Consider the following 53847-nt stretch of genomic DNA (forward strand, 5'->3'; position numbering starts at 1 on the left):
CGGTCGGCGGCCTGAACATGAACGCCGGCATCCACGACGCCGTCGAGGTCGGCCAGGTGATCGCGGCCGTGCTCGGCGGTTTCGCGCCGCCCACCGCGTTGGAGGCGTGGGCGTGGCGGCGGCGGGCCGTGCTGCTGCAACGGGTGATCCCGCGCGGCGAGACGCGGCCGGCCGGCGTGCGCGAGCGCGACAGCGCCCGGCTGGCCGCGGCGATGGCCGGGCTGCGGGCCATCGCCGGCGATCCGGAGGCCACTCGGGCCTATCTCGCGCAGGCCTCGCTGCTCGACACCGTTCCCGGCTCCGCCGGTGGGGCCCGGCCCGTCTGAGACACCGCTGAGGAGGTGCGACACCGCATGTGGCGAACGCTCTCGGACGAAGCGCGCCAGGCCATCCGCGAGCTGTGCGACACGCACGGCTCCCGCCTCTACGACTACTGCCGCACCGAGCTGGCCGCGGGCGACGCCGAGCAGGCGACCGCCGGCGCGCTGGTGTCCGCCCACCTCTACGCGGACCGGCTGCCCGACCCCGCCCTGCACCGGCCCTGGCTCTACGCCCTGGCCCGCGCCCACCGCGCGATCGTGGCCAAGCCGGCCAGCATCGGCTCCTGGTCGCGTCCTGGGCGGATGTCGGAGCTGCTGCCCGAGGCGCTGCTCTCCCTCGACCGCCCGCTGCGCGAGCTGCTCGACCTGTCGCTGCGCCACGGCCTGTCCGACGCCGAGCTGGCCACCGTCTTCAGCCTGGGCCAGGACGAGGTCAGCGCCGTGGTGGCGCGGGCGGCCGACGCGCTGGAGGGCTGGTTCGCCGCGATCATCGCCGCGCGCGGCCGTACGGGATGTCCTGATCTGACCACGCGGGTGGCGGCCTGGGTCACCTCGCCGGGACGCCGGGCCCGCGCCCGGATCAGCCGGCACATCCAGGGCTGCGCCGCCTGCCGGGCCGCGCCCCGCACCATGTCGGCCGCCACGCTGCTGCGCCGGCTGCCGATCGCGGAGCTGCCCGGCACACTGACCAACCGGCTCGCCTCGGCGCAGCCGCTGCCCGGAGAGGGACCCCTCTGGCGGGCGGACGGCTTCCCCGTGCTGGCACGCACCCTGGTGGAGCCCTTCGCGGCTGCGCCGGGCGTGGAGGCGAGGCCGATGCCCCCGGTCGCCGACCCCACGACGGCGACACCGGGAAACCCCTGGTCGGCGGCGGGCGCGGCCGCCGCCGACCAGGAGCCCCCGGGGCGGGCGGCCCGCGGGCGGCACCCGTTCACGCCGACGAGCCGGGCCCGGCCCTTCCGCAGCGGCTCCCCGGGCGACAAGCTCGTCTACGACAGCCGCGCCGAGGGCGGCCTCAGCGGCACCGTGCTCAACGGCCCGGTGAACGGGCCGGCCGGCGGCCCGGTGAACAGCCCGGTGACCGGTCCGCTGAGCGCGCCGATCGGCGGCGAGGCCGGTGGCGGTGACGGCGCCGCCGCCCCGCCCGGCGCGATGATCATCCGGTACGGCGGCATCGGCTGGAACGGCGAGCCGGGCGGCCTGGACCGGCTCGACGGCGAGGCCCCCTGGCAGGAGTTCTGGCGGGAGGAGCCGGCGGAGCCCGAGGAGGAGACCGAGGCCCCGATCCGCACGGTGGCCAGGCTGGGCCTGCTGCTGGGCGTCGGGCTGCTGGTGGTGGGCCTGGTGTGGGCCGTGCTCAACGCCCGCGCGCATCCCGCGGTGGTCACCAGGGCGGCGGCGCAGCCGGTCGTCCCGGCCGAGACGCCCATACGCTGGACGGCCGCGATCGGCCCGGCCGCCGGATCCGGCCTGTCGTCCCAGGACCGCAAGGCCGAGCTGCCGAGACCGGCGGCGCCCACGGCCCGGGTGTCGCCCCGGTCGGCGTGGCTGGGGTCCGGGCGCGCCGGGGCGTTCTCGCTGGCGTGCACCGGGACGTGCCGGGTCGTCTCGGCCACCGGCACGCGCGGCATCGTCGTCGACGGCACGACGTTCCGCGTCCTGGACCCGCGTTCGCGGCCCGGCTGCCCGGGCGAGCCCGACGTGCGGCGCGGCCGGATCACCATCGTCTGGACGGGCCGCGCCACCGGCGACGGCCTGCGCACCGGCGGCACGGCCACCGCCGGCGGCACGCTCACCCTGAAGGTGGGCTGGACGGTCGCCAGGGACAAGGGCGTGCGGCGGCTCGACGCCGGCGGCGTCCGCTGGAGCAACTGCCGATGAGGCCCCGGACCGGCCGGGGCCTCACGAGCGGCTAGAAGAACCGGAACCCGGGCTCGGGCTCGGGCAGGTCGAGCTGTCGCGGCCCCCTGAACGTGGCGCTGTCCTTGGGCACGTCGGCCAGCGGCGTCCCGAGCACGAAGGGCACGGACACGCTGCTCCTGGTCAGGTCGACGGTGACGGTCGCGCCGGTGCCCTCCTCACTGGTGTAGGTGGTGTCGGTCCCGGCCAGCACCAGGCCGATCCGGTGCCCCTTCCTGAACGTGTAGTCCTGCGGCAGCGTCTGCCACCTGACCGTCCCGTACGTGCCGACGGGCAGCGGCTGGGGCTGGCTGAGCGAGTCGCGGTTCTGGACGTCGATCCAGCCGCGGGCGACGATCTCCAGCGGCCGGGTGGCCACGTTCGTGGTCACCTTCTTGTAGCAGGCGTCGTCGGCCGCGGTGCTCTCGCCGTGGCAGTCCTCCTCGGTGAGCGTGGTGACGCCCTGGCCGCGCCGCCAGTCGACGCGGGTGTCCTCGCCGAAGTCGACGAGCAGGGCGGTCAGGTTGGCGGTGGGCTTGTCGAGCTTGACCCGCAGGTCGGCGGTGGGGGTGCCGGACAGGCGCAGGTCGAGCGGGAGCGCGCCGGTGGTGAAGGCGGCCCGGCCCGGGTTGGCCGTGCCGACGTCGGCCACCATCTCGGTCTCGCTCAGCGCGAGGTCGGTGAAGGCGGCGGTGCTGCCGCCGCGGGCCTTGAGCAGGCCGAGCGAGCCGTCGGCGGCGGGCCGCAGCACGGCCTTGAGCGCGTACGGGGCCGGCCAGTCGCGCTGGGTGGTCCACTGCGCCGGGCCGAGCTGCACGTCGGCGCGGGGCTCGGTGGTGATCCCGTTGCGGACGCCGTGCAGCCAGTGGTCGAACCAGCGGTGCAGGGTGTCCACCCACAGGTCCCTGCGGCCCTCGAAGTCGAACGGGTCCACGTGCTGGTACTGGCCGACCCAGATCTTGCGCGGCACGTTGCGCTGGGCCAGGGCCTGCCACCAGGCGGAGAAGTTGTCCGGCCGGACGTTGAGGTCGTTGACCGTGTGCACGACGAAGACGCTGGCCTTGACCTTGGAGGCGTCGCCGAGCAGGCCCTTGATGTAGTCGCGTTCGTTCCAGAAGGCGTTGTAGTCGCCGGTGTCGTCGCCGTCCTCGGCGTCCATGCGGTCGCGGACGGCCTGGCACTTGGCCTCGGGGTCGGTGTCGACGTAGTTGGTCAGCCAGGAGGCGTAGTCGTAGTTGTAGACCACGCCGTTCGAGCGCTGGTACTTGTACCAGGAGCTGATGGCCGAGATGGGGACGATCGTCTTCAGCCCCTCGACGCCGGTGGCGGCCACGGCGTTGGCCAGCGTCCCGTCGTAGGACTTGCCGATCATGGCGGCGTTGCCGGTGGTCCAGTCGGCCACGGCGGGGGTGCCGTCGGCCCTGACCGCCTTGGCGCGGCCGTTCAGCCAGTCGATGACCGCCTTGCCGCCCAGCACGTCGGCCTTGCCGCCCATGTCGGGGCAGCCGTCGGACCTGGTGGTGCCGAGCATGTCCACGTTGAGCACGGCGTAGCCGCGCGGGACGAAGTAGTTGTCGTAGAACAGGGGGAATTTGGTGACATTTCCGGAGGCGTCGTACGCCTTGCGCTCCCCCTCGTTCCCGCGCCCGGAGTTGTCGTAGTACGGACTCTCGTCGATGATCACGGGCACCTTCAGGCCCGGACCGGACTCCTTGGGCCGGATGATGTCCACCCTGACCCGGTCGAGCGCGCCGTCGAGGTCGCTGTCCACGGTGGACTCGACGTACACGTGCTCGCGGACGGCGTCGGCGTAGGAGAAGACCGGCTGCGTCCGGCCGTCCTTGACGGTGATCGTGGGTCCGGCAGCGGCTTGTGCCGGGGTCGCGACCGCCAGGGTGAGGGCGACCGCGAAGAGGGCCGGGCGTAATTGTGGCACGCGTGACCTCCGTGACAAGTGTCGTAATTTCTCCCGCAATCTCTCATCCGTCCAGAAAGCTGACAAGATCCCACCTATGGAGGTACAGGACCGGATCCGGGGCTGCCTGCTCGGCGGCGCGATCGGCGACGCCCTCGGGGCGCCCATCGAGTTCGAGTCGTTGCGGGAGATCCGCCGGCAGCACGGCCAGGACGGCGTCACCGGCTATGTCACCACCTGGCGGGGCAGGAGCGCGCTGGTCACCGACGACACCCAGATGACCCTGTTCACCGTCGAGGCGCTGACCCGCGACCGCACGCCCGGCGAGGTGCGGCAGGCGTACCTGCGCTGGCTCGACACCCAGGAGCACCAGGCTCCGCCGCCCGCCGACCGTCCGCACCGGACCGGCGCGCTGCGCGAGGAGGGCTGGCTGTACTCCCGGCGGGCCCCGGGCAACGCCTGCCTGTCCGGGCTGCGGCAGCCCTTCCCGGGCCCGTCGCCGTCCGGCGTGCCCGGCCCGGTGAACCCCGGTTCCAAGGGCTGCGGCACCGTCATGCGCTCGGCGCCGTTCGGGCTCCTCGCGCCGTACGACGCGGGCGCCGCGTTCGAGCTGGCGGCGGCCTGCGCGCAGATCACCCACGGCCACCCGACCGGCTACCTGGCCGCGGGCGCGTTCGCCGCGATCGTCGCCCGCGTGATGGCCGGCGAGCCGCTGGCGGCCGCCGTCGGCCACGCCCTCGGCCTGCTCGCCGGCCGTCCGGGGCACGAGGAGACGTCCGGCGCCCTGCGCGCGGCGCTCGACCTGGCCGCGTCCGGCCCGCACTCCCCCGAGCGGGTCGAGACGCTGGGCGGCGCGTGGGTGGCCGAGGAGGCGCTGGCCATCGGCGTCTACTGCGCCCTGGCCGAGCCCTCGCCCGAGCGGGCGCTGCTGCTGTCGGTCAACCACTCGGGCGACAGCGACTCGACCGGATCGGTCTGCGGCAACCTGGTGGGCGCGCTGCGCGGCGCGGACGCCCTGCCGGCCGCCTGGGTGACACCGCTGGAGGGCCGCGAGACGATCGAGCGCCTGGCCGCCGCGCTCCTCTAGGCTGGAGGCTCACCGGGACGGAAGAGATCGCATGCGAAACGTCGCGCGGACCTCGCTGGTCGATGCCGCCATCGAGGAGCTCCGCAGGGAGATCACCAGTGGGGTGTGGCCGGTCGGGACGAAGATCCCGTCCGAGAGCCGGCTGGCCGAGAGCCTCGGCATGAGCCGGTTGTCGGTGCGCGAGGCGGTGCGGGTGCTTGCGCACGCCGGGCTGCTGCAGACCAGGCAGGGCGACGGCACGTACGTCACCGCCACCGACGAGTCGCAGGTGGCGCTGCGCCGCCGGCTCGACCGGGCGGCCGCGATGGACATCATCGACGTGCGCCGCGGGCTCGACCTGGTGGCCGCCCGGCTGGCGGCGGTCAAGCGCACCGGCGACGACGTGGCCGCGATGCGCGAGGCGCTGGGCCGCCGCGGGTCGGCCGCGAGCGCGGGCGACCTCGACGGGTTCGCCGACGCCGACGCCGACTTCCACCTGCTGGTGGCCGACGCCGCGCACAACCCGCTGCTGGCCGACCTCTACCGCAGCATGCGCGACGCGCTGCGCGACAGCGTCCGGGACCAGGAGCAGGCGGCGCTGGCGCCCGACCCTTCGCACGACGACCTGCTGGCGGCGATCGAGGCGGGCGACGCGGCCAGGGCGGTCGCGGTCTCGGTCGCCATCCTCGACGTCCAGGAACGCGACCTGTGACCCGCGCGCCGGGTCAGCGGGCGACCAGCGCGGCGAGCCCGGCGGCCGGGCCGAGCAGGATCGAGGCGGCGGCGCACACCTGCGCGACCGGGCTTGACGCGGCGGGCCCCGCCGGGCCTTCGGCGGCGAAGACCGGGCGGATCCAGCGCAGGTAGTAGAACAGGCTCGCGACGGTGTTGGCGGCGGCGACCACCGCGAGCCAGGCGTACCCGCCGTCCCAGGCGGCGGCGAACATCAGCAGCTTCCCGGCGAAGACGGCGGTCGGCGGCGTCCCGACCAGGCCGAGCAGGCACACCACCAGCGCGAAGGCCGTCCGGGGCGACCGGCGGCCGAGCCCCGCGTAGTCGGCCAGCCGCTCGGCCCCGGTGGCGACCACGACGGCGAACGCGCCCAGGTTCGTGACCGCGTAGGCGGCCAGGTAGACCAGCAGGGCGGGCGCGGCCAGATCGGTGCGCCCGGCCACCGCGACCGGGACCAGCAGGTAACCGGCCTGGCTGACCGTCGAGTACGCCAGCAGCCGCCGTACGCTCTCCTGCTGGAAGGCGGCCAGGTTGCCCAGCGTCATCGTGCCGGCGGCCAGCACCGCGAGCAGCGCGGGCTCGTCCAGCACCGTCGTCGCCAGCCGGTACAGCGCCACCAGCGCCCCGATCTTGGGCACCGTGGTCACGAACGCGGCCACCGGCGCCGACGTGCCCTCGGTGACGTCGGGGACCCAGAAGTGCGCGGGCGCTCCCCCGGCCTTGAACAGCGGCCCGGCCAGCAGCAGCACCGCGCCCACTGCCGGGGCGCGCGCGGCGGGGTAGGCGGTGGCGCCGGACCAGCCGTACACGACGGTGGCCCCGGCCAGCATGAGCACGCCGAGGAAGGCGCCCATCAGGTAGTACTTGAGCGCCGCCTCGGTGCCGGACGCGTCCTTGGCGAACCCCGCCAGCGCGTACGCCGGGACGCTCGCCAGCAGGTACGCCGCCACCAGCACGAGCAGGTCGTCCGCCCCCGCCATGAGCACGGACCCCAGCGCGGCCAGCACCATCAGGGTGTACAGCTCGGTCTCCCTGCTGTTCCCCCTGACCTTGCCGGCCGCCAGCCACACGGCGAGCAGGGTGGCCAGGCAGACGGTCAGCCGGGCGGCTCCGGTCGGCGGATCGACGGCGTAGGCGTCGAAGGCCAGGACGGCGGGGCGCGGCAGGGCGGCGGCGCCCGCCGCGGCGGCCCCGGCGAGCGCCGCCGTGCACGCCCAGGCGGCGACGCGCTGCCGCCCGCGCCCCACGAACAGCCCCGCGAGCAGCGCCGTCACCGCGCCCAGCAGCATCAGCACCTCGGGCAGCATCGCGGTCACCGCCGCGCCGCCGTGGGGTGCGCTCATCGGCCCGCCAGGGCGACGACGGCGCGGGCGGCCGGCTCGATCAGGTCGAGCAGCGGGCGCGGCGCCAGGCCGATGAGCAGGGACAGCACGAGCAGCGGGGCGATCGCGCCCAGCTCGCGCGGCCGCACGTCGGTGACCCGGGGCGTCAGCTCGCCCGGCCCGCCGAGGAACGCGCGTTGCAGCGCCCGCAGGAACAGCGCCGCGGTGACCAGGATGCCGGTCACGGAGAGCGCGCCCGCGACCACGGCCCCCGAGCCGATCACGCCGGTGAAGATCTGGAACTCGGCGATGAACCCGGACAGTCCGGGCAGCCCGAGGGAGGCGAACGCCGCCACCGCCGTGAGCCAGGCCAGCACGGGCGCCCGTCCGGCGATGCCGCCGTAGCGGCCGAGGGCGTAGCCGCCCGCGCGGTCCCACAGCACGCCGGTGATCAGGAACAGCGCGCCGGTGACCAGGCCGTGGCTGACCATCTGGGTGACCGCGCCGCTGACCGCCAGCTCCTTGGCCCGCGCCGGCCCGCCGGCCAGCCCGGCGGCGCCCAGGGCGAGCACGACGTAGCCCATGTGGTTGACCGAGGTGTAGGCGACGAGCCGCTTGAGGTTCTCCTGGGCCAGCGCCACCAAGGCGCCGTACAGGACGCTGACCAGGCCGATCACGATGACCAGCCAGGCGTACGCGCGCCACGGGCCGGGCAGCAGCGGCACGGCGATGCGGGCCAGCCCGTACGCGCCCATCTTGAGCAGCACCCCGGCGAGGATGGCCGACCCGGCGGCCGGGGCGTCGGTGTGCGCGGGCGGCAGCCAGGTGTGCACGGGGAAGACCGGCGTCTTGACCCCCAGGCCGATCCCGATCGCGAGCAGCACGGCCGCGCCCGCGTCGGGCGGGCGGCGGGTGAGGTCGGCCAGGTCGAACGTGTGCGGGTCGGCGGCCAGGTAGAGGCCGACGAAGCCGAGCAGCAGGGCCAGCGAGCCCAGGAAGGTGTAGAGGAAGAAGATCAGCGCGGACCTGGCCCGGTCGCCGTGCCCCCAGCCGACGATCACGAAGTACATGCCGACGATGGACAGGTCGAAGAAGACGAAGAACAGCAGCAGGTCGAGCGCCGCGAACAGCCCGGTGGAAACGGTCTGCAGGAACAGGAACAGCGCCGCGTGCGCCTTCGGCCTGGTGGGCTCGCCCAGCGAGTGGACGGCGCAGAGCAGGAACAGCACCGCGGTCATGGCGATCAGCGGGAGCGACAGGCCGTCCACGCCGACGTGGTAGCCGGCCCCCGCCGTCGGGATCCAGCGCAGCCTGGTCTCGTACGCCAGGCCGCCCCCGTACCCGGCCCACAGGGCGACGACCAGGGCGAGGTCGGCGGCGGACGCGGCCAGCCGGATCAGCCCCGCCGCGCGCGCCGTGACGCCCGGCAGGACGACCAGGGCCGCGGCGGCCAGCGGCAGGAACACGACGACGTCGAGCACGCCTCACCTCACGATCGCGAACACGACGGCCAGCACGACCAGGGCGACGGCGGCCTGGGCGAAGTAGGTGTGGACCTGTCCGGTCTGAGGGCGTCTGGCCGGCCCGCCGAGGCGTCGGACCGCGCCGCCGGTCCGCCGTACGAGCCCGTCGAGCCCCGACTCCAGCGGGCTCGCGGCCAGCCGCGCGGCCCGCAGCCCCGCCCGCGCGACGGCCTCGACCGTGCCCTGCACGACCCGCTCGTCGAACCAGGCCGCCCACCGCGCCGCCCCCAGCAGCGGCCGCCACACCACGGCCCGCGCCGCCCGCTCCAGCCCCAGCCAGCGCCCGAACGCCCCGCCCACGCGCGGAAGCACGTCCGTCCCGGGCCGCACGGCGATCACGGCCGTCCCCGGCCGCGCCGCGATCACAGCGGTCACCAGGGCGAGCGCCGGGACGCCGGACAGGGCCAGCTCGCCCGCCGTGGGGCCGGGCGCGCCCGGGTCGCCCACCAGCCGGGACCACCAGCCGTGCACCGAGGGCAGCCCGACGATCCCGAACCCGGCCGCCACCAGGGCGAGCACCGGCAGCGGCAGCAGCTCGGGCACCGGCACCCGGCCCGTGGCCCGCCGCTCGCCTCCCGCGCCGGTCGCCGCGTCGGCGGGCCGCCAGACCGCGGCCAGCGCCTTCCCCGCGTACAGGGCGGCCACCAGCCCCGCGGCGAAGGCCACCACCCGCGGTCCGGGCTGCGCGACCCCGCCCAGGACGGCGTCCTTCGTCACCCACAACGACAGCGGCGGCGACCCGGCCAGGGCCGCGGCCCCCACCCCGAACGCCACCCCCACCAGCGGGAACCGCCGGGCCGCGCCGTGCAGCCCGGCCAGGTCCTTGGTGCCGAGCGCCGCCAGCCAGGCCCCCGCCGCCAGGAACAGCAGGCTCTTGACCGCGGCGTGCGCGACCAGGTGGGCGGCCCCGCCGGAGACCGCCGACGCCCCCGCCGCCAGCACCATGAAGCCGACCTGCGCGCAGGTCGAGGCGGCCAGGAGCTGCTTGAGGTCCCGCTGCGCCAGCGCGACCAGGCCGAGCAGCAGCGCGGTCACCGCGCCCGTCCAGGCCGTCACCGCCGCCGCCCAGCCGGTGGCCGCGAGCAGGGCGTGCAGCCGCAGCAGCAGGTACGCCCCCGCGACCACCATGGTCGCCGCGTGCAGGAACGCCGACACCGGGCTCGGGCCCGCCATCGCCCGCGACAGCCAGAACGCGAACGGCCCCTGCGCCGACTTGCCCAGCGCGGCCAGCACGATCCCGCCCGCGACCACGTCCCGCCACGGCGGCGGCAGCCCCGGCAGCCCGGCGAGCGCCAGGCCGCCGCCCGCGGCCAGGGCGGCGCCGCAGGCGACGTACAGGCCCAGGTCGCCGGCCCGGGTGGTGACGAAGGCGACGGCCGCGGACCGTACGCGCTCGCGGTCGCGCCACCGGTAGCCGATCAGCGCGTACGACATCGCGCCCATGACCTCCCAGCCCATCAGCAGCAGGACGAGGTCCGTCGCGGTCACCGTGGCCAGCATCGCGCCCAGGAAGATCAGCATCAGCCCGTGGAAGCGCCCCGACCGCTGCTCCGCCGCCGCGAACACCAGCACGGCCAGCCCGACCGCCGCCACGGTGACCACCATGACCGCCGAGAGCCCGTCCACGGCCAGCCCTTCGCCGAGGATCAGCCGGGCGGTGACCGAGGGCCTGGTCGCCGCCGCGTGCCCGGCCAGCCCGAGGGTGAGCGCGGCCGTGCCGACGGACAGGCCGACGGACAGGGCGGGGGCGGCGCGGCGCACCGGGATCAGCAGCGCGCCGGCGGCGGCGGGCAGCGCGGGCAGCAGCCACAGGGACGGGCTCATCCCCTGAGGTCTCCGGCGGCGTCGGTCGTGTCCACGTCGCGGGCACGGAAGACGGCCGTGGTGACGGCGAAGCCCATCGCCATCTCCAGCGCCATCACGGTGACCGCGACCAGGACGAGGACCTGGCCGTCCGCGGCGGCCGGGGCGACGTGGTACCAGAAGGCGCCGCCGGCCGCGATCACGCCGTTGATCATGAGTTCGAGGCCCATCATGAGCATGACGATCGACTGCTGGGACAGCACGCCGTACAGGCCGACGGCGAACAGGGCGGCGGCCAGCAGCAGGAAGGCCTGGAGCGTCACCGGTCGTACCGTCCCCGGTGGGTGGCCAGCAGCACGGCCGAGATCATCGTCGCCAGGATCGCCACCCCGACGACCATCATGACCAGCATCTTCGGCCCCATCAGGGACAGTCCGAGCGCGTGCGTGGGGTCCGCCGGCGGCCGTCCGCGCCGGCTCGGCGGGCGGACGAGCAGCGCCCCGGCGGCCAGCAGGACGAACACCGTTCCGGCGATGGCCGCCGCGCCCCGCTGGTTGTGCGCCATCTTCATCGGCACGAGCCCGGCCGGGTTCATCATGTACATGATCATGAAGACGGCCATGACCAGCATCTCCATGACCATCATGAGGACGACCAGCACCCCCAGGTACTCCAGGTCGATCAGCAGCAGCGTCCCGCCCACGGCCAGCAGCGAGACCAGCAGCGCGAACGTCGCCCGCGCCATCGAGTCCACCGCGAACACCGCCACCCCGCCCGCCACCGCGACGACCGCCAGCGCCCAGAACGCCACGTTCACGGCAGCACCGCCACCGCGACGACCAGCAGTTGCACGAGCGAGACCGGGATCAGCACCACCCACGCGAACTGCACGAACCGGTCCATCCGCACGACCGGCACGCGATGCCCGGCCAGCACCAGCACGGCCAGCACCGCCGCCGTCTTGACCGGCCCCCACGCCCAGCCGGGCAGCACGGGCCCCGCCGCGCCGCCGAGGAACAGCGGCACCGCCCCGGCCGCCGCCACGACCAGCAGCGCGTGGCGTCCGGCCTGGAAGACCAGCCGGTCGGGGCCGCCCAGCTCGCCCGGCACGCCGCCGCACACGTCCCGTCCGACCGGCTGCCCCATCGGCCCCCAGAACGCCATCGCCACCGCCGAGACGAGATAGACCGCGAACGCGACCGGCATCCACACCCCGAACCACAACCCGCGCTGCGCCGCCACGAGGTCGGCGAACCGCAGCGACCCCGCCCCCACGCCCGCGGTGATCAGCACGAACATGTGCGGCAGCTCGTACGCCAGGCCCTGGGCCAGGAACCGGTAGCCGCCGACCAGCGGCCACACGGCGTTGACCCCCCACCCGACCAGCCACAGGGCCCCCCAGACGCACACCTCCATGGCGTTGAACCACACCACCCCCGCCCCCAGGTCCAGCACCGGCGCGCCCCCGACCGGCAGGACGACGGCGGCCAGCAGCGCGGCCGACGGCAACGCCACGACCCCGGCCCGGGTGAGCAGGACGTCGGCCCGGTCCGTCCGCCGCCGCTGCTGCACCAGCAGCCGCGCCGCCTCCCTGAGCGGCGCCACCGCCGCCGCCCGCCATGAGCCGCGGCCCGCGCCGAGCGCCGCGTCGAACGCCGCCGACCCCCACGTCAGCACCGTCATCCCGAGGGCCGTCCCCACGGCCGTCCCCGCAGCCATCGGCTCACCCGTCCCTGGCGGCCGACGGCAGCCGGTCGAGGTCCGGATCGAGACCGGCCACGATCAGCCGCGCCACGGCGACCTCGGCCCCGGCCAGCAGACCGGGCAACAACGCCAGCACCCCACCCACCGGAACGTCACCGCCGCCACCAGGCCCGGGGCGTTCGTCGGTCAGGGTTGCCACGTCGTCGAGCCATCGGCGCATCCGGTCCAGGGTGTCGCCGCGCAGCGGGCGCGGGGCGCCGGGGCCGAGCTCACCCGCGCCGCGCAACATCCAGCGCAGCACCCGTGACCGGCGCACCCGCCGCGCGAACCGGAGGCACTGGCGTCGTGCCCGCTCGTCCACGGGGCCCGCGAGCAGGCGGTCGCGCAGGCGCCGGGCGTCCGCCGCGGCGGCGGGCCAGCCGGCCACGCCGAGCAGCCTGCCGAGACTGTCCAGCCGGGCCGCCGCCGTACGCCGCCGCGCCTCCGCCCGGCTCGCTCCCCGCGTCCAGAACGGGGTCCCCGCGCCGTCGGCCGGCAGGGTTCTGACCTGCGCCTCCTGGATGACGTCCCCTTGCAGGACGGTCTCCACCACCAGCCCCGCGGGCCAGTCCGCGAGCACGGGGCCCAGCGGCACGTGCAGCCGGTCCAGCTTCAGCCCGTCCCGGTCGGGCCCCCGGTCGGCCATGGGCGTGTCGTCCGGGTCGTTCCCGGATGCCCCCAGGACGCCGGCCTGCCGCCACTGGCCGGTTTCGTCCCCCAGCGTGCGGACGGCGTCGTCCAGCGCGGCCACGACCCGGTCGGCCGGGACGTCCGGCGGCAGTTCCACCAGCGCCCTCGGCACCGGAACCGCCCTCCGGACCTCCCGTACGGCCGCCGCCAGCTCCGCCCCCGGACGCCCGCACACCACCAGCACGCTCGCCTCCGCCGCCGACGCCGCCACCGGCCAGCCACGACGGTCCGCCTCCGCCTCCGCCAGCAGCCGCGCGCCCGTCCCGTACGGGCAGGCGACGAGGAGCACCCGGGGACGCAGCGCCGCCTGCCGCAGCAGCCACCCCCTCAGGCCCACCGGAACGCCCCTTCCCGCCACGCGTACAGGACGCCGACCAGCAGCAGCCCCAGGAACGCGAACATCTCCACCACCGCCGGGAGCCCCACCTCGGCCACCACCAGGGCCCACGGGTACATGAAGACCATCTCCATGTCGAAGGCGAGGAAGACCAGCGTCACGGCGTACCACCGGACGTGGAAGCGCGACACCGCGTGCTCCCGAGGCCGCGCCCCGGACAGGAACGGCCCCACGCGCACGACCCCGCCGGGCGCCAGGGCCAGCGAGGCCAGGTACACCGCGGCGACCCCGGCGGCGAGCAGCGCCACGAGCCCCAGCACAGCGCCCACCGCTCTCACCTGCCGCAGAGCCCGAAGATCAGATCACCTGCCCCTCACGGTAGCAACCGGGATCCGCCTTCCCCGCGACCGACATCCCCTGCGAACCAGCCCCTTACCAGCACGAACGCGACGGGCCCCGGGCACGTCGCCGGCCGGAGGGTCAGCGCCCGAGCCCGAGAGAGGCGACGAGGTCGCGCATCTCGTCGTCGTAGATCGCGGCCGGGTCGTGGACGAGGGTGCGCCTGGGCGGGATGGAGCACCTGGCGCAGGAGAGCCGGACGCTCGGCGTCAGCACCGAGCTGCCGGACCTCTTCCTGGCCCTGGCCCGGCGCGCGGCGGACGGCGGCCACGCCGGCGACGGTTACGCGGCGATGATCGAGCAGTTCCGGCGGCCCTCGGCCTGACGTCCTGCGACGGCGCTAACCGCCGATGACGAGGGTCTCCGCGGAGCCGTCCGCGTCGGGAGGGTCGCCCGCGGCCTTCCGGCGCGCGGCGTCCGGCCGTCCCGGCGTGCCGCGCAGGCGGGGCAGGCGCGAGGCCACGAGCGTCACCAGCGCGCCTGCCCCCGCCGCCGCCACCAGCAGGTACGCCGGAACCCCGCCACCGGGCACCTCTCCGGACGGACCCCGCGCAGCCACGCTCCCCCCGGCCCGCACCCCAGCGCGCGTCGCGGTCGGCTCACCGGCCGGCGCCGGCGTGCTCTTGCCCGGCGGGAACCCCGGCGGCCGGACCGCGCCCCACGGGTCCTTCCCGTCCCCGCCGAACGTCGCCACCTTGTCCGGCGGCACCGGGTCGGCCAGCAGCCGCCCGGGAACCGTGAGCGTCCCCACGGCGTACGGCTCGAACCAGCCCTGGAGGCCCTCCACCCGCCACACCCCGTCCGGCACGGCCACCGACGTGGCGTAGTGCCCGGCCTCGGGCAGCGGGGTGCCGGCGAAGGTGACGGTCCTGCCGTCGGCCCGGGTGAGGCGCAGGCCGACCGGGTCCAGCTCGCCCGCGTAGGGATGCGTGCCGTGCTGCAGCACCCAGAACCCCAGTGTGTACGTCTTCCCGCCCGCGAACGCCGCCGGCGGCGGATCGAGGTAGGTCACCGCCCATCCCCCGCGCGCGGAGGCGGACGCCGCCCCCGCCCACCACCCGGACACCACCAGGACGACCAGCACGACAGCCGTCAGCGCGATCGGCCTGCCGGCCGGTACGGCCACGTTCGTCTGCATCATGCACCTCCGACCTCCCTACACCGCCCGGCCCCGGGAGGTTCCGCCCGCCGGACGGGTGCGACAATTCCCGGCGCGGCGCGCACAATGGAGTCAGCACGAAGAAAATCAGGGCGAGAATTCGGCGAGGAGCAAGGAGGCTTACGCCGTGTCCGCCACCGGAGGCGAATATCTGACCGCGATGCTCGACGTTCTGGTTTACGAGAACGTATTGGTCGCCTGGCGCCGCGCGACGGGCGGTTATCTGATCGTCACGCACGAGGGCGAGGAGCTCCGGCTGACCGCGCAGCAGGCGGGGATGTGGGCGCAGGGGGCGTTCGCGGTTTATCTGGCGTTGGTGGACCAGCGCCGTATCACTCCGCGCATCCCCGGTGACACCACAGCGCAATAACACGCGTCAGAACAAAAACCCATTTTTCCAGATTTGTCGTCACAGCGGCCGCGGAGAACCGGTCAGGCCGGTTTTCTGGCGCGTCCGAGAATGTGCGGCAGCCTCGGCGACAACGGCAGCGGCCGGAACGCGAACCGTTCGCGCTCCTCGATCACCAGCCCGCTGTCGGTCAGGGCGCGCTCGGTGTCGCGGTTGAGGCGGCACGCGCCGGCCATCCGCCGCCACAGCGGCGTCACGAGGTCCTGCAGCAGCGCGCCGGCGGCCCGCGAGGAGCGCACGTGCTCGTAGAACCGCACCTCGCCGCCGGGCCTGAGCACCCGGAACACCTCGCCGAGCGTCGCCCGCTGGTCGGGCACCGAGCACAACACCAGCGAGAGCACCACGGCGTCGAAGGAGTCGTCGGCGAAGCGCAGGTCCGCGGCGTGCCCGGCGACCACGCTCACGGGCACCGGCGCGCCGGCCGCGGCCTGACCGGCCAGCCGCCGCAGCCGGTCCTCCGGCTCGACGGCGACCACCTCGCGCACCGCCGCCGGGTAGTGCGCGAAGTTCAGCCCGTTGCCCGCGCCGACCTCCAGCACCCGTCCGGCCAGCCCGGCCAGCAGGCGCCGCCGGTGCTCGGCCGTGCCCCGCCGCTCCGACTCGGCGCTCATCCGCTCGTACGCCCGGGCGAAGCGGGGGTTCTGGAACCGCGTCAGGTCCTGCACGTCCCCCACGCTAACCCGCCCGCCCGCGCGGCGCGCGGCTCCGTCACGACCGGACGAGGCGGGCGATGGCGTCGGCGGCCTCCTTGACCTTGGCCTCCGCCTCGCCCCCGCCCTTCTGCGCCGCCTCGACCACACAGTGCGCCATGTGCTCCTCCAGCAGCGACAACGCGAACGACTGCAACGCGCTCGTCGTCGCCGAGACCTGCGTCAGGATGTCGATGCAGTACTTGTCGTCCTCGACCATGCGCTGGATGCCCCGCGCCTGGCCCTCGATCCGGCGCAGCCGCCGGAGGTGGTCCTGCTTGCCGTCGGTGTACCCGGCCATCTCCCGGTCCTCTCGCTCGCTACACCGACCGCAACACGGTACCCCCCTACCGTATTCCGGAGCGGGGCCGTCAGGCGCCCTGGTTGTTCATGAAGCGCGAGATCAGCCACTGGCCGCCCTGGTGCGAGAGCATGAACAGCTCGCGGTAGGTGGTGTCGCCCTGCTTGCTGGTCGAGCGCGCGAAGGCGTCCTGGCTGCCGGCGTTCCGCGTCTCGTCGATGGTGTGCGTGGCCGACTTCAGGTCGGCGCCGTCCTTGAGCAGCTTCTCGTAGAGGCTGCGGACGGCCTGCGAGCCCGTGGCCGTGGCCTGCCCGTCAAAGGCCACCACGGCGTCGCTGGTGAACGTCTTCACGACCGCGTCCACGTTGCCGGACTTCAGGGCGTCGAAGTAGTTCTGCACGGCGGCGCGCGGCTGGGTGGCGGCCGTCATGGTGCCGGTCGGCGTAGCGGTCTCGGTCATGGTCTCAGTGGCGGTCGGCGACTCCATGCCGGTCTCGGTGGGCGTCATCATGGTCTCGGTCGGCGTGGCCGGGCTGGCCTCCCCCTTCATCGCCTGCGTGTTGCTCCCCGCGGAGCAGCCCGCGACCAGGACGACGGGAACGATCGCGGCCAGCAGGAGTGCCCTGCGCTCAGAAATCTTGCTCATGGCCGGGTTGATGCCCTCGCCGGTCGTGCACGAATGCCCGGTTTAGGCACTCCGCACAACCCCTTTACCTCATGTCGGTATTACTCACGGTAACGCTTCACTGTCATTGGTGAGACCGTTCAGAGCTGTGATCGTTGCCGACCCGAGACCGGGTGGGGAAGGGCCGCCTATAGCGTCCCTCCAGTGCGGCCAACACAGGCGAACCCGGAACCACTGCCCCAGCGTGAGGACGCCGAGCGCTGTGCCAGCGTCCGGTCCGGGCGGCGGTGCGTGCTTCCCGCGGCTCACCCCACCCCGCACGTCTACCCGCCCATGGAGGCCCTCTAGCGACGTCCTCGCAGGTGAGACGGTCGGGCGGCGGGGCAGGTGACGACGATGGACGAACCGACGACCACCGTCACGCCCTGTGAGGACGGCCCGCTGCTGATCAGAGGCCCCTTCGAGCTGCTGACTCAGGACGGCGAGCCGATCGACCCCGGAAGGGCCACGGTCGCGCTGTGCCGGTGCGGCCGGTCGTCGACCAAGCCGTTCTGCGACGGCTCGCACAAGTCCGTCGGCTTCAAGGCGTCGAGCGAGCCCGACCCGCCCGCCGACTCCTGAGCCCGCGCGCGCAGCCACCGCGCCGAGTGGGCGGCCCGCGCGAGCCGTCCCCCCGCGTACGGCACGCCGCCCGCGCAGGCCGCCCCCACCGCCAGCCAGGAGCACACCGCCCGCTCCAGCACCCACACCGGCGCGAACAGCGAGGCGCCGGCGGGGAAGACCCGCCGCCCGCCGGCCCGCCGCCGCCCGGCCTCGGCCAGCGCGACGGCCGCCCCGGCGGCGGCCAGCAGCGGCAGCGGACGGCGCACCAGCGCGAGCGCGGGCAGCACCGCCAGGAACGACGTCAGCCGCACCGGCTGGGCGAGGTCGTCGTAGGCCTGCCGGACCCGCTGCGACCAGAACCGCCGCGCGTCGCACGGCAGCCTGCGGACGTACAGGCCGGGCGGGCGCAGCTCGCGTCCGCCGTGGGCGCGTACGGTGCGGACCAGCTCCAGGTTCTCGAACAGCACGTCGCCGTCGTAGCCGCCCATGGCCAGGAAGAACGAGCGCCGGACGCCGAACGTGCCCGGGTAGTCGGCGCCGAACGCGCGGTTGAGCAGCGTGCGGGCGGTGTCCCAGCGGGCGTGCCAGGGGGCGGGGTCGAAGTAGTTCTGCGGCCTGACCAGCTCGGCGCGGGCCAGCAGGGCGTGCATCTCGGCCAGCGCGGGCAGGTCGTAGCGCACGTCGTCGTCGGCGATCACGACCCGGTCGCCCGCGGCCAGCCGCAGCCCGGTCGTCACGCCGTTGACCTTGCCGTTGGCGAAGGACAGGCCGGCCGCCGGGCCGACGTGCCGGACCAGGCAGCGCCAGCGGCGGGCGTGGCGGGCGTACAGCTCGGGCCGGCTGCCGTCGACCACGGTCACGCGTACGTGCGGCGCGAGGGCGCGCAGGTACTCCGTCAGCTCGTCGAGGCCGGAGTCGTCCTGCCAGCGCAGCGGGATCACGTAGTCCAGGTCGATCACGCGGGCGCCTCCTGGTCGAGCAGGGAGGACGCGCCGCGTTCCCAGCGGCCCATGACGTGCTCGGCCCAGCGGCGTTCGAGGGCCAGGGCGCAGGCGGCGCCGTACAGGACGTCGCCGGTCAGGTGGGGGAAGGCGGCCGCGAAGCCGCCGCACAGGTCGGCCGCGGCGATCTGCTCGTGCACGGCGTCGGCCTGCACGTGCTCCTCGTAGAACCGGGCCGCCGCCGCGTCGCCGCCGAGCCGGCGCAGGCCCGCGGCGTAGCGGCGGTTGGGCAGCGAGGAGGTCATCTCGATCGCGGCCAGGTGGCCGACCAGCGCGCCGCGCAGCCGCCGGTGCAGCCCGAACAGCGACATGGTGTTGGTGACGGCCAGGGTGACCGCGGGGACCCGGGGCAGGTACGCGCCGTAGGAGTCGTCGAGGCCGAGGCCGCGCATGGTGTGGCCGAACAGCTCGCAGTGCATGCGCTCGGGCCGGCCGCCGCCGTACTCGTCGGCCTGGATCTCCACCAGGGCCGCCTTGGGCCGGCCGCGCAGGCGCGGGATCGCCCAGGTGTGCGGGTCGGCCTCCTTCAGGTGGTAGATCGAGCGGTGGATCACGAACTCGCGGAAGGCGTCGATCCCGGCCTCGCGCTGGAGGTGGAGCGAGACCGACGGGCCGTCGCCGTCCTCGGCGGTCAGCGCGGTGAGCGCGCGCCGCACCTCGCCGGGCGGCACCGGCCCGGGACGCGGCACCGCCCCGGCCAGCTCCCGCTCGAACCGGTCCTCCAGCAGGCCGCGCAGGCGCAGCAGCGACGGCTCCCACTCCCAGCGGTCGTCCACCTCGTCGAAGCCCTGGTAGTGCAGCTCGTAGCAGGCGAACAGGGCGAGCTGGAGATCCTCCTCGCCGTCCGGCGCGGGGGCGTCGGGCAGCGTCGCGGGCGGCCGGGCGAGCCGGTCGAAGAGCAGGTCGGTGAGCGGGCCACGCGCGGGCGGCAGGCGCATCAGGCGGCCTTGCGGTAGACGGAGACGTGCGCGCGGCTCTCGTCGGTGAACGGGGTGCCGATCCAGTCGGCCCAGCGGTGTTCCAGGGCCATCCCGGCCAGCCTGGCCATCAGGTCGAGCTCGCCGGGCCAGGCGTAGCGGTGGTTGGCGGGCAGCAGCCGCACGCCCTCGCCGGTCAGCCGTACGCGGGTGGTGCGCATGTGCTGGGTGGCCGGGGCGAGCCTGGCCGCCTCGATGAGGACGACGTCCTCGGCCAGCGACAGCAGCCGCAGCGCCGAGCCGTCGCGGAAGGCGGCCGGGTCGGGCACCCATGCCTCGACCACGAACCGCCCGCCGCCGCGCAGGTGCCGGGCCGCGTTGGCGAAGCAGTTGACCTGCGCCTCCTGGGTGGGCAGGGCGAAGATCGTGTTGATCGCGAGCACCACCAGCGCGTACGAGCCCTCGACCCGCATGGTGGAGAAGTCGCCCACCGTCACGGGGACGGCCGCGCCGCCGGGTTTGGCGCGCAGCTCGCGGGTCATCTCCGGCGAGGCGTCGATCCCGGCGACGGACAGTCCGCGGGCGGCGAGCGGGAGCGCCAGCCGCCCGGTGCCGATGCCGAACTCCAGCACGGGGCCGCCCTCGGCCAGCGTCGCCAGCCGCTCGACGGCCGCGCCGGTCGGCAGCTCCGTCACCGTGGCGTCGTAGATGTCGGCGATCCCGCGCCCGTAGGCGGAGGCGTCGTAGGCCACGCGCACCTCCTGTCCCCCGTGTTTCAGCAGGTCAATGCCCCTGGCCTGATCGGCTAAACGCTGACCTCCACCCGCCCGGCCGCCACCCGCACGGCATAGACGGGCACCTGGACGGCCTCCTCGTCCAGGCACGCCCCCGACACCAGCGAGAAGACCTGCTTGTGCAGCGGCGAGGCCACGGTGGGCTCGCCCCGCCTGGTGCCGACGATGCCGCGCGAGAGCACGTACGCGCCGCTGAACGGGTCGAGGTTGTCCAGGGCGTGCACGTGCCCCTCGTAGGTGCGGAACAGCGCCACCTGCCGGTCGCCGACCAGCGCGCAGACACCGCGCTCCGGCGGCAGGGCCGCGTACTCGCAGACCGGGGTCCAGCTCATCGGGCCATCACCGGCCTGATCTGGCCGCGCTCGGAGGCGAACACGATCGACGGGTCGGGCACGCCGGGGGCGTTGACGAAGCTGACGAACCTGCCCAGCTTCTCCGGGTCGTCCAGGGTCGCCGCCCACTCGTCGGCGTAGGTGGCGACGTGCTGTTCCATCTGGGCGTCGAGGTCGGCGCAGATGCCGAGCGAGTCTTCCATGATCACCTTCCGGAGATGGTCGAGGCCGCCGTCCAGCGACTCCAGCCAGGCGGCGGTGCGCTGCAGCCGGTCGGCGGTGCGGACGTAGAACATCAGGAACCGGTCGACGGTCCTGATCAGGTCGCCGGTGCTCAGGTCGGTGGCCAGCAGGTCGGCGTGGCGGGGCCGGAAGCCGCCGTTGCCGCCGACGTACAGGTTCCAGCCCTGCTCGGTGGCGATGACGCCGAAGTCCTTCGACCTGGCCTCGGCGCACTCGCGGGCGCAGCCGGACACGGCCGACTTGAGCTTGTGCGGCGAGCGCAGGCCGCGGTAGCGCAGCTCCAGGGCGATGGCCAGGCCGACGGAGTCCTGGACGCCGTAGCGGCACCAGGTGGAGCCCACGCACGACTTCACCGTGCGCAGCGCCTTGCCGTAGGCGTGGCCGGACTCGAAACCGGCCTCCACCAGGCGTCGCCAGATCTCCGGGAGCTGCTCGACCCGGGCGCCGAACAGGTCGATGCGCTGCCCGCCGGTGATCTTGGTGTAGAGCCCGAAGTCGCGGGCGACCTCGCCGATCACGATGAGCTTGTCCGGCGTGATCTCGCCGCCCGGGATGCGCGGGACGACCGAGTACGTGCCGTTCTTCTGGATGTTGGCGAGGAAGGCGTCGTTGGTGTCCTGCAACGCGGCCCGCTCGCCGTCGAGCACGTGCCCGTTGTGCAGCGAGGCCAGGATCGAGGCCACGGCGGGCTTGCAGACGTCGCAGCCGCGCCCCTGCCCGTGCTCGGCGATGAGCCGGGAGAACGTCGTGATCTTCCGCACCCGGACGATGTCGAACAGCTCGGCCCGCGAGTACGCGAAGTGCTCGCACAGCGACCTGCCGACCTCGACCCCCGACTCCTCCAGGAGCTGCCGGAGCATCGGCACGCAGCTCCCGCACGTGGTGCCGGCCCGCGTGCACGCCTTGAGTCCGGGCACGTCGGTCACGCCCAGCTCGGCGACGGCGTGCCGGACGTCCCCCGCGCACACGTTGTTGCAGGAGCAGACCTGCGCGTCGCCGGGCAGGTCGAGCGGCGCCCCCGAGCCGCTGAACAGCAGGTCGGAGGGCGGCGCGGGCAACGGCTTGCCGACGAACGGCCGCAGCGCCGCGTACGGCCCGGCGTCCCCCACGCAGATGCCGCCGAGCAGCGTGCGGGCGTCGTCGCTGATGAACAGCTTCTTGTAGACCCCGGCGACCGGGTCCATGTAGGTGACGTCGAGGGCGCCGTCCATCGCGCCGAACTGGGCGACCTCGACGCCGAGCAGCTTCAGCTTCGTGGAGGTGTCCCCGCCCGCGAACGACGACGTCCCGCCCGTGATCCGGTCGGCGGCCACCTCGGCCATCGTGTTGCACGGCCCGACCAGGCCGTGGACCGTGCCGCCGGCCAGCGCGCACTCGCCGATCGCGTAGACCGACGGGTCGGAGGTGCGCATCCCGTCGTCGACCACGACGCCGCCCCGCTCCCCCACCTCCAGCCCGCACGCCCTGGCCAGCTCGTCGCGCGGCCTGACGCCCGCCGAGAACACCACGACCTGGCCCTCGATCAGCGTGCCGGACGGCGTGCGCACCCCGGCGACCCGGCCGTCCGGCCCGGTGACGACCTCCTGGACGCCCGACCCGGCGTGCACGCCGAGCCCGAGTGCCTCGATGTGGCTCTTGAGCACCGCGCCGCCGCCCTCGTCCACCTGGCGGGGCATCAGCCAGGGGCTCATCTCGACGATGTGCGCCTTCAGGCCGAGCGCCCGCAGCGCGTCGGCCGCCTCCAGGCCGAGCAGGCCGCCGCCGACCACGACGCCTTCGGCCGCGTCCGCGGCGGCCGCCCGGATGGCGTCCAGGTCGTCGATGGTGCGGTAGACGTGGGCGTGCTCGCGTCCTGGCACCGGCGGCACGAACGGCGCCGACCCGGTGGCCAGCACGAGCACGTCGTACGGCTCGGCGGCCCCGCCCTCGACGGTCACCGTCCGCGCCGCCCGGTCGACGGCGACGGCCCGGCTGCCCAGCCGCGTCACGGTCCCGGCGGGCACCGGGTAGGTGAGGTCGGCCACGGTGGCCCCCGACAGGTACGACGTCAGCGCCACCCGGTCGTAGGCCGGGCGCGGCTCCTCCCCGATGACGGTGATCCGCCCGTCGAAGCCCCGGCTCGCCAGGGTCTCCACGAAGCGGTGCGCGGCCGGGCCGTACCCGACGACGACGATCCTCCTCATACCGGCACTCCTTCCTGATCGCACAACCAGCCGACGATGCCCTCCACGGCGTCGCGGCAGGTGCCGCAGCCGGTGGTGGCCCTGGTGGCGGCGGCCACCCCGGCCACGTCGCGGGCGCCGGCCTCCCAGCACGCCCGGATCTGTCCCTTGGTCACGCTGTTGCACCGGCAGACCTCGGCCGCGTCCGGCATCAGCACCGGGCTGTCCGCGACCGGCGCCGCCGACAGGCCCGGGAACAGCAGGCCCGCGCGGTCGCCCGGCACCGGGCCGCCGCGGTCGAAGAGCTGGGTGAGGGTGCCGACGGCGTCGCTCTCGCCCAGCAGGATCGCGCCCACCAGCCGCCCGTCGCGGATGACGAGCTTGCGGTAGGTGCCGCGGGCGCGGTGGCTGAAGCGCACCACCTCGGCGTGCTCGTCGCCGAGCTGCGTCTCGCCCATGGCGGCCAGCTCGACGCTCCTGGCCTTGAGCCTGGTGACCAGCCGGGAGCCGCGGTAGCGGGCCTTGCCGCCGGTGATCACCTCGGCGGCCACGGCGGCCTGCTCCCAGGCGGGGGCGACCAGGCCGTACACCGTGCCGTCGTGCTCGGCGCACTCGCCGACGGCGAAGATCGACGGGTCGCCGGTGCGCAGCTCGTCGTCCACGACGACGCCGCGCCGCACCTCCAGCCCCGCCGCGGCGGCGAGCCCGGTGACCGGGCGCACGCCGCAGGCCAGGACGATTAGGTCGGCCTCGACCAGCTCGCCGCCGGCCAGGCGGACGCCGTCCGGCTCGACCGCCGTCGCGCTGACGCCGGTGCGCGCCGCCACGCCGAGCCCGGCCAGGGTCTCGCCGAGCACCTCGCCCGCCTCGGCGTCGAGCTGGCGTTCCATCAGGTGCCCGGCCAGGTGCAGCAGCGTGACCGGCAGGCCGCGCCCGGCCAGGCCGCGGGCGGCCTCGATGCCGAGCAGCCCGCCGCCGACGACGGCCGCGCGGCGCGCCCGCCCGGCCGCCCGCACGATCCGCTCGCAGTCCTCCAGCGTGCGGAACGGCACGGCCCGCCCGACGCCGGGCAGCGGCGGCACGACCGCCTGGCTGCCGGTGGCCAGGACCAGCAGGTCGTACGGCTCGCGCCGCCCGTCCGCGGTCACCACGTCCTTGGTGTCGCGGTCGATGCGGGCGACCTCGGCGCCGGGCACGGCCTCGACGCCGTGCGCGGCGTACCACGAGGGGTCCAGCAGCCGAACCTGGTCGGGACGCGAGCTCCCGGCCAGCACGTCCGACAGCAGGACCCTGTTGTACGGCGGGCCCGCCTCGGCCCCGAACACGGTCACCCGCATCCGCGGGTCGCGCGCCCGCACCTCGCTGACCAGGCGTGCGCCGGCCATCCCGTTCCCCACGACGACGAGCCTCATGAGTCCCTCTCCACCCTGACCGCGCAGACCTTGAACTCCGGCATGCCGGACACCGGGTCGAGCGCCGGGTTGGTGAGCCGGTTGGCGCCCTCCCAGTGGAAGGGCATGAACACGGTGTCGCGCCTGATGGCGTCGCTGATCCTGGCCACCGCCCTGCTCTGGCCCCGGCGGCTGCTGACCCGCACCAGGTCGCCCGCGGCGACGCCGAGCTGCGCGGCCAGGTCGGGATGCAGCTCCACGAACGGCTCCGGGGCGGCCCGCACCAGCGACGCGATCCGGCGGGTCTGGGCGCCGCTCTGGTAGTGCGACAGGACGCGGCCGGTGCTCAGGTACACCGGGTAGTCCCGGTCGGGCTCCTCGGCCGCGGGCCGGTGCTCGACCGGGACGAACCGGGCGCGGCCGTCCGGGTGGGCGAAGCGGTCCAGGAACGGCCGGGGCGTGCCGGGGTGGTCCTCCGACGGGCAGGGCCAGAAGAGGCCCGTCCCGGCGGCGATGCGCTCGTAGGTGATGCCGGAGTAGTCCGCGACGCCGCCCGCGGCGGCCCGGCGCAGCTCGTCGAAGACGGCGGCCGGCTCGGTGTCGAAGCGGTGGCCCAGCCGGGCGGCCAGCCCGGCGATGACGTCCAGGTCGCTCCGGACGCCCTCCGGCGGCGCGACGGCCCGGCGGCGGAGCAGGACGCGGCCCTCCAGGTTGGTCATCGTGCCGTTCTCCTCGGCCCACTGGGTGACCGGGAGCACCACGTCGGCCATGGCCGCGGTCTCCGAGCGCACCACGTCGGCCACGACCAGCAGGTCCAGCCCGGCGATCCGGCCTCCGACGTGCCCGGACGCGGGCGCCGACACCACCGGGTTGGACCCGAACAGCAGCAGCGCCCGCGGCCCGCGCGGGGTGCCGAGCGCGTCCAGCAGCTCGTACGCCGACCGCCCCGGCCCCGGCAGGTCCTCGGCCCGCACCCCCCACACCTGCGCGACGTGCGCGCGCGCGGCCGGGTCGTCGATCCTGCGGTAGCCGGGGAGCTGGTCGGCCTTCTGGCCGTGCTCCCTGCCGCCCTGGCCGTTGCCCTGGCCGGTCAGGCAGCCGTAGCCGGAGCCGTGCCGGCCGGGCAGGCCGAGCGCCAGGGCCAGGTTGATGAACGCGGTGACGGTGTCGGTGCCCTTGGCGTGCTGCTCGGCGCCGCGCCCGGTCAGCACGTACGCGTTCCGGGCGGCGGCCAGCGCGCGGACGGCCTGCCGCATCCGGTGCACCGGCACCCCGGTGACGCGCTCGACGCGTTCCGGCCACCAGGCGGCCAGCGAGGTGCGCACGTCGTCGAAGCCGGTGGTCCTGGCCGCCACGTAGTCCGCGTCCACGAGGCCGTCGGCGATCGCCAGGTGCAGCAGCCCGAGGGCGAGCGCCAGGTCGGTGCCGGGCGTGGGCTGCAGGTGCAGCCAGGCGAGCCGGGCCGTCGGGGTGCGGCGCGGATCGACGACGATCAGCCGCGGCCCCGACAGGTGCCGGACGAACGGCGGCATGGTCTCGGCCACGTTCGCGCCGGCCAGCAGCACGACGTCGGCGTCGGCCAGGTCGGTGACCGGGAACGGCAGGCCCCGGTCCATGCCGAAGGCCCGCAGGGAGGCGGCGGCGGCCGAGGACATGCAGAAGCGGCCGTTGTAGTCGATCTGGCTGGTGCCGAGCGCGACCCTGGCGAACTTGCCGAGCTGGTAGGCCTTCTCGTTGGTCAGCCCGCCGCCGCCGAACACGGCCACGGCGTCGGGGCCGTGCTCGGCGCGGATCGCGCGCAGCCGGCCGGCGACGTGGTCGAGGGCGGTCTCCCACTCCACCGGCTCGCCGTGCAGCAGCGGCGTGGTCAGGCGTTCGCCGTTGGTGAGCAGCTCGGCCGCCGTCCATCCCTTCTGGCACAGCGCGCCGGGGGCGTTGGCCGGGACGTCGGTCCTGGGGCTGATCTCCAGTGCGGGGCCGATCTCCATGCCGCACTGGAGGGCGCAGTAGGGGCAGTGTGTCTTCGTCATGTCAGACCCGGGCGTGGGCGAGGCTGGCGACGACCGTGACGCCGACGGTGCGGGTGTAGCACCACCAGGTCAGCGCCAGGCAGGCGGCGTAGAAGGCGGCGAAGGCCGCGAACGCCGGCGCCGGGGTGCCGGCCGCGGCGAACGCCATGCCGAAGGCCCGGTTGACGAGGAACCCGCCGAGCGCGCCGACCGCCGAGATGACGCCGATCGCCGCCGCGGCCTGACGCCTGCCGTGCAGCAGCGCCTCAGGGCCCGCGCCGCGCTCGGCGACCGCCTTGGCGTGGAAGATCGCCGGGATCATCCGGTACGTCGAGCCGTTGCCGATGCCCGCGGTGAGGAACAGCAGCTGGAAGGCCAGGAAGAACAGCCAGAAGCCGCCCGCGGCGGCGGCCGCCCAGGCCAGCAGCACCCCGGCGCCCATGGCCGCGAAGTTCCACTGCGTCACGCGCGCGCCGCCCAGCCGGTCGGCCAGCCAGCCGCCCACCGGCCTGATCAGCGAGCCGAGCAGCGGCCCGGCGAAGGCGACGGCCGCGTACGGCGCGTCGGGGAACAGGCTCTTGCTCAGCAGCGGGAACGCCGTCGAGTAGCCGATGAACGAGCCGAACGTGCCGACGTACAGGACCGCCATGATCCACGTCTGCGCCCGTCCGGCCACCGCGAGCTGCTCGCGCGGCTCGGCCCTGGCGCCGGCCAGGTTGTCCATGAAGAACCACGCGCAGGCCGCGGCCACCACGATGAACGGGATCCAGAACCAGCCCGCGGCGGCCGTCCCGAGCGAGGCGATCACCAGCGGCACGACGAGCTGCACCGAGCTGACCCCGACGTTGCCGCCCGCCGCGTTCAGCCCGAGCGCCAGCCCCTGCCTGCCGCGCGGGTAGAAGTAGGTGATGTTGGCCATGCTGGAGGCGAAGTTCCCGCCGCCCACCCCGGCCAGCGCCGCGATCACCAGGAACAGCCAGTACGGCGTGCCCGGATCGTTCACCGCCACCCCGAGCAGCACGGCCGGGACCAGCAGCAGCGCCGCGCTGGCGACGGTGAAGTCGCGCCCGCCGAACCGGCCGGGCCCGAACGTGTAGGGCACCCGCAGCACGGCCCCGACCAGGTTCGGCAGCGCGACGAGCCAGAAGAGCTGGTCGGTGGAGAAGTCGTAGGCCCCCATCCGGGTGGCCACGACGCTCCACAGGGTCCAGACGGTGAACCCGAGATGCTCGGCCACGATGGAGAAGACCAGGTTGCGCCGGGCGACGTGCCTGCCGGTCCGCTGCCAGAAGGCCGGGTCGTCGGGGTGCCACTCGGTGATCCAGCGCGCCATCGATCTCTCCTCCGCTCGGCGTCGGGAGCACCACGGTAGGAAGGCCGCGTTACGCGTTCCGGCAGCCGGCGGGGGTGCGCCGGTTACGTGTGATTCACCGCGGTAACAAGGCGCGCACAAGCGTCACCGGCGAAACACGCCGGTAATGATCGGAGTTCTGGCTGGTTACGTGGTCTTTCCCGGGGTAACAGCACTCATGGCAAGGGGGGAATAATGATCAAAAAGCTGCACCAGATGGGCATCAAGTCAGGCCACATGTACGCCGCGGGGCTGGCGTCCATCGGCCTGTCCTTCGCTTCTTGGATGATCTCCAAGAACCAGGAGGGCGCGGGCCTCGACCGGGCCGACCGGTGGGGGATCTTCATCGGCGAGTGGGCGCCCACGTTCTTCGCGATGGGCGTCGCGCTGCGGATCGAGGAGACGCACAAGGACCTCGAAGAGCGCGGCACCGAGATGTTCGACAGCACGCAGGGCCAGCGGTCCCGCTCGCACGTCGGCGTCTGAGCCGGCGTCTGACCAGGAGGCCGCGCAGGTCACGCCGGGGGGCCGGCCTGCGCGGCACACCTGTTCACCGGCCGTCCCAGCGTCACCGGCGGCCTCAGCTCGACCGAGGGCCTCAGTCTCAGCGGGACAGCCGCTCCAGCGGCTCGTCGGTCAGCCGGTACTTCAGCCACTCGTCCTGCCGCTCGGCGCCGAGCTTGTCGTAGAAGGCGATGGAGGGCTCGTTCCAGTCGAGCACCGACCACTCCAGGCGCTGGTAGCCGCGTTCGGCGCAGATTGTCGCCAGTTCCGCCATCAGCGCGCGGCCGTGGCCGCCGCCCCGGTGCTCGGGGCGCACGTACAGGTCCTCCATGTAGATGCCGTGCACGCCGCGCCAGGTGGAGTAGGTCAGGAACCAGATCGTGAAGCCGACGGGCTCGCCGTCCTGCTCGGCCACGTGCGCGAACACGGCGGGGCGCTCGCCGAAGAGCGACGTCCGCAGCATCTCCTCGGTCACGCGCACCTCGTGCGCGGCGTTCTCGTACGTGGCCAGCTCAAGGATCATGCGCACGATGGCGGGGACGTCTGCTGGGGTGGCGGGGCGAATCATGCGCACAGGGTAGCCAGCGCATTCGGTTGAACCGTCCACCGCCCCCGTACGTCATTACGGCAGAACGGTATTCGGGGGACCGTCTGGAAGCTCAGCCCGGATGACCGAATGGGGACGGAAACCGTGGGCGTTTTAGAGGAGCTGGGGGTTCGCCTGCCCCCGTATCCGGACATCAGGCTCGCGCTCGTGCTCGGTGAGCGCGCTTTGTACGTGAACGGGGATCTGCAGACCGCCAGGCGCTGGTTCGACTCGGCCTACCGGCAGGCCGAATCGTGCGGCGACGTGCCCGCCCTGGCCAGGGCGGCGCTCGGCCTGGGCGGGGTGTGGGTGCAGGAGCACCGCACGTGCGCGGAGTCGGAGATGGTGCGGGCGCGTCAGCGGCACGCGTCGTCGCTGATCGATCCGTACTCGTCGCTGGCGCTGCGGCTGCGGATCAGGATGACCGGGGAGGAGGACTACGCGGCGGGCGGGCACGAGGAGATCCTCCGGCTCGTCGAGCGGGCCAGGAGCGCGGGCGAACCAGCGGCGCTGGCCGAGGCGCTGAGCCTGGCCCACCACTGCCTGCTCGGCCCGGAGCACGGGCCGGCCCGGCTGGAGCTGGCCAGGGAGCTGATCGGCCAGGCGGCGGTCACCCGGCGCAGGGGCGACCTGCTGATGGGCCTGCTGTGGCGGACGGTCGACCTCTACCTGGCGGCCGACCCGCACGCCGGACGCTGCATGGAGGAGCTGCGGGGCCTGCTGGCCGAGCACGACCACCTGGCCGTCGGGTTCGTGACCGACGTGATCAGCGTGATGCTGGCCATCCGGGCGGGCCGGTTCGAGCAGGCGGAGAAGATGGCCGGCGACTGCTTCGAGCGCGGCGTCCAGGCCGGCGACATGGACGCCACCGGCTGGTACGGCGGCCAGATCGCGGCCATCCGCTGGTACCAGGGCCGCACGGCCGAGCTGCTGCCGGTGCTGGCCGACCTGGTCAGCTCGCCCACGCTCAGCCCGGTCGACAACTCCTACCTGGCCGGCCTCGCGCTGGCCGCGGCCACCTCGGGCGACCGCAGGGCGGCGGCCGGCCACCTGGCCCGGCTGCGCGGCCGGGACCTGGCCGACCTGCCGAGGTCGAGCACGTGGCTGTTCTCGATGTACTGCGTCGTCGAGACCGCCCACCTGCTCCAGGACGCCGCCGCTGCCGCCGAGGCGTACGCGCTGCTGCTGCCGTTCGCCGCTCTGCCAGTGGTGGCCAGCCTGGGCGTGCTCTGCCTCGGGTCGGTGCAGCACAGCCTGGGCATGGCCGCGCTCACGACCGGCGACGTGGACCGCGCCGCCGGGCACCTGGCGGAGGCCGTCCGGGCCAGCCTGGCGCTCGGCCACTGGCCCGCCGCGACGCTGTCGCGCTGGCGGCTCGGCCAGGCGCTCGCGCTGCGCGACGGGCCGCACGACAAGGCGGCGCGGGCCGCCCAGAACGCCGCCGCGCAGGAGGCCAGGGAGCTCGGCATGGTGCTGCCCGCCGTGGTCGGCAGGGCGGGCGCGGCGCACGGGGCGTTCCGGCTGCGCAGGCACGGACGGCACTGGCAGGTCGAGCACGGCGGGCGCCTGGTGGTGGTCGAGCACAGCGTCGGCATGCAGCACCTGGCGACCCTGATCGCCAACCCGGGGCGCGAGATCCTGGCCGCCGACCTGGCCGCGGGCGCGCCCGCGCAGGACAGCGAGCCCGCCTCGGCCCAGCCGGTGCTGGACGACCTGGCCAGGGAGACCTACCGGCAGCGGCTGACCCAGTTGCAGGACGACATCGACGAGCTGGAGGCGATGAACGACCTCGAACGGGCCGCCGCGCTGCGGCTGGAGCGCGAGTGGCTGGTGGCCGAGCTGTCGGCGGCGACCGGGATCGGCGGGCGGGCGCGGCCGTTCACCGGCACGGAGGAGCGCGCGCGGATCGCGGTGGGCAAGGCGATCCGGCGGGCGATCTCCCGCGTCTCGTCGGCCGACCAGGCACTGGGGGACGAGTTGCGGGCCACCGTGCACACCGGCGTCCGGTGCAGCTTCCGGCCCCGATGACGGCCGTACGGGCGCGCCCCAGCGGCGCGCCCGTACCTTTCGTCCGGGACACTGGTCGCAGGAACCAGACGAACGGACAAACAGCATGGAACACCGCACACTCGGACGTACGGGACGCCAGGTCGGCGTCGTGGGCCTCGGCGCCTGGCAGCTCGGCGCCGACTGGGGCGAGGTGAGCGAGGACGAGGCGTTCGCCACCCTGGAGGCGGCCGTGGCGGCGGGCGTCACGTTCGTCGACACCGCGGACGTCTACGGCGACGGCCGCAGCGAGCAGATCGTCGGCCGCTTCGCCAAGGCGCATCCCGGGCTCACCGTGGCCACGAAGATGGGCCGCCGGATGGCGCAGGTGCCGGCCAACTACGTGATGGACAACTTCCGCGCCTGGAACGAGCGCTCCCGGCGCAACCTCGGCGTGGACACCCTCGACCTGGTCCAGCTCCACTGCCCGCCCACCCCGGTGTACTCCTCCGACGCGGTCTTCGACGCCCTGGACACGCTGGTCGCCGAGCAGAAGATCGCGGCGTACGGCGTCAGCGTGGAGACCTGCGAGGAGGCGCTGACCGCCATCGCCAGGCCAGGCGTGGCGACCGTGCAGATCATCCTCAACGCGTTCCGGCTCAAGCCGCTGGAGCGGGTCCTGCCCGCCGCCCGCGCGGCCGGGGTGGGCGTGATCGCCCGCGTCCCGCTGGCCAGCGGCCTGCTGTCGGGCCGCTACGACGAGCACACCGTGTTCGCCCCCGACGACCACCGCACCTACAACCGGCACGGCGAGTCGTTCGACGTCGGCGAGACCTTCTCCGGCGTGGAGTTCGGCACCGGCCTGGAGGCGGTGCGGCGGCTGGCCGGGCTGGTGCCCGAGGGGGCGTCCATGGCCCAGTTCGCGCTGCGCTGGATCCTCGACCAGCCCGGCGTCTCGGTCGTCATCCCCGGCGCGCGCAACCCGGGCCAGGCACGCTCCAACGCGGCCGCGGCCGGCCTGGAGCCGCTGCCGGGCAAGACGCTGGAGGCCGTGCGGGCGGTCTACGACGAGCTGATCCGGCCGCAGGTTCACGACCGGTGGTGAACCGTTGACGGTACGGCTGTGCGCGCTCTAATGTTTAGGAAACTTTCCTAAGCAATTCTCGCCGCGCGCACACCTCCGAGGAGCCCCGCATGAACGCGAGAAGACGGACCGCCGGCTGCGCCGCCCTCGCCACGGCCCTGGTCCTGGCGGGCGCCCCGGCCGCCTCCGCCGCGCCCACCGGCTGCACGTACCAGCTCAACCAGGCCGAACGCTGGGCCACCAGCTACTGCCCGAGCGGCACCGGCGAGCACCGCATCCACGTGATCCAGCGCCACTTCCTGCCCGAGGTCGGCCTGATCCCGATCGAGGGCCCGTGGGTGCCGGCCGGGCAGACCTCCTACACCGGGATCACGCCGCACACCACGGTGAGCGTCTGGGTGGACACCCGCGGATGAACACCAACGGATACGGCGGTTTCTGCGCGCACCCGACCATGAACGCCAACGGTTACGGCGGCTTCACCGCCCGCTGACCCGGCGGCTTCACCGCCCGCTGACATGGGGCTTCGGGCGCCCTCCGACACGGCGGCCTCACCGCCCGCGGCCTCTCCCCCTTCGCCTGCCGTACGCGAGGTAGGCGATCGGCCCGAACGGCTGCACGAAGATGCCCAGCCACCAGACGCCCTTCCAGCCGTGGATCTCCCGCTGCGGCCGGCGCCACAGATCGACGGCGGCGGCCCCGGTGAGCACCAGTTCCGCCGAACCGAGCCCGAGCAGCACCGCCCGCCGCCGACCCGACATGTCACTCCATCGCATACCCGAACACCCCGATCGACCTCTCCATCGCATGGCTGGACACTTCGATCGGCCTCGTTGTCGCATGCCCGAACACGTCGATCGGCCTCTTTATCGCATGGCCGGGCACTTCGGTCGCTCTTTGAGGACAATCCTGTCCTTCCGTCGTCTACCCCACCAATTGCCTCCCGGCAAGCCCCTTCGCCCGGGGCGGGCCCTCACCGCCGGATCGCGATCTCGTAGGAGTAGCGGTCGCCCCGGTAGATCGACTTGGCCGCCTCGACCGCCCTCCCCCGCTGGTCGTAGGCCACCCGTTCGACCAGCAGCGCCGGCGCCAGCGGCGCCGCCTCCAGCAGCTCCGCCTCCTCCGGCTCCAGCACCGTGGCCCTGATCGACTGCTCGGCCCGCTCCAGCCTGATCCGGTACGCCCCCGCCAGCACCTCGTACAGCGACCCGCCGAGCGGCCGGTCGAGCAGTCCGGGCACGAACGCGACCGGCACATGGGCACGCTCCAGGCACATAGGCGAACCGTTGGCCGTACGCACCCGGCACAATCGCACGACCGCGTCCGCCGGGCTGATGCCGAGCGCCTGCCCCACCCGCGCCCCCGCGGGCACCTCGGCCGCCTCCAGCAGCCGCGACCCCGGCTCCAGCCCCCGCCCCCGCATGTCCTCGCTGAACGACGTCAGCTCGATCGTCTTGGCGATGCTCCGGTGCGCGACGAACGTCCCCGCCCCCTGGACGCGGTAGACCCGCCGCCCGGTCTCCAGCCGGTCGACCGCCCGCCGCACGGTCAGCCTGCTGACCCCGAACTCGTCGGCGAGATCGCGCTCGGCGGGCAGCCGTTCGCCCGGTTCCAGCTCGGTCTCGATGAGCGTGAGCAGATGGTCTGTGAGCCGGCCGATCTTCGTCACGGGTGGTCGTCCTCGGTCAGGGGGCCTCTTGACGCTCCGATCGTAATTGGGCTATACCAATCCAGCAAGTGAGGTGGATTTGTTCCTCAATGCCAGGTGATTGGGCTGTACCAAATGGATGTGGTGACCGCGATCGAAGGCGGCCTGGTCGTGAGCTGCCAGGCCCCCGAGGGCCACCCCCTCCGCGACCCGCACACCATCGCGCTCCTCGCCCGCTGCGCCGAACTCGGCGGCGCGGCCGGCCTGCGCGTCAACGGCCCCGAGGACGTCCGCGCGGTCAAGGCCGCCACGGCCCTCCCCGTGATCGGCCTGGCCAAGGTCCCCCGCCCCCACGCCCGCCCGCTGATCACCCCCACCTTCGCCCTGTGCGAAGCCCTGGTACGAGCCGGCGCCGACATGGTGGCCCTGGAGGTGACGGCGGAGGCCGAACCGGCGGCGGGCGACCTGCCGTCCCTGGTCGAACGGGTATGGAGGGACCTGGGCGTGCCCGTCATGGCCGACGTCTCGACAGCGGAGGAGGGACTGCTCGCCTGGAACCGAGGCGCAGCCCTGATCTCCACCACCCTCGCCGGCTACACCCCCTACACCACCCCCACCGACCCCGCCATCACTCTGCAGCCCTTCACCCCCGCCACCGACCTCGCCGCCGCCTCGACGCCCGCTGCCGCTGACCCCACCACCCATCCCGGGACCAGCTCCGCCAAACCCACCGCCCATCCCGGGACCGGGTGCGCCGAGTCCGCCGCCCGTCCCTCGACCGGGTCCGGCCGCCCTGGGCCGAGGCTTCCCCATGAGCCCGACCTCGCCCTGGTCGGGGAGCTCGCCGCCCTCGGGGTCCGTACGGTCGCCGAGGGGCGGCTCCGCACCGACGCCCACGTGGCGGAGGCGTTCGCCCGGGGCGCCTGGTCGGTCGTGATCGGCGCCGCCATCACCGACCCCCTCGCCCTCACCCGCCACCTCGCCGCGGCCACCCCGAGGGCAAGCCGGTGACCCCCACCTCACCCCGCGCCCACCCCCACCGCACCGGCGACCTCATACCCACCTCAGAACCCCACCCGGCCGCCGCCCACACCGCCTCACCAAGCAGCACCGCACAAGTCCCCTCAGCCGTACACCCGCACCCGAACCGCACCGCGCCACCCGTCCCGGACATGCCCTCGCACCCGAACCGCACCCCGCCACCCTCCGCAGACGGCACCCCAGCCGCACACCACCACCCAAACTGCACCCCGCCACCCCTCCCGGACATGCCCTCGCACCCGAACCGCACCGCGCCACTCTCCGCACACGGCACCCCAGCCGCGCACCCCCGCCCGAACCGCACCGCGAGCCACCTCCCAGACAGCGCCCCGTCGGAACACACCCACCTGAACAGCGGCCCTGCCGTGCGGCGCCCCACCACCAGCACCCCCACTGTGCGACGCCGGGCGGACGCCGTCCCCGCCGTGCTCGGTATCGACATCGGCGGCACCAAGACCGCCGCCGCTCTGATCCCGGCCTCGGCCGCCCGCGAGACGACGGAGATCCACCTTCCCGCCCGCGTCCCCACACCCGCCGGAGGCGGCGCCGCGGCGGTGCTGGCCGCCGCGCTGGAGCTGGCCGAAGACCGCCTCGCCCAGGCACGGGCCGCCGGCATGGACGTCATCGCCTGCGGAGTCGGCAGCGCCGGGACGGTCGACGACAACGGCGTGGTCACGCACGCCACCGACGCCCTGCCCGGCTGGCGGGGCACCGATCTGGCCTCCGCCTTCACCGAACGGCTCGGCCTGCCCGTCACCGTGCTCAACGACGTCCACGCCTGGGCGCTCGGCGAGGCCCGCCACGGAGCGGCCCGAGGCAGCCGCCTGGCCCTGGTCCTCACGATCGGCACCGGCGTCGGCGGCGCCCTCGTACGCGACGGCGAACTCCTGCGCGGGCGCAACGGCATGGCGGGCTCCCTCGGCCACACCCCGGCCGTCCTGCCCCCGAACGCCGACGCCGACCGCCCGTGCCCCTGCGGCGCGACGGGCCACCTGGAGGCGTACGCGTCAGGCCCCGCGATCCTGTCGGCCTACCACGCCCGCGGCGGCACCGCCCCCGACCTCGGATCCCTCGCCACACCCCTGCACAACACCGAGCCCCCGACCCTCGAACCCCGGCCCACAGCCCTGCACAATGCCGAGCCCCCGGCCCTCGTATCCCTGCGCGGCACCGAGCCCCCCGGCCTGCGGGACCCGGCCGGAAGCACCGATCCGCGAAACCCCTTCGGGACCGCCGGTCGGCGGGATGGGACGGAGAACGCCGACCTCCTGGCGCGAGAGGTGATCCACGAGGCCGCCGTCATCCTCGGCCGATCGATCGCCTCCGCCGCTACCCTCCTGGACCCGGACGTGATCGTCCTGGGCGGCGGCGTCACCGGCCTCGGCGAGCTCCTGACCGTCCCCCTGATCGAGACGATCCGCCGGTACGCGCCCCGCGGCCTCGGCTCCGTCCCCGTCCGGCTCTCGGCCCTGGGCTCACACGGAGCCGTGCTGGGCGCGGCCTCGGCTGCCATGGCCTGACCCCGGGGCAACGTACCGGCCGACCGGCGTCAGCCGCGCGGCGGAAGGTGCAGCCAGATGTCGGGCGGCCCCAGGACGGGCCGGGCGTCGGTGAGCCGCAACCCCGTGTACGCGCAGCAGTACGCCACCCCCTCCCCCTGGTAGAGGAAGGCGTTCAGCACCTCGTCCGCCGAGCTGTCCGGCGACACCCAGCCGCCGCCCGGATGGGCGTCCCACTCCTCGACGATCCCGTCGCGCGAGCTGTAGCCCTGGTTGCCGCCCTTGGGATCGGCGTACATCGCGTAGCAGACCGTCCCGGCCGAGAGGCGGTTGATCACGTCGGGACTGGTCACCTCGGAACCCCGGCGCCGGCTGACCACGCATCCGCCCGGCACGTCGGTGGCCCCCACCAGGCCGTTCCCCTCGCCCGGGTACGGCTCGTCGAGGACCCCGTCGATCCCCGCGCCCTCGGCCACCGTCGCCCCCAGCCGCCGCGCGGCCTCCGCCGCGGTGACGCCCGCGACGCACACCAGCCCCAGGCCGTCGTACTCGAAGTCGCCCAGGGCCTCGATCAGCCGCTCGGCCTCCACGACGGCGGCGTTCTCCGCCTCAGACAGCGTGGGCTTGTCGCGCGGGAAGGGGAAGAACAGGCCCGGATGGGGACCGGCCAGGCTGAGCCGCCCGGGCGACCAGCCGCCGGTCATCGGCCGCCACGGATCGGCCCCGGCGGCGACCAGGACGAGCGCGTTGTCCCGCTGCTGGGCGAACACGGCCCGCCAGAGCGCGCTGTGCCCCTCGTACGCGGCGTCGACGTCGCGGACCCGGCGGGCCAGCTCGGCGACCACCTCGGGCGAGCCGTACTCGGCCGCGAGGTGGAGGGGCGGCCCCTCGTGCCACAGGTCGGCATGCGGATCGGCGCCGGAGTCGAGGCGGGCGCGGATCTCGCTCACATCGGACCAGTCATCCCAGCTCAAGCCCACCCAACCGGCTTCCTTGGCGACAACCACGACACTCCCCCAGAGGCAGGCAGCTTATCGAACACCAGTACGAGCATATCGCGGCTCCAGCACGGGATCGTTCCCGGCGACCCACCCGCCCCCGCACGCGCGACCGGCCGCGCGAGACGGGCCGAGAAGGGCCGCCCAAGCCTCTGACCTTGGAGGTCGGCCACCCCGCGGGGGCCGGCGACCAGTCAAACCCTAAGCGCAGCGTCGCCGCACCTCGACCAGGAGTGACATAACCGTGCCCTTCCGGCGGTACACCCCTGTCTCCGTCGGCGCGTCTCCTCCCGTCCGGACCATCCGTCCCTGGAGTCACGCCATGCCTATGAACGCGAGCACGGTCAGGATCGTCACCGCCACGGCCGCCCTGCTGCCCCTCACCCTCGCCCTGAGCACGCCGGCCGACGCGGCCGCCGTCCCCGCAGGCACGGTCGCGGCCCGGGTCGTCAAGATCGTGGATGGCGACACCATCGACGTCGTGCGCGGCACCACGAAGCTCCGCGTGCAGCTGCTCGGCGTGGACGCGCCCGAGCGCGGGCGGTGCTGGTCCAGGGCGGCCACCGCCCGTACGGCGGCGCTCCTGCCGCCCGGGACGACGGCCCACCTGCTCACCGCCAAGACGCCCGGCCGCCCGCCCTCGCACGTGTGGAACGCCAAGGGCGTGCACGTCAACCGCAACCTGATCCGCTACGGCTACGGCAAGGCCGTCCCCTCCAAGCCGAACGACGGATACACGAGCCTCTTCCGCACGGAACAGGCGAAGGCCAAGGCGGAGAAGCTGCGGATCTGGTCCGGCAGGTGTGACACGTCCACCTCCACACCGACCCCGTCCCCGTCCCCCACTCCGACCCCGCCTACCGGCAACGACCCGCGCTTCCGTACCTGCGCCGAGGCGAACGCCGCCGGCTACGGCCCGTACCGCCGCGGCATCGACCCCGAGTACGCCTGGTACCAGGACCGCGACGGCGACGGAGTCGTCTGCGAACGCTGACCCGCACCACCCGCCCGAACGTCCCGGCCGACCGGCCGGGACACAGGCCGATCGGCGGGGAGTCAGCGAGCGGAACGCGCCAGGATCGCCGCCTCGACGCGCAGCCCGACCCCGACCAGCGCGACGACCAGCAGGAACGCCAGCCAGGGCAGCGGCGGGCTCGACCACCGCAGCAGCATGAACGCGGCCGAGGCCAGCCCCGCCGCGATGCCGGCCGTCCCGAGCACCCGAAGGATCACGACGGTCTCGCGCTCATCGGGGGCGAGGCGGCCCCCCTGCCCTGATGCACTCACGAAGGCGAGCCTCCCAGACCCCGAACCGTCCCGAAAGACCTGACAGAAGCTCCACGAGCAGGGACAGACACCGGACGACGAGAGATCAACCTCCAGGCGAGACCACCACGCTCGCCATAGATGCCGATTTCGGGCTAACATCGCCATATGGCGATTGATCTCGAAGGTGGCCGTTGTGTCAGTGCGGACATCGCCGCCGGCATCTCCCCCGCGGCCGCGCTGTTCCACTCCCTGGCCGACGAGACCCGGCTGCGCATCGTCCAGCGGCTGGCCCGCGGCGAGGCCCGCGTGGTCGACCTGACCACCCAGCTCGGCCTGGCCCAGTCCACGGTGTCCAAGCATCTGGCCTGCCTGCGCGACTGCGGCCTGATCGACTACCGCGCCGAGGGCCGCCAGTCGTTCTATTCCCTGACCCGGCCGGAGCTGATGGACCTGCTCGCCTCCGCCGAGCAGCTGCTGGCCGCCGCCGGCCACGCAGTGACGCTGCGTCCCGCCCCCGCCGGGGCCGCAGAGGAGCCGAGGTCGTGACCGCCGCGCACCTCACCGCCCCGGCGCGCCGGGCGGCCCTGCGGCGCCGCATCCGCCTGCTGGTCGCGGCCACCATCACCTACAACGTGATCGAGGCGGTGGTGGCCGTCACCGCCGGCGCCCTGGCCTCCTCCGCCGCGCTGGTCGGGTTCGGCCTGGACTCGATGGTGGAGGTCGCCTCGGCGGCCGCGGTGGCCTGGCAGTTCTCCGCGGCCGACCACGAAAGGCGGGAGAGGACGGCCCTGCGCGTGATCGCGATCTCCTTCTTCGCGCTGGCCGCCTACGTCACCTTCGACGCCGTCCGCACGCTGCTGGGGGCGGGCGAGGCCGAGCATTCGACGCCCGGCCTGATCCTGGCCGCGTTGTCGCTGGTGATCATGCCGTTCCTGTCCCGCGCGCAGCGCCGCGCCGGGCGCGAGCTCGGCTCCGCCTCCGCGGTGGCCGACTCCAGGCAGACCCTGCTGTGCACCTACCTGTCCGGCGTGCTGCTGGTGGGCCTGGCGCTCAACAGCCTGTTCGGCTGGTCCTGGGCCGACCCGGTCGCCGCGCTGGTGATCGCGGCCGTCGCGGTCAAGGAGGGCCGCGAAGCCTGGCGCGGTGACGCCTGCTGCGCCGTCCCGGCCGGTCCTGAGGAGCAGGCGGACGGATGCGCCGGCTGCGCCCCGGGCTGCTCCTGCTGCCCGGCGTGAACACCGTCCTGGTCGTGGTCGTGATGGTGGCGGCGACGTTCGCCACCGCGACGCTGTCGGCGGTGGCCGGGTTCGGCGGCGGGGTGCTGCTGCTGCCGGTGTTCGTCGCGGTCCTGGGCGCCCGGGACGCCGTCGCGGTGCTGACCGTCGCGCAGCTCGCCGGCAACGGCAGCCGGGTGTGGTTCAACCGGGACGAGGTCGACCGCCGGCTGGTGGGCGTCTTCGCGGCGGGGGCGGTGCCCGCCGCCGCGGCCGGCGCGCTGGTGTTCGCCGCCGCCCCGCTAGCCGCGCTGACCCGGGTCATCGGGGTGTTCCTGCTGGTCATGGTGGTCTGGCGACGCAGGCGGCCGCATGGCGTCCGGCTGGACGACGCGGCGTTCGCGGCCGTCGGAGCCGTGTCCGGGTTCGGTTCGGCGCTGGTCGGCTCGATGGGGCCGTTGGTCGCGCCGTTCTTCCTGGCCCGTGGCCTGCTGCGGGGGGCCTACATCGGCACGGAGGCCGCGGCGGCGGTGGCGATGCACCTGACCAAGCTGGTCGTCTTCGGCGCGGCCGCCGTGCTCACCACGTCCGGCGTCGCCACCGGGCTGGCCCTGGCGCCGGCGAGCGCGGCCGGGGCCTGGACGGGCAAGAAGATCGTCGACCGGCTGCCCGCCGGCGCGTTCGTGGCGGTGGTCGAGGTGGGGCTGGTCGCGTCCGGGCTGGTGCTCGTCGTCACCGGAGGCTGAGGATCCGGCCGCCTGGACGACGTCAGCCCCGGACCTTCACGCCCCGCGCAGCCGGGCGACGTCAGGCCCGATCCTTCACGCCCCGCGCAGCCGGGCGACGTCAGGCCCGATCCTTCACGCCCCGCGCAGCCGGGCGGCCTGGCGCGTGAGGTGGTCGCGTTCGGGGACGGTGGGCGCCGATCGGGCGGCCTCGGTGTAGAGCCGTGCCGCGGTGGCCCGGTCGCCGGCACGTTCGTGCAGGTAGGCCGCGACGGCGGCGTGGCGGGGCAATGCCGGGTCGAGCTCGGCCAGGGCGGCCAGGCCGGCCCGCGGCCCGTCGGCCTCGCCGACGGCGACGGCCCGGTTGAGGCGGGCCACCGGGCTGCCGGTCAGGCGCACCAGCTCGTCGTACCACTCGACGATCTGCACCCAGTCGGTCTCCCCGGCCGTCGGGGCGTCGGCGTGCAGCGCGGCGATGGCGGCCTGGGCCTGGAACTCGCCCAGCCGGTCGCGGGCGAGGGCCGCCTGGAGCACGTCGACGCCCTCGGCGATCAGGCGGGTGTCCCACAGGCCGCGGTCCTGCTCGGCGAGAGGCACGAGGCTCCCGTCGGGAGCGGTGCGCGCCGGACGCCGGGCGTGGTGCAGCAGCATGAGCGCGAGCAGGCCCGCGACCTCCTCGTGCTTGACCTTCGCCGCGAGCAGCCGGGTGAGCCGGATCGCCTCGGCGGCGAGGTCGACGTCGCCGGAGTAGCCCTCGTTGAAGACCAGGTAGAGCACGCGCAGCACGGTGGCGACGTCGCCGGGCTGGTTGAACCGCACGCCGGAGACGGTGCGCTTGGCCCGGCTGATCCGCTGGGCCATGGTCGCCTCCGGCACCAGGTACGCCTGCGCGATCTGGCGCGTGGTCAGGCCGCCGACCGCGCGCAGCGTGAGCGCGACCGCCGAGGCCGGCGTCAGGGACGGGTGCGCGCACAGGAAGTACAGCTGGAGCGTGTCGTCCACCGCCTCCCCGGGGCCCGGCGCGGGCTCGCTGTCGACGCGGGTCTCGCGGTGCCGCCGGGAGGCGTCGGCGCGGGCGGCGTCGAGGAACTTGCGCCAGGCGACGGTGACCAGCCAGCCCTTGGGGTCGCGGGGCGGGTCGTCCGGCCACACGCGCACGGCCTCGGCCAGGGCGTCCTGGACGGCGTCCTCGGCCGCCGCGAAGTCCGCGCCGCGGCGGACGACGACGCCGATCACCTCGGGCACCAGCTCCCGCAGCAGCGACTCGTCCACCCGTCCACCAGGCGCTTCCCGGTCAGGCAACGACTCGTTCACTCGGCCACCAGGTGCGGCCCGGTCAGGAACGGCCGCACCTCCAGCCATTCGTGGATCGGCTCGCCGCCCGCGCCCGGAGCCGCGGACAGCTCGCCGGCCAGGTGCAGCGCCCGTTCGTAGCTCGCGACGTCGATCACCATCCAGCCGGCGATCAGGTCCTTGGTCTCGGCGAACGGGCCGTCGGTGACCGGCGGCCGCCCCTCGCCGTCGTAGCGGACGAACGTGCCCTCGGGCGAGAGCCCCTGACTGTCGACGAACTCGCCGCTCTCCTGCAGCCGGGCGGCGAAGTCCCGCATGTACTGGACGTGCGCCGCGACCTCCTCCGGCGTCCACTGGCCCATCGGCACGTCGTTGACCGCCGCCGGCGCGCCCCGGTAGTGCTTGAGCAGCAGGTATTTGGCCATCGGGTTCTCCTTCGAACTGTCCGGCCCAGTCTGGCGGGGTTCCGCCCCGGGACAAAACCCGGTTTGACGTTGACGTTGCGTCAACTTCTAGCATCGGGGCCATGTCGATCACCGTTCTTGACACCTGCTCCGCCATGCGGCGGATCCTGCTGGCCCCGATGGCCGACCGCGCCGGCCTGCTGCGTTCGATGCTGGAGCCCAACGCCGGCATGTACCGCCACTACCCGGGCGAGGTCGATCTCGTGTCCGTGCATCGCCAGACCTCCGGGTTCCCCATCGACCGGGACGAGGAGCGCTGCCTCGACGCGCTGGACGCCCTGGAGGCGGCCGGAGCCTGGGAGCGGATGCGGCGCGCGCTCGACGACGCTCTGGCCGTGCTGGTGGAGGCGACGCCGGGGTTGCAGGTCCCGGACATCACCGTGCTGTTCGTGCTGGGCGACCCGGCCGACGAGCATTTCATGGGCCCCTGCAAGGGGCTGACCGGGTTCGGCGGCATCTCGGGCAACATCGCCATCACGTTGTGGCCCTTCCCCGAGAACGTGGAGCGGCTGGAGGCCACCGCCGTCCACGAGCTCCACCACAACCTGCGGTGGAGCCCGGGCGGGGTGGTGTGGGACCCGATGACCGTCACGGTCGGCGAGCACATCGTCGGCGAGGGCCTGGCCGACGCCTTCGCCCGCCAGCTCTACGGCGACGAGCTCGGCTACGCCCGCATCGGCGTGCCGCACCTGCACGACGACGCGGTCTTCGACAAGGTGCTCACCGGCCTCGACGTGACGGGCATGCAGAACTTCACCGCCTGGGTCCACGGCGACCCCGGCGCCGAGCACCTCGGCGTCACCCCGGTGGGCCTGCCGATGGGCGCCGGGTACGCCGCGGGCAACCGGCTGGTCGACGCCTACCTGGCCGCGACGGGTCAGACGGCGGCGCAGGCCCTGCACGCCGACAGCGCGGAGATCATCGCGACCACGCTCCGCCGCGGGTGACACTGGAACGATGGAGTGGACGATCCAGGAGCTGGCGGCCAGGGCCGGCGTCAGCAGCCGTACCCTGCGGCACTACGACAGCGTCGGGCTCCTGACTCCGTCCCGGGTGGGCGCGAACGGCCACCGCCACTACGACTCCGCCGCGGTCCTGCGGCTCCAGCGGATCCTGCTCCTGCGCCGGCTCGGCATGGGCCTGCCGGCCATCGCCGAGGTCCTGGCCGAGGAGGTGGACGCGGGCGACGGCCTGCGTGCCCACATCGCCGCCCTGGAGGAGGAGCGCGACCGCATCGACCGGCAGATCAGCTCCGTGCGTCACGCCCTGGACGCCCTGCTGGCGGGGGCCGAACCGCGGATGGACGTCATGCTGGCCGGCTTCAACGACCACTACAAGGACGACGTGATCGCGCGCTGGGGCGAGCGCGCGTTCCAGGTGAGCAACGACTGGTGGCACGGCAAGACGCTCGACCAGCAGCGGGCCTGGAAGCGGGCGGCCGAGGACCTGGTCGCCGCGTGGGTCGCCGCGGCGCGGGCCGGGGTCTCGCCGACCTCCGAGCGCGCCCAGTCGCTGGCCGCCCGGCACGTGCGGTGGCTGAGCCAGATCCCGGGCACGCCCACGGCCGAGGGCGACCGGGAGCGCTCGATCGAGATGGTGAGCTGCCTCGGCGACATGTACGTCGACGACCCCCGCTTCGCCGACATGTACGACGACGCCGCCGGGGCGAGGTTCGTCCGCGACGCGTTGCAGGCGTACGCCCGCACCCGCATGTAACCGCCGTCCTGGGCCCACGGCGGGCCCACCCGTCAGAAGTAGCGGGACGTCAGGTCCGTCGTGGGCCAGGAGGAGACGGTGACCTTGTTCATGTCGTCGTCGAGCGTGTCGAAGTCGAGCGAGCCGGTCTCCTCCCTGCGGTTGAACACGACCGCGTAGCTGAAGCCGTTCTGCAGCCGGGCCAGGTAGGAGTACGTGCCGGGCATCGAGCCGTCGTGCCAGGTGTTGAGGTGGCCGGTGACCTGGCGCACCCACCAGCCGCCGCCGTACCAGGATCCGTACTGGTTGACGCCGATCTCCGGCTTGGCGACCAGCTTGGCGATCGAGGCCGAGCTCAGCACCGTGCCGGGCTTGTCGAAGGCGAGCGTCCAGCGCACCAGGTCGACGGCGGAGGCCAGCCAGCCGCCGTTGGCGTCCTGGTTGGGCATGTTGAAGCCGCCGTACTGGTAGGGGACGACGGTGCCGGAGGCGTCCACCACCGACTTGTTCGTGTACTGCGACTCGTAGGCGACCTCGCCGGGCGCGGCCTCGCTCCGCAGGCTGCGGCCGAGCCGCATGCGGGTGATGCCGAGCGGCTGGAGCAGCTTGCTCTTGACGTACGACTCGTACGACATGCCGGAGACCTTCTCGATCACGCGGCCCAGCAGCAGGTAGCCGTAGTTGCTGTAGACCATCTTGGTGCCGGGGTCGAAGTCGAGCTTCCGGGCGGTGGCGTACTTGACGATGTCGGCGTGGCTGATCGGCAGCGGCACGTCGAGCGCGGCGGCGATGGTGTGGTCCAGCCAGAGCTGGTCCTTGGAGACGCCGCGGTCCCAGCCGCCGAGGTGCTGCATGAGGCGCAGCACGGTGACCTGGCCCATGCGCTCGTCGAGCGGGGTGAGCCCGAGAAGCTGGGTGACCTTGGCCGACAGGCTCAGCTTGCCGTCCTGCACCAGCCGCATGATCGCGGCGGAGGTGATGTTCTTGCTCAGGCTGGCGATCCGGAACAAGGACGTCGGCGTGACCGCGGGCAGCGCCCTGGAGAAGTCGTTGTAGCGGTAGCCCCGGGCCAGCACGATCTTGCCGCTCTTCATGATGGCGAGCTGCGCGGCGGTGATCTTCCGGTCCAGCACGAACGTCTTCAGCAGGTTGTCGAACCCGGCCAGCGAGGCGGGCGCGACGCCCGACATCTCGACCCCGGGCAGTTCGGGCCGCGCCGCCCGGGCCGCCTGGGCCGCCGTTGCGGGTGCGAGGATCGCGGCCGGAACCGCGATCGCGCCGGTTCTGAGAAGATTTCGCCGGGACAGCAGCGTCACGTCAGGGCCCCCAAGTCACATCCGTACCATTAGGGCCCGTATCTTACGGACTTTTCAGTCATCCTTGACAAGGATCTGCCAGATCGCGCCCGGCCGCAGCCCGGCGACCTCGCCGCCGGGCCGGAGCGCCGAACGAGCCTAGACCCGGGTCATCGTGGACTGGTAGCCGCCGCCGGGCCACTCCCAGGCGCCGGCGTTGGTGGCGCCGTCCTCGCTGAACTTGCCGACGAAGCGGGCGGGCGAGCCCTGGTCGCCGTACCAGATGGTCAGCGTGTCGCCGCTGACCTCCCAGGTGTACTTGAGGATCTCGGCGGACTGGCCGAACAGGTGCGACTTGAGGGTCTTGCTCTCCTCGTCGTAGCCGATGTACTCCACGGCCTTGGTGTCGGCCAGGTCGACGTGCTGGACCAGGAAGTTGCCGCCCTCCAGCCATTCGAAGCGCACGGTGCCGGCGTCGGTCGCCTTGCCGTCCTCGACGTTGCTGACCCGCCAGGTGCCGATGAGGACGTCGAGCTGCCGGAGCGCGGGATTGGGGGTTTTATCGGTCATGGTGGTTTCCCTCCGTTTCAGGGTGACAGTGCACGGCTTGGCGCGGCGGGACCAGCGGCCCGATGCCGTCCGGCGAGGGCCGGTGATTCGCGACTGACCTGCGAGGACACCGATCGGCGGCACTCCGGTCGCGCGTCCAGCATCCCTTGGTGCCGAGCCGATTGTCCACTGAAAGAGCACGTTGAAAGAAGCCGCGACACGGGCGCCGTGCGATTCTCGGGAAGAAATGCTTTCGTGCGGGAATTGTCGCGCGGCAGCGAATAGGCTGGAGGATTTTCATGGATTCGCCGTCGGTCTTCCGCAGGCCGCCGGCCCGCATCCCCGGCGCCGCTCCCGCCCTTCCCTCTCCGCCCTCCCCTCCCGCTGCACCGCCGGCCGCTCCCCCGCCCTTTGCCTGAGCAGACCGTCCATCTCGACCCCAAGGAGACGCCTGTGAGCCGCCGTGGCTGGGTGCTGTTCGCCCTGATGTCCGTGATCTGGGGCATCCCCTACCTCCTCATCAAGGTCGCGGTCGGCGGCGTGCCGGTGCCCGTGCTGGTCTTCGCGCGCACCGCGATCGGCGCCGCGCTGCTGCTGCCGCTGGCGATCCGCGGCGGGCAGCTCGCGATGGTCCGGCGGTACTGGCGGCCGGTCACCGCGTTCGCCTGCCTGGAGATCCTGGCGCCCTGGTGGCTGCTGTCGGACGCAGAACGGCGGCTGACCAGCTCGACCAGCGGCCTGCTGATCGCCGCGGCGCCCATCCTCGGCGTGGCGCTGGCCCGCCTGAGCGGCGGCGGCGAACGGCTCGGCAGGGCCCGCTGGACCGGGCTGGTGATCGGCCTGGCCGGCGTCGCCGTACTGGCCGGGCCGCACCTGGGCGGCGGCGACGCCTGGGCGATGGGCGAGGTGCTGCTGACCGCGCTGTGCTACTCGATCGCCCCGCTCGTCGCCGACCGGCACCTGCGGGACCTGCCCACCATCCCGCTGACGGCCGCCTGCCTCACCCTGGCCGCGCTGGTCTACACGCCCGCCGCGATCTGGACCTGGCCGTCGGCCCTGCCGAGCTGGCAGGTGCTGGCGGCGCTGGGCGGCCTCGGCGTGGTCTGCACCGGGCTGGCGTTCGTGGTGTTCGTGGAGCTCATCAAGGAGGCCGGGCCGTCGCGGGCGCTGGTGTCGACGTACATGAACCCGGCGGTGGCGATCGTCGCCGGGGTGCTGATCCTGGACGAGCCGCTGACCGCCCTGATCGTCGTCTCGTTCGCGCTGATCCTGGGCGGCTGCGTGCTGGCCACCCGCGCCGAGGAGGAGCCGCCCGCCCCGGCGGCCGGCCCGCCGGAGCGGGCCGAGGAACTGGAAGTACGGTCCTGACCCGTTCTCGTGGTCGAGGCGTTGCAGGAAGCTGCCGGACGCGGGCAATTAGCTGAGGCCCGCATTCCCGATAATGCGGTCGCACATCGAACAAAATCATTGGTATCCGACGACCAAGAAATCGATGGGTGACCTTCCGATGACCACAGAACTGCTCCGCGATTTCATCGCGCACGCCGAGAGAGAACCGTCCGCGACGGCGCTGCGCACCAGGACGGAAAAAGTCGGCTACGCCGAACTGGCCGCCATGGCCGGACGGGCCCAGAAAGAACTGGACGCATTTCCGCCGGGCCCGGTCGCGGTGCTCGCCCGCAAGTCGCCGCAGGCGGTCGCGCTCGTGCTCGGCTGCCTGGCGGCCGGGCGTCCGCTGCTGCTGCCGCCGATCGACCTCGGCGCGGTCGCGCTCGGCGAGTTGTGCGCGCGGGCGGGCTGCGTCGAGGTGCTGGCCGCCACCCCCGAGGACGCCGCCGAACACCCCGACGTGGTCACCGCCGTGATAGGCGGGCCCGACGGTGAACACAGCGGCGGGCCCGCGGTTCCCGAGCCGGTGGCGGTCGCCGATCAGGACACCGCGTTCATGCTGACCACGTCCGGCTCGACCGGCACCCCGAAGATCGTCCCGCTGTCGGCGGGCGCGGTGGCGCGGTTCACCGGCTGGGCCGGCGAGGCGTTCGGCCTCGGCCCCGGCGAGGTGGTGTTCAACTACGCGCCGCTCAACTTCGACCTGTGCCTGCTGGACGTGTGGGCCACGCTGCGGCACGGCGGATGCGTCGCCCTGGTCGACCCCGCGCTGGCCGCCAACCCGCGCTACGTCTGCGACTTCTTCGCCGCCTGCGAGGTCACCGTCGTCCAGGGCGTGCCCATGCTGTACCAGCTGCTGGAGGAGGGGGTCTTCCCCGGCGTGCGGCACGTCATCGTCACCGGCGACCACGCGCCGGTCCCGCTGCGCGCCGGCCTGCCGCGCAGGTTCCCGCGCGCCCGGCTGCACAACGTCTACGGCTGCACCGAGACCAACGACAGCTTCTGGCACGAGTTCGACGCCGCCGAGGCGGCCGGGCCCGCCCCCCTGCCGATCGGCCGCCCGCTGCCCGGCGTCGTCGTGGCCTTCGGCCCCGGCCTGGACCCCGTCCCGCCGGACGACGGCGGCACCGAGCTCCTGGTCTGGACACCCTTCCAGACCGACGGGTACGTGACCCCCGACCCGGCCGCGGCGACCGGCAGGTTCGTGACCGGGCCGGACGGCCGCCGCTTCTTCCGCACCGGCGACCTGGTCCGCCGGGACGCCGCCGGCCGGCTGTTCCTCGTCGGCCGGGACGACTTCCAGCTCAAGGTGCGCGGCGTCCGGGTCAACCTGGAGCAGATCGAGCGGGTGCTGCTGGAGCACGACGACGTCCTGGAGGCCGCGGTCGTCCCGGCCGTGGACGGCGCCGAGACCCGGCTCACCGCGTTCGTCCGCGGGACCGGGCCGGGGCGGCTTTCGGGGCTGCGCCTGCGTACGCACTGCGCGATGCGGCTGCCGCGGGCCGCGATCCCGTCCGCCATCAAGCTGGTCGAGCAGCCGTTCCCGCGCACCTCGACCGGAAAGGTGGACCGAAAGCGCATCGGCTGACACGCAAAAGCCTATTGCGGGCACGCGCATTCTCGGAGATGCGTACGCGTGCGCGCGCGTGTGATGCTGCCTTTCGTGGACATCACACACCAGATTAAAGAATTCGTGGTGACCGAGTATCTCCCCGATACTCCGCCCGACGAACTCGAGGCCGACTACGACCTTTTCCGCAACGGGGTCATCAGCAGTCTGGGCCTGTTGAAGCTCATCGGCTGGATCAAGGACCGGTTCGACGTCCCGGTCGACGAGCTGGACATCGCCCCGGAGAACTTCAGGACCGTGGCCGCCATTCGTGAATTCGTCGGAAAAGCATTATCAGCACCAGCAGAACGGACACTGCAATGATCATCCGCAAGATCTCTGACGTGACGCCGGTCGAGTGGGGGAACGGCCTGAGCCACCGCTTCCTGGTCGAGCGCGACGGCATGGGCTACTCGCTCACCGACACGATCGTCTGGGCCGGCACCAGCTCCCCCCTCCAGTACCGCAAGCACCTGGAGGCGTGCTACTGCATCAGCGGCCGGGGCGCCGTGATCGACGCCGACGGCCGCCAGCACGTCCTGGAGCCGGGCACCATGTACGCGCTCGACCAGAACGATCCGCACCACCTGATCGCCGACCCCGGCGAGGACCTGCGGCTGATCTGCGTCTTCTCCCCCGCGTTGCAGGGCGACGAGCGCCACCAGCTCGCTGAGGCGCAGTTCTCCCACTACTGACGGATCTGGTCACCCATGGACGAGTGGAGCGACACACACCGCGAGCTCAGGGCCGAGTTCGCGGACTGGTACGAGGTGCTGGGCGAAGGCCACCTGGACGCCGACCGGGACGCCGACCGGACCGCCGGGCTGCCGGCGCACAAGTGGGAGCAGGTGCGCGCCTCCGGGCTGCTGCGCCTGCCGTTCTCCCCCGAATGGGGCGGCCGCGGCCTGGACCTGCTCAGCACCATGTACGTCCTGGAGGGCCTCGGCGAGGGCTGCCGGGACGGCGGGCTGTGCTTCTCGCTCTGCACGCAGATCGTGAGCGCCGGGATCCCGCTGCAACGCTTCGGCAGCCCCGAGCTGAAGGCCCGCCACCTGCCCGGCATCTGCGACGGCACGACGATCACCGCGCACGCGATCACCGACCCCGGGGGCGGCTCCGACGTGCTGGGCATGGGCATGACCGCCAAACCGGACGGCGACGACTGGGTCCTCGACGGCGACAAGGTGTTCGTGACCAACGGCCCGGTAGCCGACCTGATCGTGGTCTACGCGGTGACCGACCGCGACCTGGGCCCGTTCGGCCTGACCGCCTTCCTGGTCGAACGGGACACCCCCGGCCTGCTGACCGGCCCGGACGTGCCCAAGATGGGGTTGCGCACGTCCCCGCTCGGCGAGCTGACGCTGCGCGACTGCCGGGTCCCGGCCGCCAACGTGGTCGGCCGGCCCGGCATGGGCTTCACCGTGCTGGAGCACGTGATGCGGTGGGAGATCCTGTGCTCCTTCATCGTCCAGGCCGGCGCGATGCGGCACCGGCTGGACCGCTGCGTCGAGCACGCCTCCCGGCGCCGCCAGTTCGGCCGGCCGATCGGCTCGTTCCAGCATGTCGCCGGCCAGATCGTGGACATGAAGATCGGCGTGGAGACCGCCCGGCGCTGGCTGTACGACGCCGCGCGCGGCTTCGCCGCCGGCCGGGACGTCGCCACCGACATCGCGATCGCCAAGGTGGTCACCAGCGAGGCGAACGTCAGGTCGGCGCTGGCCGCGATCCAGATCTTCGGCGGCAGCGGCTACCTGACCGGGACCGGGCTGGAGAAGGAGCTCCGGGACGCGGTCGGCGGCACCATCTACTCCGGCACCTCGGAGATGCAACGGATCCGCATCGCCCGGATGCTCGGCCTCAAGGAGTCACACACATGACCGCTGACCTGGCCGCCACGAAGTTCCTGGACGCCGGCCACCCCGTGGTGCGCGAGTTCGCCGAACGGGCCGTCGAGGGCGCCGGCACGCCCACCGAGCAGGCCGTACGCCTCTACTACAAGGTGCGCGACACCATCCTGTACGACGTCTACGACATCGACATGTCCCGCGACGGCCTGCGGGCCAGCACGATCATCGCCCGGGGCAGCGGCTTCTGCCTGCACAAGTCGGTGGTGTACGCCGCCGCCGCCCGCGCGCTCGGCATCCCGTCCCGGCTGGTGTTCGCCGACGTGCGCAACCACCTGGCCTCCGGACGGCTCAAGGAACTCGTCGGCGGCGACGTGTTCCGCTTCCACGGCCTGGTCTCCGTCCAGCTCGACGGCCGCTGGGTGAAGGCCACCCCCGTGTTCAACAAGATGTTGTGCCGGCTGTACCGCCTGAAGCCCCTGGAGTTCGACGGCACCGCCGACAGCGTCTACCACCCGCACGACGAGTCAGGCCGGCGGCACATGGAGTTCCTGCACTGGCACGGCGAGTTCGACGACTTCCCCTACGAGCTGGTCCTGGAGGGCTTCAGGACGGCCCACCCCGCGCTGCTGGGCGGCCGGGACCAGACCGTGAAGGGCTCGCTGACCGCGGAAGCGGGCGTCTGACATCCATCGACGAAGTCCTTATGAGAGGTATCCGTTGAACGAGCGCGTCAAGTACACCCTGAACGAGGACGACATCCCGTACACGTGGCTGAACATCGCCGCGGACTTCGGCGAGCCGGCCCCCATCCTCGACCCGGCCACCGGCGCGGCCATCACCCGGGCCGAGCTGTGCAGGACGATCGCCGAGCCCCTGGTGGACCAGGAGCTCAGCACCGAGCCGGAGTTCGAGATCCCCGGCCCGGTGCGCGACATCTACCGCCAGTGGCGGCCCACCCCGCTCTACCGGGCGCGCCGCCTCGAACGCGCCCTCGACACCCCCGCCCGCATCTACTACAAGTACGAGGGCGTCTCGCCGGTCGGCAGTCTCAAGCCCAACTCGGCGGTGCCGCAGGCGTACTACAACAAGCAGATCGGCAAGACGGGGCTGGTCACCGAGACCGGCGCGGGCCAGTGGGGCAGCTCGATCGCCTCGGCCGCGGCCATGTTCGGGCTGAGCGCGCAGGTGTTCATGGTGGGCGTCAGCTACCGGCAGAAGCCGTACCGCCGGGCCCTCATGGAGGCGTACGGCGCGGTCTGCAACTCCAGCCCCAGCCCGCTGACCGCGGCCGGACGGGCCGTGCTGGCCGAGGACCCCGACCACCCCGGCAGCCTCGGCATCGCCAAGTCCGAGGCCCTGGAGGTCGCCTTCGCCAACCCCGACCTGGGCTACACCCGCGGCAGCTCGCTCAACCACGTGTGCGCCCACCAGACCGTCATCGGCCAGGAGGCGATGCTCCAGATGGAGCTCGCCGAGGACTACCCGGACATCGTGGTCGGCCCCTGCGGCGGCGGCAGCACCCTGGCCGGGATGTGCTTCCCGTTCCTGCGCGACAAGCTGCGCCGCGGGCGCGAGATCCGGCTCGTCGCCGCCGAACCGGTCGCCTGCCCCACCCTGACCCGCGGCCGCATCGCCTACGACCACTCCGACGCGGCCCGGCTCACCCCGCTGTCGCGGATGCACACGCTGGGCCACAAGTTCGTGCCGCCGCCCGTGCACGCCGGCGGGCTGCGCGCCCACGACATCTCGCCGCTGATCAGCCGGGCCGTCGAGAACGGGCTGATGGAGGCGGTCGCGGTACGGCAGACCGCCTGCTTCGAGGCCGGCGTGCTGTTCGCCCGCGAGGAGGGCATCGTGCCCGCCCCCGAGTCGGCGCACGCGGTGCGGGCCGCCATCGACGAGGCGCTGCGCTGCCGCGAGCAGGGCCAGTCGAAGGCGATCCTCATCGCGCTGTCCGGACACGGCCACTTCGACCTGGCCGCCTACGAGAAGTTCCAGGCCGGGCTGCTGCCCGACGACGAGCCGACGGACGAGGACCTCGCCCACGGCCTGTCCAGCATCCCCGACCTGGCCCGCGCCTGACCGGGCGCTGACGCGCGGCCTGCCTGCCGGCGGGCCGCGCCGTCATGTCTGGAACGCGGCGACTAGCGCTGCTTGAGCCGCTGGGCTTCCTTGCGGGCCTCCGCCTGGACGGTGCGCTCCCGCTCCAGCCAGTCGGGGTTCTCCGCCTTCAGCGCGTCGATCTCGGCGGTCGTGAGCGGCTCGGTGATGCCGGCCCTGAGCAGCCCCGAGATGGAGACCCCGAGCTTGGCGGCGACCACCTGCTTGGGGTGCGGCCCGTTACGGCGCAGGTCGGCGAGCCACGCGGGCGGCTTGGCCTGCAGCTCGTTCAGCTCGTCCCTGGAGACGACGCCCGCCTGGAACTCCGCGGGCGTGGCCGAGAGAAGGACACCCAGCTTCTTGGCCGCCGTCTCGGGCTTCATCGTCTGGATGCTCTTCGGTTTGGACGAGGTCATGCCCCCAAGCCTAGCCAGTCGGGACAGCGTCCCCGACATCGATACCCTGAGGACGTGACTGACGAGAGCGGCGAAGACTTCCGGCTGGCGTACGCGCCCGGCGTGACCCCCGCCAAGTGGGCCGGCGTCTGGGCCGAGCGGCTGCCCGACGTGCCGCTCACGCTGGTCACGGCCCCCACCCCCGAGGCGCTGGCCCTCCTGCGCGGCGGCGGGGCCGACGCCGCGTTCGTCCGGCTCCCGATCGACCGCGAGGGCCTGAGCGCGATCCCCCTCTACGTCGAGACCACGGTGGTCGTGGTGCCGAAGGACCACGCCGTGGCCGCCGCCGACGAGGTGACCCTCGCCGACCTGGCCGACGAGGAGATCTTCCACCCCCTCGACGACGCCATCGAGTGGGCGTCGCGGCCCGGGCAGCCGGCCTTCACCCGTCCCGCCACCACGGCCGAGGCGGTCGAGATGGTGGCCGCCGGCACCGGCCTGCTCCTGGTCCCCCAGTCGCTGGCCCGCCTCCACCACCGCAAAGACCTCACCTACCGTCCGGTGACCGACGCGCCGCAGTCCCAGGTCGCCCTGGCCTGGCCCACCGACGCGACCACCGACCTGGTGGAGGACTTCATCGGCATCGTGCGCGGCCGCACGGTCAACAGCTCGCGCGGGCGCGCGCCCGCCGCCCCCCAGGAGAAGCAGGCACGACGCCAGCCGCCCAAACCGGCCCAGAACCGTGCGGGGCGACGTGCCGCGCCGGCGACCCGCAAGAAGAAGGGCCCCCGTCCTCGCTGAGGGTTGACGGCGGGGGCAGGGCGACTACTTTCTCTTAAGAAGCTTTCCTAACAGTGCACTGCCTGTCGACCCCCTGGAGGTCAGCACATGCGCGCGAGAAAGCACTTGGCCCTGCCCCTAG

General features: G+C 73.7%; 58 protein-coding genes and 1 pseudogene (2 of these 59 running past the window's edge). 28 read left to right on the forward strand and 31 right to left on the reverse strand.

The annotated features are described in order from the left end of the window. Both ACIBQ8_RS12095 and ACIBQ8_RS12100 read left to right on the forward strand, forming a co-directional pair. Positions 1-326, forward strand: partial view of an FAD-dependent oxidoreductase gene (locus ACIBQ8_RS12095; protein ID WP_397177929.1) — the 3' end only. The gene continues 859 nt to the left of window position 1, outside the view; only the last 326 of its 1185 coding nucleotides appear in the window; its start codon lies beyond the left edge, outside the window; its stop codon occupies positions 324-326. Positions 327-353: 27 nt separating this feature from the next. Then, positions 354-2201, forward strand: a complete 1848-nt coding sequence (locus tag ACIBQ8_RS12100) for an RNA polymerase sigma factor (protein WP_397191911.1) — start codon at positions 354-356, stop codon at positions 2199-2201. 31 nt (positions 2202-2232) lie between these two features. Here the strand turns inward: ACIBQ8_RS12100 and ACIBQ8_RS12105 are convergent, their stop codons facing one another. Next, positions 2233-4155 carry a Xaa-Pro dipeptidyl-peptidase gene (locus tag ACIBQ8_RS12105; protein WP_397191912.1) on the reverse strand — a complete coding sequence of 641 codons (1923 nt, stop codon included), beginning with the start codon at positions 4153-4155 and terminating at the stop codon, positions 2233-2235. A gap of 76 nt (positions 4156-4231) precedes the next feature. Here ACIBQ8_RS12105 and ACIBQ8_RS12110 point away from each other — a divergent pair, with 76 nt between their 5' ends. Further along, positions 4232-5221, forward strand: a complete 990-nt coding sequence (locus ACIBQ8_RS12110) for an ADP-ribosylglycohydrolase family protein (protein ID WP_397191913.1) — start codon at positions 4232-4234, stop codon at positions 5219-5221. A 31-nt stretch (positions 5222-5252) separates the two neighbouring features. Continuing rightward, positions 5253-5912: a FadR/GntR family transcriptional regulator gene (locus tag ACIBQ8_RS12115; RefSeq protein ID WP_397177933.1), complete on the forward strand. Its 660-nt coding sequence runs from the start codon at positions 5253-5255 to the stop codon at positions 5910-5912. Positions 5913-5925: 13 nt separating this feature from the next. On the opposite strand, the gene ACIBQ8_RS12120 is transcribed toward ACIBQ8_RS12115, so the two are convergent. Genes ACIBQ8_RS12120 through ACIBQ8_RS12155 form a run of 8 tightly spaced genes read right to left on the reverse strand, consistent with a single transcriptional unit; the run spans position 5926 to position 13679 of the window. After that, positions 5926-7275 carry an NADH-quinone oxidoreductase subunit N gene (locus ACIBQ8_RS12120; protein ID WP_397191914.1) on the reverse strand — a complete coding sequence of 450 codons (1350 nt, stop codon included), beginning with the start codon at positions 7273-7275 and terminating at the stop codon, positions 5926-5928. Continuing rightward, positions 7272-8735 (reverse strand): NuoM family protein, encoded by a 1464-nt coding sequence (locus ACIBQ8_RS12125; protein WP_397177935.1) that lies wholly within the window; start codon positions 8733-8735, stop codon positions 7272-7274. Before ACIBQ8_RS12125 ends, ACIBQ8_RS12120 begins: the two co-directional genes overlap by 4 nt. Positions 8736-8738: 3 nt before the next feature. After that, on the reverse strand, positions 8739-10601 hold the full coding sequence (locus ACIBQ8_RS12130) for a proton-conducting transporter membrane subunit (protein WP_397191915.1): 1863 nt from the start codon (positions 10599-10601) through the stop codon (positions 8739-8741). Next, positions 10598-10903, reverse strand: coding sequence for an NADH-quinone oxidoreductase subunit NuoK (gene nuoK, locus ACIBQ8_RS12135; RefSeq protein WP_397177937.1), 306 nt, complete (start codon positions 10901-10903; stop codon positions 10598-10600). Before nuoK ends, ACIBQ8_RS12130 begins: the two co-directional genes overlap by 4 nt. After that, positions 10900-11397, reverse strand: coding sequence for an NADH-quinone oxidoreductase subunit J (locus tag ACIBQ8_RS12140; protein ID WP_397191916.1), 498 nt, complete (start codon positions 11395-11397; stop codon positions 10900-10902). Before ACIBQ8_RS12140 ends, nuoK begins: the two co-directional genes overlap by 4 nt. Then, a complete protein-coding gene (locus tag ACIBQ8_RS12145) occupies positions 11394-12299 on the reverse strand; it encodes an NADH-quinone oxidoreductase subunit H (protein ID WP_397191917.1) in 906 nt (301 codons plus the stop codon). The genes ACIBQ8_RS12140 and ACIBQ8_RS12145 overlap by 4 nt, the downstream gene beginning before the upstream one ends. 4 nt (positions 12300-12303) lie before the next feature. Continuing rightward, positions 12304-13350, reverse strand: coding sequence for a hypothetical protein (locus ACIBQ8_RS12150; RefSeq protein WP_397177940.1), 1047 nt, complete (start codon positions 13348-13350; stop codon positions 12304-12306). Beyond that, a complete protein-coding gene (locus tag ACIBQ8_RS12155) occupies positions 13341-13679 on the reverse strand; it encodes an NADH-quinone oxidoreductase subunit A (RefSeq protein ID WP_397177941.1) in 339 nt (112 codons plus the stop codon). Before ACIBQ8_RS12155 ends, ACIBQ8_RS12150 begins: the two co-directional genes overlap by 10 nt. A 227-nt stretch (positions 13680-13906) precedes the next feature. Between ACIBQ8_RS12155 and ACIBQ8_RS12160 the strand changes: the two genes are divergently transcribed. Further along, positions 13907-14074: a hypothetical protein gene (locus ACIBQ8_RS12160; protein WP_397191918.1), complete on the forward strand. Its 168-nt coding sequence runs from the start codon at positions 13907-13909 to the stop codon at positions 14072-14074. Between the two features lie 15 nt (positions 14075-14089). On the opposite strand, the gene ACIBQ8_RS12165 is transcribed toward ACIBQ8_RS12160, so the two are convergent. Next, positions 14090-14890, reverse strand: coding sequence for a hypothetical protein (locus ACIBQ8_RS12165; protein WP_397177945.1), 801 nt, complete (start codon positions 14888-14890; stop codon positions 14090-14092). A gap of 145 nt (positions 14891-15035) precedes the next feature. Between ACIBQ8_RS12165 and ACIBQ8_RS12170 the strand changes: the two genes are divergently transcribed. Then, the gene (locus tag ACIBQ8_RS12170; protein WP_397177946.1) at positions 15036-15278 is read left to right on the forward strand and encodes a hypothetical protein; all 243 of its coding nucleotides are present in this window, start codon (positions 15036-15038) and stop codon (positions 15276-15278) included. A gap of 62 nt (positions 15279-15340) precedes the next feature. Here ACIBQ8_RS12170 and ACIBQ8_RS12175 read toward each other — a convergent pair whose 3' ends face one another. From ACIBQ8_RS12175 to ACIBQ8_RS12185, 3 genes are all read right to left on the reverse strand, one after another. Beyond that, complete coding sequence (locus tag ACIBQ8_RS12175) at positions 15341-15982, reverse strand: class I SAM-dependent methyltransferase (RefSeq protein WP_397177947.1); 642 nt, start codon at positions 15980-15982, stop codon at positions 15341-15343. Positions 15983-16025: 43 nt separating this feature from the next. Then, complete coding sequence (locus tag ACIBQ8_RS12180) at positions 16026-16307, reverse strand: metal-sensitive transcriptional regulator (RefSeq protein ID WP_397191919.1); 282 nt, start codon at positions 16305-16307, stop codon at positions 16026-16028. Between the two features lie 70 nt (positions 16308-16377). Then, positions 16378-16953, reverse strand: coding sequence for a YybH family protein (locus tag ACIBQ8_RS12185; protein ID WP_397177948.1), 576 nt, complete (start codon positions 16951-16953; stop codon positions 16378-16380). Between the two features lie 375 nt (positions 16954-17328). Here ACIBQ8_RS12185 and ACIBQ8_RS12190 point away from each other — a divergent pair. Further along, a pseudogene (locus tag ACIBQ8_RS12190) lies at positions 17329-17442 on the forward strand (hypothetical protein); the annotation flags it as partial. On the opposite strand, the gene ACIBQ8_RS12195 reads toward ACIBQ8_RS12190, so the two are convergent. From ACIBQ8_RS12195 to ACIBQ8_RS12230, 8 genes are read right to left on the reverse strand one after another with little or no spacing between them, the layout of a single operon-like run. After that, a complete protein-coding gene (locus tag ACIBQ8_RS12195) occupies positions 17406-18494 on the reverse strand; it encodes a glycosyltransferase (protein ID WP_397191920.1) in 1089 nt (362 codons plus the stop codon). The pseudogene ACIBQ8_RS12190 and the gene ACIBQ8_RS12195 overlap by 37 nt on opposite strands. After that, positions 18491-19474 carry an iron-containing redox enzyme family protein gene (locus ACIBQ8_RS12200; RefSeq protein WP_397177950.1) on the reverse strand — a complete coding sequence of 328 codons (984 nt, stop codon included), beginning with the start codon at positions 19472-19474 and terminating at the stop codon, positions 18491-18493. Before ACIBQ8_RS12200 ends, ACIBQ8_RS12195 begins: the two co-directional genes overlap by 4 nt. Then, the gene (locus tag ACIBQ8_RS12205) at positions 19474-20205 is read right to left on the reverse strand and encodes a class I SAM-dependent methyltransferase (protein ID WP_357991730.1); all 732 of its coding nucleotides are present in this window, start codon (positions 20203-20205) and stop codon (positions 19474-19476) included. The genes ACIBQ8_RS12200 and ACIBQ8_RS12205 overlap by 1 nt, the downstream gene beginning before the upstream one ends. 53 nt (positions 20206-20258) lie before the next feature. Next, positions 20259-20579: a nitrite reductase small subunit NirD gene (gene nirD, locus ACIBQ8_RS12210; RefSeq protein ID WP_358284421.1), complete on the reverse strand. Its 321-nt coding sequence runs from the start codon at positions 20577-20579 to the stop codon at positions 20259-20261. Next, complete coding sequence (gene nirB, locus ACIBQ8_RS12215; RefSeq protein WP_397191921.1) at positions 20576-23005, reverse strand: nitrite reductase large subunit NirB; 2430 nt, start codon at positions 23003-23005, stop codon at positions 20576-20578. The genes nirD and nirB overlap by 4 nt, the downstream gene beginning before the upstream one ends. Then, on the reverse strand, positions 23002-24396 hold the full coding sequence (locus ACIBQ8_RS12220; RefSeq protein ID WP_397191922.1) for an FAD-dependent oxidoreductase: 1395 nt from the start codon (positions 24394-24396) through the stop codon (positions 23002-23004). Before ACIBQ8_RS12220 ends, nirB begins: the two co-directional genes overlap by 4 nt. Next, entirely contained in the window at positions 24393-26405 is a 2013-nt protein-coding gene (locus tag ACIBQ8_RS12225; protein WP_397191923.1) for a molybdopterin oxidoreductase family protein, read from the reverse strand. Before ACIBQ8_RS12225 ends, ACIBQ8_RS12220 begins: the two co-directional genes overlap by 4 nt. Before the next feature lies 1 nt (position 26406). Continuing rightward, positions 26407-27717: an MFS transporter gene (locus ACIBQ8_RS12230; RefSeq protein ID WP_397191924.1), complete on the reverse strand. Its 1311-nt coding sequence runs from the start codon at positions 27715-27717 to the stop codon at positions 26407-26409. A gap of 213 nt (positions 27718-27930) precedes the next feature. On the opposite strand from ACIBQ8_RS12230, the gene ACIBQ8_RS12235 reads away from it, so the two are divergent. After that, entirely contained in the window at positions 27931-28221 is a 291-nt protein-coding gene (locus ACIBQ8_RS12235; protein WP_352322735.1) for a hypothetical protein, read from the forward strand. Positions 28222-28339: 118 nt separating this feature from the next. Here ACIBQ8_RS12235 and ACIBQ8_RS12240 read toward each other — a convergent pair whose 3' ends face one another. Then, entirely contained in the window at positions 28340-28807 is a 468-nt protein-coding gene (locus ACIBQ8_RS12240) for a GNAT family N-acetyltransferase (protein WP_397191925.1), read from the reverse strand. Positions 28808-28930: 123 nt separating this feature from the next. On the opposite strand from ACIBQ8_RS12240, the gene ACIBQ8_RS12245 reads away from it, so the two are divergent. The 3 genes from ACIBQ8_RS12245 to ACIBQ8_RS12255 all read left to right on the forward strand — a co-directional run bounded on the left by ACIBQ8_RS12245 (position 28931) and on the right by ACIBQ8_RS12255 (position 32311). Beyond that, positions 28931-30853 (forward strand): hypothetical protein, encoded by a 1923-nt coding sequence (locus tag ACIBQ8_RS12245; RefSeq protein WP_397191926.1) that lies wholly within the window; start codon positions 28931-28933, stop codon positions 30851-30853. An 85-nt stretch (positions 30854-30938) separates the two neighbouring features. Then, on the forward strand, positions 30939-31916 hold the full coding sequence (locus ACIBQ8_RS12250; RefSeq protein ID WP_397191927.1) for an aldo/keto reductase: 978 nt from the start codon (positions 30939-30941) through the stop codon (positions 31914-31916). 89 nt (positions 31917-32005) lie between these two features. After that, complete coding sequence (locus ACIBQ8_RS12255) at positions 32006-32311, forward strand: hypothetical protein (RefSeq protein WP_397191928.1); 306 nt, start codon at positions 32006-32008, stop codon at positions 32309-32311. Between the two features lie 135 nt (positions 32312-32446). Here the strand turns inward: ACIBQ8_RS12255 and ACIBQ8_RS12260 are convergent, their stop codons facing one another. Beyond that, positions 32447-32656 carry a PLDc N-terminal domain-containing protein gene (locus ACIBQ8_RS12260; protein WP_397177960.1) on the reverse strand — a complete coding sequence of 70 codons (210 nt, stop codon included), beginning with the start codon at positions 32654-32656 and terminating at the stop codon, positions 32447-32449. 212 nt (positions 32657-32868) lie between these two features. Continuing rightward, positions 32869-33564 carry a GntR family transcriptional regulator gene (locus tag ACIBQ8_RS12265; protein WP_397191929.1) on the reverse strand — a complete coding sequence of 232 codons (696 nt, stop codon included), beginning with the start codon at positions 33562-33564 and terminating at the stop codon, positions 32869-32871. A 114-nt stretch (positions 33565-33678) separates the two neighbouring features. Between ACIBQ8_RS12265 and ACIBQ8_RS12270 the strand changes: the two genes are divergently transcribed. Together ACIBQ8_RS12270 and ACIBQ8_RS12275 are read left to right on the forward strand one after the other, a co-directional pair. After that, positions 33679-34554, forward strand: coding sequence for an N-acetylmannosamine-6-phosphate 2-epimerase (locus ACIBQ8_RS12270; protein ID WP_397191930.1), 876 nt, complete (start codon positions 33679-33681; stop codon positions 34552-34554). A 425-nt stretch (positions 34555-34979) separates the two neighbouring features. Further along, positions 34980-36104 carry an ROK family protein gene (locus ACIBQ8_RS12275; RefSeq protein WP_397191931.1) on the forward strand — a complete coding sequence of 375 codons (1125 nt, stop codon included), beginning with the start codon at positions 34980-34982 and terminating at the stop codon, positions 36102-36104. A 29-nt stretch (positions 36105-36133) separates the two neighbouring features. On the opposite strand, the gene ACIBQ8_RS12280 is transcribed toward ACIBQ8_RS12275, so the two are convergent. Continuing rightward, complete coding sequence (locus ACIBQ8_RS12280; RefSeq protein ID WP_397191932.1) at positions 36134-37033, reverse strand: ankyrin repeat domain-containing protein; 900 nt, start codon at positions 37031-37033, stop codon at positions 36134-36136. A 370-nt stretch (positions 37034-37403) separates the two neighbouring features. On the opposite strand from ACIBQ8_RS12280, the gene ACIBQ8_RS12285 reads away from it, so the two are divergent. Continuing rightward, positions 37404-38075: a thermonuclease family protein gene (locus ACIBQ8_RS12285; RefSeq protein ID WP_397191933.1), complete on the forward strand. Its 672-nt coding sequence runs from the start codon at positions 37404-37406 to the stop codon at positions 38073-38075. Between the two features lie 62 nt (positions 38076-38137). Here the strand turns inward: ACIBQ8_RS12285 and ACIBQ8_RS12290 are convergent, their stop codons facing one another. After that, on the reverse strand, positions 38138-38368 hold the full coding sequence (locus ACIBQ8_RS12290) for a hypothetical protein (protein WP_397191934.1): 231 nt from the start codon (positions 38366-38368) through the stop codon (positions 38138-38140). A gap of 147 nt (positions 38369-38515) precedes the next feature. On the opposite strand from ACIBQ8_RS12290, the gene ACIBQ8_RS12295 reads away from it, so the two are divergent. The 3 genes from ACIBQ8_RS12295 to ACIBQ8_RS12305 are packed head-to-tail and all read left to right on the forward strand — an operon-like array spanning position 38516 to position 40310. Beyond that, on the forward strand, positions 38516-38896 hold the full coding sequence (locus tag ACIBQ8_RS12295) for an ArsR/SmtB family transcription factor (RefSeq protein ID WP_397191935.1): 381 nt from the start codon (positions 38516-38518) through the stop codon (positions 38894-38896). Continuing rightward, positions 38893-39585: a cation transporter gene (locus tag ACIBQ8_RS12300; protein WP_397177968.1), complete on the forward strand. Its 693-nt coding sequence runs from the start codon at positions 38893-38895 to the stop codon at positions 39583-39585. The genes ACIBQ8_RS12295 and ACIBQ8_RS12300 overlap by 4 nt, the downstream gene beginning before the upstream one ends. Next, positions 39543-40310 (forward strand): TSUP family transporter, encoded by a 768-nt coding sequence (locus ACIBQ8_RS12305; RefSeq protein WP_397191936.1) that lies wholly within the window; start codon positions 39543-39545, stop codon positions 40308-40310. Before ACIBQ8_RS12300 ends, ACIBQ8_RS12305 begins: the two co-directional genes overlap by 43 nt. A 114-nt stretch (positions 40311-40424) precedes the next feature. Here the strand turns inward: ACIBQ8_RS12305 and ACIBQ8_RS12310 are convergent, their stop codons facing one another. Both ACIBQ8_RS12310 and ACIBQ8_RS12315 read right to left on the reverse strand, forming a co-directional pair. Then, positions 40425-41561, reverse strand: coding sequence for an RNA polymerase sigma factor (locus ACIBQ8_RS12310; protein WP_397191937.1), 1137 nt, complete (start codon positions 41559-41561; stop codon positions 40425-40427). 38 nt (positions 41562-41599) lie between these two features. Further along, positions 41600-42007: a YciI family protein gene (locus ACIBQ8_RS12315; RefSeq protein ID WP_397177971.1), complete on the reverse strand. Its 408-nt coding sequence runs from the start codon at positions 42005-42007 to the stop codon at positions 41600-41602. A 101-nt stretch (positions 42008-42108) separates the two neighbouring features. Here ACIBQ8_RS12315 and ACIBQ8_RS12320 point away from each other — a divergent pair, with 101 nt between their 5' ends. Both ACIBQ8_RS12320 and ACIBQ8_RS12325 read left to right on the forward strand, forming a co-directional pair. Further along, the gene (locus ACIBQ8_RS12320) at positions 42109-42993 is read left to right on the forward strand and encodes a DUF2268 domain-containing protein (protein ID WP_397191938.1); all 885 of its coding nucleotides are present in this window, start codon (positions 42109-42111) and stop codon (positions 42991-42993) included. Between the two features lie 10 nt (positions 42994-43003). Further along, positions 43004-43762 (forward strand): MerR family transcriptional regulator, encoded by a 759-nt coding sequence (locus tag ACIBQ8_RS12325; RefSeq protein ID WP_397191939.1) that lies wholly within the window; start codon positions 43004-43006, stop codon positions 43760-43762. Between the two features lie 32 nt (positions 43763-43794). Here the strand turns inward: ACIBQ8_RS12325 and ACIBQ8_RS12330 are convergent, their stop codons facing one another. After that, entirely contained in the window at positions 43795-45057 is a 1263-nt protein-coding gene (locus tag ACIBQ8_RS12330; RefSeq protein ID WP_397191940.1) for a serine hydrolase domain-containing protein, read from the reverse strand. A 138-nt stretch (positions 45058-45195) separates the two neighbouring features. Further along, positions 45196-45606, reverse strand: a complete 411-nt coding sequence (locus ACIBQ8_RS12335; protein WP_397177975.1) for a hypothetical protein — start codon at positions 45604-45606, stop codon at positions 45196-45198. A 432-nt stretch (positions 45607-46038) separates the two neighbouring features. Here ACIBQ8_RS12335 and ACIBQ8_RS12340 point away from each other — a divergent pair, with 432 nt between their 5' ends. From ACIBQ8_RS12340 to ACIBQ8_RS12370, 7 genes are all read left to right on the forward strand, one after another. Continuing rightward, the gene (locus ACIBQ8_RS12340) at positions 46039-46953 is read left to right on the forward strand and encodes a DMT family transporter (protein WP_397177976.1); all 915 of its coding nucleotides are present in this window, start codon (positions 46039-46041) and stop codon (positions 46951-46953) included. Positions 46954-47092: 139 nt separating this feature from the next. Continuing rightward, the gene (locus ACIBQ8_RS12345; protein WP_397191941.1) at positions 47093-48562 is read left to right on the forward strand and encodes an AMP-binding protein; all 1470 of its coding nucleotides are present in this window, start codon (positions 47093-47095) and stop codon (positions 48560-48562) included. A 48-nt stretch (positions 48563-48610) separates the two neighbouring features. Continuing rightward, complete coding sequence (locus ACIBQ8_RS12350) at positions 48611-48907, forward strand: acyl carrier protein (RefSeq protein WP_397177978.1); 297 nt, start codon at positions 48611-48613, stop codon at positions 48905-48907. Next, positions 48904-49278, forward strand: coding sequence for an ectoine synthase (locus ACIBQ8_RS12355; protein ID WP_357965497.1), 375 nt, complete (start codon positions 48904-48906; stop codon positions 49276-49278). The genes ACIBQ8_RS12350 and ACIBQ8_RS12355 overlap by 4 nt, the downstream gene beginning before the upstream one ends. Positions 49279-49293: 15 nt before the next feature. Next, complete coding sequence (locus ACIBQ8_RS12360) at positions 49294-50460, forward strand: acyl-CoA dehydrogenase family protein (RefSeq protein ID WP_397177979.1); 1167 nt, start codon at positions 49294-49296, stop codon at positions 50458-50460. Further along, a complete protein-coding gene (locus tag ACIBQ8_RS12365; protein ID WP_397191942.1) occupies positions 50457-51113 on the forward strand; it encodes a transglutaminase family protein in 657 nt (218 codons plus the stop codon). The genes ACIBQ8_RS12360 and ACIBQ8_RS12365 overlap by 4 nt, the downstream gene beginning before the upstream one ends. A gap of 34 nt (positions 51114-51147) precedes the next feature. Continuing rightward, positions 51148-52512, forward strand: a complete 1365-nt coding sequence (locus ACIBQ8_RS12370) for a TrpB-like pyridoxal phosphate-dependent enzyme (protein WP_397177981.1) — start codon at positions 51148-51150, stop codon at positions 52510-52512. Positions 52513-52574: 62 nt separating this feature from the next. Here ACIBQ8_RS12370 and ACIBQ8_RS12375 read toward each other — a convergent pair whose 3' ends face one another. Continuing rightward, positions 52575-52946: a DUF5997 family protein gene (locus ACIBQ8_RS12375; protein ID WP_397177982.1), complete on the reverse strand. Its 372-nt coding sequence runs from the start codon at positions 52944-52946 to the stop codon at positions 52575-52577. Between the two features lie 54 nt (positions 52947-53000). Between ACIBQ8_RS12375 and ACIBQ8_RS12380 the strand changes: the two genes are divergently transcribed. Then, positions 53001-53726: a LysR family substrate-binding domain-containing protein gene (locus ACIBQ8_RS12380; protein WP_397191943.1), complete on the forward strand. Its 726-nt coding sequence runs from the start codon at positions 53001-53003 to the stop codon at positions 53724-53726. An 87-nt stretch (positions 53727-53813) separates the two neighbouring features. Beyond that, positions 53814-53847 carry the beginning of a hypothetical protein gene (locus ACIBQ8_RS12385; protein ID WP_397177984.1) on the forward strand. It continues 284 nt past the right edge of the window, so only the first 34 of its 318 coding nucleotides appear in the window; its start codon is at positions 53814-53816; its stop codon lies off the right edge, out of view.

This window comes from Nonomuraea sp. NPDC049646, from assembly GCF_044465525.1.
Classification (GTDB): domain Bacteria; phylum Actinomycetota; class Actinomycetes; order Streptosporangiales; family Streptosporangiaceae; genus Nonomuraea.

What these genes read in the sequence shown, in the direction of transcription:
- ACIBQ8_RS12100 (WP_397191911.1), top strand. Translation starts at nt 354, where the DNA reads ATGTGGCGAACGCTCTCGGACGAAGCGCGCCAGGCCATCCGCGAGCTG.
- ACIBQ8_RS12110 (WP_397191913.1), top strand. Translation starts at nt 4,232, where the DNA reads ATGGAGGTACAGGACCGGATCCGGGGCTGCCTGCTCGGCGGCGCGATC.
- ACIBQ8_RS12115 (WP_397177933.1), top strand. Translation starts at nt 5,253, where the DNA reads ATGCGAAACGTCGCGCGGACCTCGCTGGTCGATGCCGCCATCGAGGAG.
- ACIBQ8_RS12120 (WP_397191914.1), bottom strand. Translation starts at nt 7,275, where the DNA reads ATGAGCGCACCCCACGGCGGCGCGGCGGTGACCGCGATGCTGCCCGAG.
- ACIBQ8_RS12130 (WP_397191915.1), bottom strand. Translation starts at nt 10,601, where the DNA reads ATGAGCCCGTCCCTGTGGCTGCTGCCCGCGCTGCCCGCCGCCGCCGGC.
- ACIBQ8_RS12145 (WP_397191917.1), bottom strand. Translation starts at nt 12,299, where the DNA reads ATGGCTGCGGGGACGGCCGTGGGGACGGCCCTCGGGATGACGGTGCTG.
- ACIBQ8_RS12165 (WP_397177945.1), bottom strand. Translation starts at nt 14,890, where the DNA reads ATGATGCAGACGAACGTGGCCGTACCGGCCGGCAGGCCGATCGCGCTG.
- ACIBQ8_RS12180 (WP_397191919.1), bottom strand. Translation starts at nt 16,307, where the DNA reads ATGGCCGGGTACACCGACGGCAAGCAGGACCACCTCCGGCGGCTGCGC.
- ACIBQ8_RS12185 (WP_397177948.1), bottom strand. Translation starts at nt 16,953, where the DNA reads ATGAGCAAGATTTCTGAGCGCAGGGCACTCCTGCTGGCCGCGATCGTT.
- ACIBQ8_RS12200 (WP_397177950.1), bottom strand. Translation starts at nt 19,474, where the DNA reads ATGCGCCTGCCGCCCGCGCGTGGCCCGCTCACCGACCTGCTCTTCGAC.
- nirD (WP_358284421.1), bottom strand. Translation starts at nt 20,579, where the DNA reads ATGAGCTGGACCCCGGTCTGCGAGTACGCGGCCCTGCCGCCGGAGCGC.
- nirB (WP_397191921.1), bottom strand. Translation starts at nt 23,005, where the DNA reads ATGAGGAGGATCGTCGTCGTCGGGTACGGCCCGGCCGCGCACCGCTTC.
- ACIBQ8_RS12220 (WP_397191922.1), bottom strand. Translation starts at nt 24,396, where the DNA reads ATGAGGCTCGTCGTCGTGGGGAACGGGATGGCCGGCGCACGCCTGGTC.
- ACIBQ8_RS12225 (WP_397191923.1), bottom strand. Translation starts at nt 26,405, where the DNA reads ATGACGAAGACACACTGCCCCTACTGCGCCCTCCAGTGCGGCATGGAG.
- ACIBQ8_RS12230 (WP_397191924.1), bottom strand. Translation starts at nt 27,717, where the DNA reads ATGGCGCGCTGGATCACCGAGTGGCACCCCGACGACCCGGCCTTCTGG.
- ACIBQ8_RS12235 (WP_352322735.1), top strand. Translation starts at nt 27,931, where the DNA reads ATGATCAAAAAGCTGCACCAGATGGGCATCAAGTCAGGCCACATGTAC.
- ACIBQ8_RS12240 (WP_397191925.1), bottom strand. Translation starts at nt 28,807, where the DNA reads ATGATTCGCCCCGCCACCCCAGCAGACGTCCCCGCCATCGTGCGCATG.
- ACIBQ8_RS12250 (WP_397191927.1), top strand. Translation starts at nt 30,939, where the DNA reads ATGGAACACCGCACACTCGGACGTACGGGACGCCAGGTCGGCGTCGTG.
- ACIBQ8_RS12255 (WP_397191928.1), top strand. Translation starts at nt 32,006, where the DNA reads ATGAACGCGAGAAGACGGACCGCCGGCTGCGCCGCCCTCGCCACGGCC.
- ACIBQ8_RS12260 (WP_397177960.1), bottom strand. Translation starts at nt 32,656, where the DNA reads ATGTCGGGTCGGCGGCGGGCGGTGCTGCTCGGGCTCGGTTCGGCGGAA.
- ACIBQ8_RS12270 (WP_397191930.1), top strand. Translation starts at nt 33,679, where the DNA reads ATGGATGTGGTGACCGCGATCGAAGGCGGCCTGGTCGTGAGCTGCCAG.
- ACIBQ8_RS12285 (WP_397191933.1), top strand. Translation starts at nt 37,404, where the DNA reads ATGCCTATGAACGCGAGCACGGTCAGGATCGTCACCGCCACGGCCGCC.
- ACIBQ8_RS12295 (WP_397191935.1), top strand. Translation starts at nt 38,516, where the DNA reads ATGGCGATTGATCTCGAAGGTGGCCGTTGTGTCAGTGCGGACATCGCC.
- ACIBQ8_RS12305 (WP_397191936.1), top strand. Translation starts at nt 39,543, where the DNA reads ATGCGCCGGCTGCGCCCCGGGCTGCTCCTGCTGCCCGGCGTGAACACC.
- ACIBQ8_RS12315 (WP_397177971.1), bottom strand. Translation starts at nt 42,007, where the DNA reads ATGGCCAAATACCTGCTGCTCAAGCACTACCGGGGCGCGCCGGCGGCG.
- ACIBQ8_RS12320 (WP_397191938.1), top strand. Translation starts at nt 42,109, where the DNA reads ATGTCGATCACCGTTCTTGACACCTGCTCCGCCATGCGGCGGATCCTG.
- ACIBQ8_RS12325 (WP_397191939.1), top strand. Translation starts at nt 43,004, where the DNA reads ATGGAGTGGACGATCCAGGAGCTGGCGGCCAGGGCCGGCGTCAGCAGC.
- ACIBQ8_RS12335 (WP_397177975.1), bottom strand. Translation starts at nt 45,606, where the DNA reads ATGACCGATAAAACCCCCAATCCCGCGCTCCGGCAGCTCGACGTCCTC.
- ACIBQ8_RS12345 (WP_397191941.1), top strand. Translation starts at nt 47,093, where the DNA reads ATGACCACAGAACTGCTCCGCGATTTCATCGCGCACGCCGAGAGAGAA.
- ACIBQ8_RS12355 (WP_357965497.1), top strand. Translation starts at nt 48,904, where the DNA reads ATGATCATCCGCAAGATCTCTGACGTGACGCCGGTCGAGTGGGGGAAC.
- ACIBQ8_RS12360 (WP_397177979.1), top strand. Translation starts at nt 49,294, where the DNA reads ATGGACGAGTGGAGCGACACACACCGCGAGCTCAGGGCCGAGTTCGCG.
- ACIBQ8_RS12365 (WP_397191942.1), top strand. Translation starts at nt 50,457, where the DNA reads ATGACCGCTGACCTGGCCGCCACGAAGTTCCTGGACGCCGGCCACCCC.
- ACIBQ8_RS12375 (WP_397177982.1), bottom strand. Translation starts at nt 52,946, where the DNA reads ATGACCTCGTCCAAACCGAAGAGCATCCAGACGATGAAGCCCGAGACG.